The organism is Pontibacter sp. BAB1700, assembly GCF_000277005.1.
Lineage (GTDB): Bacteria > Bacteroidota > Bacteroidia > Cytophagales > Hymenobacteraceae > Pontibacter > Pontibacter lucknowensis.
The window spans coordinates 1-57,671 of sequence record NZ_AKIS01000027.1 but is presented as its reverse complement, the minus strand read 5'-3'; the positions used below and the strand labels follow the sequence as shown (position 1 = coordinate 57,671).

The 57,671-nt window shown below is 50.0% G+C and carries 53 protein-coding genes, 3 pseudogenes and 1 riboswitch (1 of these 57 running past the window's edge); of the genes and pseudogenes, 34 read left to right on the top strand and 22 right to left on the bottom strand.

Annotation, left to right across the window (positions count from 1 at the left end; translation table 11 throughout):
• The 9 genes from O71_RS23100 to O71_RS04135 form a co-directional block, all read left to right on the top strand.
• Positions 1-293 carry the end of a SusC/RagA family TonB-linked outer membrane protein gene (locus O71_RS23100; protein ID WP_081490437.1) on the top strand. The gene continues 1,729 nt to the left of window position 1, outside the view, so 293 of the gene's 2,022 nt are visible here — the last part of the coding sequence; the start codon falls outside the window, past its left edge; its stop codon occupies positions 291-293.
• 41 nt (positions 294-334) lie between these two features.
• A complete protein-coding gene (locus tag O71_RS23095; protein WP_155800496.1) occupies positions 335-1,438 on the top strand; it encodes a TonB-dependent receptor in 1,104 nt (367 codons plus the stop codon).
• A 17-nt stretch (positions 1,439-1,455) separates the two neighbouring features.
• On the top strand, positions 1,456-2,091 hold the full coding sequence (locus O71_RS23090) for a RagB/SusD family nutrient uptake outer membrane protein (protein ID WP_007653516.1): 636 nt from the start codon (positions 1,456-1,458) through the stop codon (positions 2,089-2,091).
• Between the two features lie 77 nt (positions 2,092-2,168).
• A complete protein-coding gene (locus O71_RS23085; RefSeq protein ID WP_007653514.1) occupies positions 2,169-2,930 on the top strand; it encodes a RagB/SusD family nutrient uptake outer membrane protein in 762 nt (253 codons plus the stop codon).
• A 146-nt stretch (positions 2,931-3,076) separates the two neighbouring features.
• Entirely contained in the window at positions 3,077-4,747 is a 1,671-nt protein-coding gene (locus O71_RS04150) for an amidase (RefSeq protein ID WP_007653511.1), read from the top strand.
• A gap of 107 nt (positions 4,748-4,854) precedes the next feature.
• Positions 4,855-7,257: a prolyl oligopeptidase family serine peptidase gene (locus O71_RS04145; RefSeq protein WP_007653509.1), complete on the top strand. Its 2,403-nt coding sequence runs from the start codon at positions 4,855-4,857 to the stop codon at positions 7,255-7,257.
• A gap of 580 nt (positions 7,258-7,837) precedes the next feature.
• Positions 7,838-9,055 carry a SusC/RagA family TonB-linked outer membrane protein gene (locus tag O71_RS26300; RefSeq protein WP_081490436.1) on the top strand — a complete coding sequence of 406 codons (1,218 nt, stop codon included), beginning with the start codon at positions 7,838-7,840 and terminating at the stop codon, positions 9,053-9,055.
• Entirely contained in the window at positions 9,052-10,980 is a 1,929-nt protein-coding gene (locus O71_RS26295) for a SusC/RagA family TonB-linked outer membrane protein (protein WP_081490435.1), read from the top strand. The genes O71_RS26300 and O71_RS26295 overlap by 4 nt, the downstream gene beginning before the upstream one ends.
• Positions 10,981-11,002: 22 nt before the next feature.
• Entirely contained in the window at positions 11,003-12,502 is a 1,500-nt protein-coding gene (locus tag O71_RS04135; protein ID WP_007653507.1) for a RagB/SusD family nutrient uptake outer membrane protein, read from the top strand.
• A 133-nt stretch (positions 12,503-12,635) separates the two neighbouring features.
• Here the strand turns inward: O71_RS04135 and O71_RS04130 are convergent, their stop codons facing one another.
• On the bottom strand, positions 12,636-13,454 hold the full coding sequence (locus O71_RS04130) for a phosphatase PAP2 family protein (RefSeq protein WP_007653505.1): 819 nt from the start codon (positions 13,452-13,454) through the stop codon (positions 12,636-12,638).
• Positions 13,455-13,764: 310 nt separating this feature from the next.
• Here O71_RS04130 and metK point away from each other — a divergent pair.
• A pseudogene (gene metK / locus O71_RS04125) lies at positions 13,765-15,070 on the top strand (methionine adenosyltransferase).
• 93 nt (positions 15,071-15,163) lie between these two features.
• Here the strand turns inward: metK and hpf are convergent.
• The 4 genes from hpf to O71_RS04105 form a co-directional block, all read right to left on the bottom strand.
• Positions 15,164-15,466: a ribosome hibernation-promoting factor, HPF/YfiA family gene (gene hpf, locus O71_RS04120; protein ID WP_007653503.1), complete on the bottom strand. Its 303-nt coding sequence runs from the start codon at positions 15,464-15,466 to the stop codon at positions 15,164-15,166.
• A gap of 25 nt (positions 15,467-15,491) precedes the next feature.
• Complete coding sequence (locus tag O71_RS04115) at positions 15,492-16,370, bottom strand: tyrosine-type recombinase/integrase (protein ID WP_007653501.1); 879 nt, start codon at positions 16,368-16,370, stop codon at positions 15,492-15,494.
• Positions 16,371-16,440: 70 nt separating this feature from the next.
• Positions 16,441-16,635, bottom strand: coding sequence for a 30S ribosomal protein S21 (gene rpsU, locus O71_RS04110; RefSeq protein WP_007653500.1), 195 nt, complete (start codon positions 16,633-16,635; stop codon positions 16,441-16,443).
• Between the two features lie 163 nt (positions 16,636-16,798).
• Entirely contained in the window at positions 16,799-17,938 is a 1,140-nt protein-coding gene (locus O71_RS04105) for an acyl-CoA dehydrogenase family protein (protein ID WP_007653499.1), read from the bottom strand.
• Between the two features lie 327 nt (positions 17,939-18,265).
• Between O71_RS04105 and O71_RS04100 the strand changes: the two genes are divergently transcribed.
• The 16 genes and pseudogenes from O71_RS04100 (at position 18,266) to O71_RS04035 (ending at position 33,599) form a co-directional block, all read left to right on the top strand.
• Positions 18,266-19,012 (top strand): tyrosine-protein phosphatase, encoded by a 747-nt coding sequence (locus O71_RS04100; RefSeq protein ID WP_007653498.1) that lies wholly within the window; start codon positions 18,266-18,268, stop codon positions 19,010-19,012.
• A gap of 22 nt (positions 19,013-19,034) precedes the next feature.
• Positions 19,035-20,045, top strand: a complete 1,011-nt coding sequence (locus tag O71_RS04095; protein WP_143731819.1) for an NAD-dependent epimerase/dehydratase family protein — start codon at positions 19,035-19,037, stop codon at positions 20,043-20,045.
• 70 nt (positions 20,046-20,115) lie between these two features.
• Complete coding sequence (locus tag O71_RS04090; protein ID WP_007653496.1) at positions 20,116-21,429, top strand: tetratricopeptide repeat protein; 1,314 nt, start codon at positions 20,116-20,118, stop codon at positions 21,427-21,429.
• Positions 21,430-21,510: 81 nt separating this feature from the next.
• Entirely contained in the window at positions 21,511-22,299 is a 789-nt protein-coding gene (locus tag O71_RS04085) for a phosphosulfolactate synthase (protein ID WP_007653495.1), read from the top strand.
• Positions 22,300-22,383: 84 nt separating this feature from the next.
• Positions 22,384-23,334, top strand: a complete 951-nt coding sequence (locus O71_RS04080) for a DUF368 domain-containing protein (protein WP_040573598.1) — start codon at positions 22,384-22,386, stop codon at positions 23,332-23,334.
• A gap of 2 nt (positions 23,335-23,336) precedes the next feature.
• Positions 23,337-24,137, top strand: coding sequence for a shikimate dehydrogenase (locus O71_RS04075; RefSeq protein ID WP_007653491.1), 801 nt, complete (start codon positions 23,337-23,339; stop codon positions 24,135-24,137).
• 33 nt (positions 24,138-24,170) lie between these two features.
• Positions 24,171-24,572, top strand: a complete 402-nt coding sequence (locus O71_RS04070; RefSeq protein ID WP_007653490.1) for a YkvA family protein — start codon at positions 24,171-24,173, stop codon at positions 24,570-24,572.
• 231 nt (positions 24,573-24,803) lie between these two features.
• Entirely contained in the window at positions 24,804-25,382 is a 579-nt protein-coding gene (locus O71_RS04065; protein ID WP_007653489.1) for an RNA polymerase sigma factor, read from the top strand.
• Complete coding sequence (locus O71_RS04060) at positions 25,366-27,027, top strand: outer membrane beta-barrel protein (protein WP_007653488.1); 1,662 nt, start codon at positions 25,366-25,368, stop codon at positions 27,025-27,027. The genes O71_RS04065 and O71_RS04060 overlap by 17 nt, the downstream gene beginning before the upstream one ends.
• Before the next feature lie 139 nt (positions 27,028-27,166).
• A complete protein-coding gene (locus O71_RS23675; protein WP_192811632.1) occupies positions 27,167-27,328 on the top strand; it encodes a hypothetical protein in 162 nt (53 codons plus the stop codon).
• 19 nt (positions 27,329-27,347) lie between these two features.
• The gene (locus O71_RS04055; protein ID WP_007653485.1) at positions 27,348-27,806 is read left to right on the top strand and encodes a hypothetical protein; all 459 of its coding nucleotides are present in this window, start codon (positions 27,348-27,350) and stop codon (positions 27,804-27,806) included.
• A gap of 124 nt (positions 27,807-27,930) precedes the next feature.
• Entirely contained in the window at positions 27,931-28,299 is a 369-nt protein-coding gene (locus tag O71_RS04050; protein ID WP_007653484.1) for a hypothetical protein, read from the top strand.
• A gap of 187 nt (positions 28,300-28,486) precedes the next feature.
• On the top strand, positions 28,487-30,514 hold the full coding sequence (gene uvrB / locus O71_RS04045) for an excinuclease ABC subunit UvrB (protein WP_007653482.1): 2,028 nt from the start codon (positions 28,487-28,489) through the stop codon (positions 30,512-30,514).
• A 306-nt stretch (positions 30,515-30,820) separates the two neighbouring features.
• Positions 30,821-31,393 (top strand): hypothetical protein, encoded by a 573-nt coding sequence (locus O71_RS25120; protein WP_237717700.1) that lies wholly within the window; start codon positions 30,821-30,823, stop codon positions 31,391-31,393.
• A pseudogene (locus O71_RS25115) lies at positions 31,390-32,492 on the top strand (M28 family metallopeptidase). The gene O71_RS25120 and the pseudogene O71_RS25115 overlap by 4 nt, the downstream one beginning before the upstream one ends.
• Before the next feature lie 372 nt (positions 32,493-32,864).
• Positions 32,865-33,599 carry a DUF6624 domain-containing protein gene (locus tag O71_RS04035; protein ID WP_155800490.1) on the top strand — a complete coding sequence of 245 codons (735 nt, stop codon included), beginning with the start codon at positions 32,865-32,867 and terminating at the stop codon, positions 33,597-33,599.
• 70 nt (positions 33,600-33,669) lie between these two features.
• On the opposite strand, the gene O71_RS04030 is transcribed toward O71_RS04035, so the two are convergent.
• Positions 33,670-35,874 carry a radical SAM protein gene (locus O71_RS04030; protein WP_007653477.1) on the bottom strand — a complete coding sequence of 735 codons (2,205 nt, stop codon included), beginning with the start codon at positions 35,872-35,874 and terminating at the stop codon, positions 33,670-33,672.
• 415 nt (positions 35,875-36,289) lie between these two features.
• Positions 36,290-36,523, bottom strand: a complete 234-nt coding sequence (locus O71_RS04025) for a DUF2798 domain-containing protein (RefSeq protein WP_007653476.1) — start codon at positions 36,521-36,523, stop codon at positions 36,290-36,292.
• A 370-nt stretch (positions 36,524-36,893) separates the two neighbouring features.
• Here O71_RS04025 and O71_RS04020 point away from each other — a divergent pair, with 370 nt between their 5' ends.
• Positions 36,894-37,178, top strand: coding sequence for a hypothetical protein (locus tag O71_RS04020; protein WP_143731817.1), 285 nt, complete (start codon positions 36,894-36,896; stop codon positions 37,176-37,178).
• Positions 37,179-37,259: 81 nt separating this feature from the next.
• Here O71_RS04020 and O71_RS04015 read toward each other — a convergent pair whose 3' ends face one another.
• Genes O71_RS04015 through O71_RS04005 form a run of 3 tightly spaced genes read right to left on the bottom strand, consistent with a single transcriptional unit; the run spans position 37,260 to position 40,322 of the window.
• The gene (locus tag O71_RS04015; RefSeq protein ID WP_007653472.1) at positions 37,260-38,387 is read right to left on the bottom strand and encodes a DUF5074 domain-containing protein; all 1,128 of its coding nucleotides are present in this window, start codon (positions 38,385-38,387) and stop codon (positions 37,260-37,262) included.
• A gap of 22 nt (positions 38,388-38,409) precedes the next feature.
• Positions 38,410-39,822: a TonB-dependent siderophore receptor gene (locus tag O71_RS04010; RefSeq protein WP_040573596.1), complete on the bottom strand. Its 1,413-nt coding sequence runs from the start codon at positions 39,820-39,822 to the stop codon at positions 38,410-38,412.
• A complete protein-coding gene (locus tag O71_RS04005; RefSeq protein WP_081490434.1) occupies positions 39,822-40,322 on the bottom strand; it encodes a TonB-dependent receptor in 501 nt (166 codons plus the stop codon). Before O71_RS04005 ends, O71_RS04010 begins: the two co-directional genes overlap by 1 nt.
• Positions 40,323-40,424: 102 nt before the next feature.
• Positions 40,425-40,629, bottom strand: a riboswitch (cobalamin riboswitch).
• A 189-nt stretch (positions 40,630-40,818) separates the two neighbouring features.
• Between O71_RS04005 and O71_RS04000 the strand changes: the two genes are divergently transcribed.
• Positions 40,819-41,415 carry a DNA-3-methyladenine glycosylase gene (locus O71_RS04000; protein ID WP_007653469.1) on the top strand — a complete coding sequence of 199 codons (597 nt, stop codon included), beginning with the start codon at positions 40,819-40,821 and terminating at the stop codon, positions 41,413-41,415.
• A 1-nt stretch (position 41,416) separates the two neighbouring features.
• Here the strand turns inward: O71_RS04000 and O71_RS03995 are convergent, their stop codons facing one another.
• From O71_RS03995 to O71_RS25105, 6 genes are all read right to left on the bottom strand, one after another.
• A complete protein-coding gene (locus O71_RS03995) occupies positions 41,417-42,868 on the bottom strand; it encodes a TonB-dependent receptor (protein ID WP_007653467.1) in 1,452 nt (483 codons plus the stop codon).
• Positions 42,869-42,885: 17 nt separating this feature from the next.
• A complete protein-coding gene (locus O71_RS03990) occupies positions 42,886-44,163 on the bottom strand; it encodes a hypothetical protein (RefSeq protein WP_007653466.1) in 1,278 nt (425 codons plus the stop codon).
• A gap of 212 nt (positions 44,164-44,375) precedes the next feature.
• Positions 44,376-44,549, bottom strand: a complete 174-nt coding sequence (locus O71_RS23670) for a hypothetical protein (protein ID WP_155800488.1) — start codon at positions 44,547-44,549, stop codon at positions 44,376-44,378.
• 135 nt (positions 44,550-44,684) lie between these two features.
• Complete coding sequence (locus O71_RS03985) at positions 44,685-45,116, bottom strand: hypothetical protein (protein WP_007653465.1); 432 nt, start codon at positions 45,114-45,116, stop codon at positions 44,685-44,687.
• A 293-nt stretch (positions 45,117-45,409) separates the two neighbouring features.
• Positions 45,410-45,556, bottom strand: a complete 147-nt coding sequence (locus O71_RS27035; protein ID WP_007653464.1) for a hypothetical protein — start codon at positions 45,554-45,556, stop codon at positions 45,410-45,412.
• Positions 45,505-46,605, bottom strand: coding sequence for an RsmD family RNA methyltransferase (locus O71_RS25105; RefSeq protein WP_007653462.1), 1,101 nt, complete (start codon positions 46,603-46,605; stop codon positions 45,505-45,507). Before O71_RS25105 ends, O71_RS27035 begins: the two co-directional genes overlap by 52 nt.
• A 134-nt stretch (positions 46,606-46,739) precedes the next feature.
• On the opposite strand from O71_RS25105, the gene O71_RS03975 reads away from it, so the two are divergent.
• Positions 46,740-47,429, top strand: coding sequence for a DUF4397 domain-containing protein (locus O71_RS03975; protein ID WP_007653460.1), 690 nt, complete (start codon positions 46,740-46,742; stop codon positions 47,427-47,429).
• A gap of 163 nt (positions 47,430-47,592) precedes the next feature.
• A pseudogene (ahcY, locus tag O71_RS03970) lies at positions 47,593-48,901 on the top strand (adenosylhomocysteinase).
• A 62-nt stretch (positions 48,902-48,963) separates the two neighbouring features.
• On the opposite strand, the gene O71_RS03965 reads toward ahcY, so the two are convergent.
• From O71_RS03965 to O71_RS03940, 6 genes are all read right to left on the bottom strand, one after another.
• A complete protein-coding gene (locus O71_RS03965) occupies positions 48,964-49,695 on the bottom strand; it encodes a glycosyltransferase family 2 protein (RefSeq protein ID WP_192811630.1) in 732 nt (243 codons plus the stop codon).
• Positions 49,696-49,817: 122 nt separating this feature from the next.
• Positions 49,818-50,558, bottom strand: coding sequence for a LytTR family DNA-binding domain-containing protein (locus O71_RS03960; RefSeq protein ID WP_007653458.1), 741 nt, complete (start codon positions 50,556-50,558; stop codon positions 49,818-49,820).
• A 30-nt stretch (positions 50,559-50,588) separates the two neighbouring features.
• A complete protein-coding gene (locus O71_RS03955) occupies positions 50,589-50,897 on the bottom strand; it encodes a sensor histidine kinase (RefSeq protein WP_192811629.1) in 309 nt (102 codons plus the stop codon).
• A gap of 59 nt (positions 50,898-50,956) precedes the next feature.
• Positions 50,957-51,532: a histidine kinase dimerization/phosphoacceptor domain -containing protein gene (locus O71_RS03950; RefSeq protein ID WP_007653456.1), complete on the bottom strand. Its 576-nt coding sequence runs from the start codon at positions 51,530-51,532 to the stop codon at positions 50,957-50,959.
• The gene (locus O71_RS03945; protein WP_192811628.1) at positions 51,501-53,516 is read right to left on the bottom strand and encodes a two-component regulator propeller domain-containing protein; all 2,016 of its coding nucleotides are present in this window, start codon (positions 53,514-53,516) and stop codon (positions 51,501-51,503) included. Before O71_RS03945 ends, O71_RS03950 begins: the two co-directional genes overlap by 32 nt.
• 273 nt (positions 53,517-53,789) lie before the next feature.
• Entirely contained in the window at positions 53,790-55,364 is a 1,575-nt protein-coding gene (locus O71_RS03940; protein WP_237717698.1) for a glycosyltransferase, read from the bottom strand.
• Positions 55,365-55,601: 237 nt separating this feature from the next.
• Between O71_RS03940 and O71_RS03935 the strand changes: the two genes are divergently transcribed.
• From O71_RS03935 to nadD, 4 genes are read left to right on the top strand one after another with little or no spacing between them, the layout of a single operon-like run.
• Positions 55,602-56,195, top strand: a complete 594-nt coding sequence (locus O71_RS03935; protein ID WP_007653448.1) for a sigma-70 family RNA polymerase sigma factor — start codon at positions 55,602-55,604, stop codon at positions 56,193-56,195.
• A gap of 25 nt (positions 56,196-56,220) precedes the next feature.
• Positions 56,221-56,502, top strand: coding sequence for a zf-HC2 domain-containing protein (locus tag O71_RS03930; protein ID WP_007653447.1), 282 nt, complete (start codon positions 56,221-56,223; stop codon positions 56,500-56,502).
• Positions 56,503-56,508: 6 nt separating this feature from the next.
• Positions 56,509-57,093, top strand: a complete 585-nt coding sequence (gmk, locus tag O71_RS03925) for a guanylate kinase (protein WP_007653446.1) — start codon at positions 56,509-56,511, stop codon at positions 57,091-57,093.
• Entirely contained in the window at positions 57,090-57,662 is a 573-nt protein-coding gene (gene nadD, locus O71_RS03920; RefSeq protein ID WP_007653445.1) for a nicotinate (nicotinamide) nucleotide adenylyltransferase, read from the top strand. Before gmk ends, nadD begins: the two co-directional genes overlap by 4 nt.
• Positions 57,663-57,671 lie beyond the last annotated feature (9 nt).

Below are 57,671 nucleotides of genomic sequence, written 5' to 3'. Positions count from 1 at the left end.
CTAGAAACGTATCTACTACTAAGACTGGTTTCGCATTCCCTGGTACTACTGAACTTGCTTCAGCCGCAACTTTGACTGACGGTACTTCTGACTTTGAGGATCACAAGATCGAGTCATACTTCACTCAGTTGAACTATAGCCTTTCTGACAAATACCTAGCTTCTGCCAGCTTTAGAAGAGACGGATCTTCTCGCTTCCACAAAGATACACGTTGGGGTAACTTCTTCTCAATCGGTGCAGGCTGGAGAATTTCACAAGAAGACTTCTTCAATGCTGAGTGGTTGATGAACTGAAACTGAGAGGTAGCTATGGTGAGCAGGGTAACGAAAATACCTTGAACACAGATGGAACGCAGAACTATTATGCTTGGCAAGGACTTTACTCACTGGGTTGGAACAACGTGAATGCGCCAGGTGCACTGGTAACTTCACTTCCAGCAATGGATCTACAGTGGGAATCTAACGCTAACTTCAACATTGGTGCTGACTTCAGGTTCTTCAATAAAGTAGAAGGTACAGTTGAATATTTCGAGCGTATTTCTGACAACCTGTTGTTCTTAATTCCACTTCCTTATTCTACTGGTGGCCTAGGTAAATGGGAAAATATTGGTACAATGAAGAATAATGGTTGGGAACTGCAGTTAGGTTACAATGCGGTATCTACAGGCGACTTCGACTGGAGAATGGACATGAACCTCACCAGCTACACCAACAAGATCACAAAGATGCCTAACGGTGACCCAATCATCAGTGGCACTAAGCGTTATGCTGAAGGTCAGAACATTTACGACTTCTGGCTGCGTGAGTACTATGGCGTAGACCCATCTAATGGTGATGCCCTGTACCGCACCGACCACACACAGTACAAGCCAGACAATGCTGCTTATAAGATCATTGGCCAGGATACTGTAACAAACAACATCAACTTTGGCACATATGATTATCAAGGTTCTGCTATCCCTGACCTAATGGGTGGTTTCACTAACTCATTCCGTTACAAAGGATTTGACCTTTCTGTCCTAATGACATTCCAGGTGGGTGGTAAGTTCTACGATAGCAACTACGGTAGCTTGATGCACAGAGGTTCTTATGGTACACACTTCAGCAAAGATATGCTGAACCGTTGGACGCCAGAGAACACCAACACAGATGTACCTAGACTGCAGCAAGGTTTGGCTACACAGGATGGTGCTTCTACAAGATGGCTGTTCGACGCTTCTTACCTGAACATCAAGAACATCAACCTGGGCTATACTCTGCCAAACACGTTGACTTCAAGAGTAGGTGTAAACAACATGCGTGCATTCGTATCTGTTGACAATGCCAAGATCTTCACAAAGAACGAAGGTATGGACCCACAGCGTAGCTTTAACGGTACATCAGACTTCACTTACCCAGTGATGCGTACTTTCACGCTTGGTCTAAACGCTAACTTTTAATTAGGAATATTACTAGAATGAAAAATATAGTTAAAAAACTAGCTCCGCTGGCACTGGCAGTTTTAGTGCTGACGGGTTGCGAGAAAGAGTACCTGGAGACAACTCCTAAGTCTCAGGTGCCAAATGATTTAGTGTTTTCTTCGACAGAAGGTGCAACAGTAGCCCTGAACGGTATCTACCGCTCTATGTGGACATCAATGGATGGTAGCCACGGTCACTTCGGGCAGAAGTCTTACGACCTGACGATGGACATGATGGGTAATGACGTAATCACGCCAGTACGTGGTTATGGTTGGTTCGTAGCAGAGTATAACCACTCAGCATACGGTACTGCTACCCAAACATCGCGCTCTGGTGCTACCTGGAGATACTACTACAGAACCATCAACAACGCGAACCTTATTATCGCAAACGTAGATGAAGCTGTTGGTACACAGGAGCGCAGAGATTATCTCAAAGGTAACGCCCTGTTCCTTAGAGCGCACTCTTACTTCTATCTGATTAACCTGTTCCAGCATACTTACAAAGGCAACGAGAATGCCCCAGGTGTGCCATTGTACACTGAGCCAACTACTGAAGGTAAAGGCCGTGGTACTGTGCAAGAGGTTTACAACCAGATTGTTGCTGACCTGGATGCTGCTGAAGCCTGTTAGCTGGTAAAACGAAAGACCACGTTTCTCACATCAACCAAAAGACTGTAAAAGGTCTTCAGGCTCGTGTAGCTCTGCAGATGGAGAACTGGGAGAGAGCTGCTATAAAAGCAAACGAAGCTCGTCAGGGTTATACGCTGATGAATGCAGCTACTTACAAGGCTGGTTTCGGTACTTCTAATGGTGAGTGGATGTGGGGTCTTCAGATTCCGAACGACCAGTCTACGATCTATGCTTCTTTCTTCTCGCACATGGCAAACACCGCAGGTGGTTACGCCGGTCTGGGTAGCACGAAGCTGATCACGAGAGAACTTTACGAGAAAATGTCACCTACTGACGTGCGTAGAGAGATCGTACAGGCTCCTTCTGTTGACAACAAAGGCACTTACTACAACTACACTTCTCTGAAGTTCCGTCTGCCAGGTGCTGGCTCATGGGCTGCTGACTACGTGCTGATGAGAGCTTCTGAAATGTACTTGATCGAGGCTGAGGCACTTGCCAGACTTGGTAGAGACGCAGAGGCTGTAACAGTTCTGGAGACATTAGTGAAAGCGAGAGACCCATTGTATGTAACTTTGGCTACTTCTGGAACAGCTCTAATCGAAGAGATCCTAATCCAGAGAAGAATCGAGCTTTGGGGTGAAGGTTTCTCTATCCTGGATCTGAAGCGTCTGAACAGACCAGTTAAGAGAACTGTTGGTACTGCTCCAAACGGTGAACACGTTGAGGCCCTTATCCTGGTAAAAGAGCGTTCTATCACAGATCCACAGATTCTGTTCAGAATTCCTCAGGATGAGCTTAACAACAATAAAGCACTGTCGGCTGGTGATCAGAACCCATAATCGATTCTGATAAAAATAGAATCTAATAAGAGACCGCCCCTTGCATTGCGAGGGGCGGTTTTTTTGTGGCTATTACCAAACTACCGAGACCATAAATAAATGATAATTGCTAACTTATAGGTCTGAATGACTCACAAACAGAATTTATGAAAAGATCATATACCTATACCTTGTTAGGGGCAACATGTTTCCTGTCAGGAGCCTTTATTACGAAGTTGGCTGATGACAAGATCACAGTGGATGTGCTTCGGAATGCGCAGCAAATGATTGGCCTGAAATTTACGGATGCACAACTGGATTCCGCTACAGCAAGCGTCGCTGAGTTCAGGAGCAGCTACCAGCGCATCAGAAAGCAACCCCTGGCTAATGAGGTAACGCCTGCACTACAGTTCAACCCCATCCCTGTTGGGTTCGAGTTTGAGCAGAAACGGGAGAAATTCGAAGTAGAAAGGCGGAAAGGTATAAAGCTGCCTACCAACAGGGAGGAGCTTGCTTTCTATTCGGTTCCACAACTCGCAGAACTCGTAAGAACAAAGCAGATCAGCTCAGAGGAGCTTACCAAATTCTTTCTGGATCGGTTGAAGCAGCATGGGCCTACCTTGCAATGTGTGACCAGCCTGACAGAGGAGCTGGCACTGGAGCAGGCCAGGCGTGCAGACCAGGAGATAAAAGCCGGAAAGTATAAAGGCATGCTCCACGGTATACCTTATGGTGTGAAAGACCTGTTGGCAACAAAGAGGTATAAGACCACATGGGGATCCGTTCCTTACAAAGACCAGCAACTTGACCTGGATGCTACCGTGGTACAGAGACTGGAGCAGTCTGGTGCTGTGCTGGTAGCCAAACTGACATTAGGCGAACTGGCGATGGGTGATGTATGGTATGGAGGAAAAACACGGACTCCCTGGGACTTAAATAAAGGTTCAAGCGGCTCCTCAGCCGGATCAGCTGCAGCAGTAGCTGCGGGTTTACTGCCTTTTGCAATCGGAACCGAGACCCTTGGCTCCATCGTGTCACCTTCCACTGCCTGCGGTACCACAGGCCTGCGTCCTACCTTTGGCCGCGTGAGCCGGCATGGTGCCATGGCGCTGAGTTGGTCTATGGATAAGATTGGACCCATCGCCCGCTCCGCCGAAGATTGCGCCATTGTGTTCAATGCCATTCACGGACCGGACGGAAAGGACCTGACCATTGTGGACGCTCCTTTTAACTACAACAAGAACATTGATGTGCGAAAGCTGCGGGTAGGCTATCTGCAGAAAGACTTTGAGCGAGACTATCCTTTCAAGGAGAATGATAAGGCCACGCTGGAAGCACTCCGAAAAGCAGGTATAGAGCTCGTGCCAATTGAACTGCCAAACCTGCCGGCGCGTGACCTGACCATGACCATTTCCGTGGAAGGGGCAGCCGCTTTCGACGAACTAACCCGTAGCGGCCGTGACAGTATGATGGTGCAGCAGCACAAGAACGCCTGGCCAAATATTTTCAGAGCAGGCCGCTTTGTTACCGCCGTGGAGTATCTGCAGGCTCAGCGGGTGCGCTCACTCATCATACAGCAAATGCACGAGAAGCTGAAAGGTATAGATGTGTACCTGAGTCCATCATATGCGGGCAGCAACCTGGTGATGACAAACCTGAGCGGCCATCCATGTGTCGTACTACCGAATGGCTTCCAGAAGAACGGCATGCCGACCACGATCACTTTTATGGGACAGCTCTATGGTGAAGCCAAGGTGCTTGCTCTGGCCAAGCTATACCAGGACCTGACAAGCTTTGACGAGCAACGTCCGCCAATGGCGCTTAGCAGCAGTAAGTAAGGTATAGATCCTCGTCGGTAAGAACAGAATCGTCTGTTTGGCAAGTTTGAGATTTAAAGCTTAATTTTATCTTTAACTACAACCTAATCTAAAACACAACATTTATTATGCTTCTTAAGAAGAAAGCCCTCCTCCTGATGTCCTGGCTTGTACTGGCTGGTGGTACCACTGTGCAGGCGCAGGAAAACAGCAGCAAGCTGAGTGTGGAGAAGATCATGCGTGATCCGACCTGGATCGGCACCTCGCCCAGCAATGTGTTCTGGTCAGAGGACGGCAAGAAGATTTACTTCAGCTGGAACCCTGATGCCAACCGCAGAGACTCGCTTTACAGTGTGTCAGCAAACGGTGGCAACCTGAAGAAGGTAAGCCCGCAGGAAAGCCGTGCCCTGCCAGGGACCTGGAATGCACGCTATAACAGAGCCAAAACGCAGAAGGTATACGAGAAGAACGGTGACATCTACTTGCTCGATATCAAGAGCGGTAAAACGCAGCAGATCACCAATACGGTAGAGCGTGAGAATAGCCCATCGTTTAGCCACGACGAGAAAAAGGTAGCCTTTGTGAAAGACGGCAACCTATACCTGTGGACGATTGCCAATGGCCAGCTGGCGCAGCTGACCGACTTCAAAAAAGGTAACAAACCAGGAGAGGAGGGCAAGAACCCGCAGCGTGAGTGGCTGAAAGAGCAGCAGCTGGCTTTATTGCAGATCGTACGCGAGCGTGAAGCGGATAAGGAGGCAGCCAAAAAGCAGCAGAAAGCTGACAGTCCGGCCCGTCCGAAGGAAATTTACATCGGTGATAAATCGGTTGATAACATCGTGCTGAGCCCGGACGAGCGCTACATCAGCTACCGCATGGCTACAAGACCTAAAAATGCCAAGGTCGCCATTGTACCAGACTTTGTCACTTCATCAGGGTATACCGAGGATATCAACACCCGCACCAAAGTAGGAGATGCGCAGGCAACCTATGAGTCGTTTGTGTATGACATCAGCCGTGACACTACTTATGCGCTGCAGGTAGGTGGCATTGAAGGTATAAACGACCAGCCAGCTTACATTAAAGATCGTGATACAAAGGCGAGCGCAGCGAAAGAACCTGCTACTAAAGCCGCTAAACCAGAAGCACGAGCCGTGACCATGTTCGGACCAATCTGGTCAGACGATGGCAAGCACGCCGTCATGGTAGCCCGCGCAGCCGATAACAAAGACCGTTGGATTCTGAAAGTAGACCCTGCCACTGGTAAACTGAGCACTCTCGACCGCCAGCGCGACGAAGCCTGGATCAACGGACCGGGTATAGGCTATGGCACCGGCGATATCGGTTTCATGCCAGACAATGAGCAAGTATGGTTCCAGTCAGAAGAAAGCGGTTACTCACACCTGTACACTGTAAACCTGAACAATGGCAGCAAGAAAGTCCTTACAAGTGGTAAGTTTGAGGTTTCCGGTCCTCAGATCTCCAAAGACAAGAAGAGCTGGTATTTCACAGCGAACAAGGTACACCCAGGCGAGAAGCATTTCTACAAAATGCCGCTCAATGGCGGGGAGATGACCCAGCTGACTTCTGGAACAGGAGCGCACGAAGTAACCCTGTCGCCGGACGAAAAGACAATGGCCATACGCTACTCTTACAGCAACAAGCCATGGGAGCTGTATGTACAGGACAACAAAAAAGGAGCTAAGCCGCGCCAGGTGACATCTTCGCTCACCGACGAGTTCAAATCCTACAACTGGCGCGAGCCGGAGGTGATCAGCTTCAAGGCAAGCGATGGCGAAGACGTGTATGCCCGCTTGTATCGTCCAGAGAAAGCAGTGGCTAACGGACCTGCCGTGATCTTTGTACACGGTGCGGGCTACCTGCAGAATGCGCACAAGTGGTGGAGCTCTTACTTTAGAGAGTACATGTTCCACAACTTCCTGGCCGACAATGGCTATACCGTACTGGATATCGATTACCGCGGCAGCGCCGGCTACGGCCGCGACGTACGCACCGGCATCTATCAGTTTATGGGTGGCAAAGACCTGAGTGACCACGTGGATGGTGCCAAGCTGCTTGCAGACAAGTATAACGTTGATCCGAAGCGCATCGGCATTTATGGAGGTTCTTACGGCGGATTCATCACGCTAATGGCCATGTTCACGGAGCCGGATGTATTTGCAGCCGGAGCGGCCTTGCGATCAGTTACAGACTGGGCACATTATAACCACGGTTATACCTCCAACATCCTGAACGTACCGCAGCTCGATAGCCTGGCTTATGCCAAGAGCTCGCCGATCTACTACGCGGAAGGGTTAAAAGGAGCGCTCCTGATCTGCCACGGTATGGTGGATACGAACGTGCACTTCCAGGATGTGGTACGCCTGACGCAGCGTCTGATCGAGCTAGGCAAAGACAATTGGGAACTGGCTGTATACCCGGTAGAGGACCACGGCTTTACGGAGCCAGCCAGCTGGACCGACGAATACAAGCGTATCTACAAGCTCTTCGAGGAGAATCTGAAGAAGTAAAGAGATTGTTTCAGCTAATTAAAAGCGTGAAGTGCGAAAGTGCTTCACGCTTTTTTTATGGCATCTGGTCTGCTTTTCTAACTGCGTAACTAATGTGATTTTGCACGGGCTTTATACTTGTAGTAAGCAAATCAAGTAGTGTAAGTGTGTCAGGTTAGAGGGAAAAATAGCCGGTTTCCATAACTATTTCCTATGCTGCAGGCATCCCAAACAGGCAGTAAAGAATTGCGGAGGTAAGAAATATCCAATTGACTTTTGGGCTAATTGTAGGTATACAATAGGTTTTCGGCCGTTTTTTCAATTTAAAGGTGAAGGTAAAAGTGCAGGTAGTTCTTGCTTAAATGTAAAAAGGTGAATTTGAGTTAGAAAATTTATATTTAAACAATACGTGTATAGGGTTTCTATATATTATTTAATATTAGGTGATTACATTATTTGTGGATGAGTTAATCTGGTAAAAAAGTTGTTTGATGTAGATAGAGGCATGTTTTTTTGGATGTCAGTTTACATTAACTGTTTGATGTTGTAACTTTAGGTATTTAATCAAACACAATTTTACCAATTTACCTAATCTTACTTTATGAGAAAAGTTCTATTTATGGGCTTGGTGATGTTGTTCGCCCTGGTGAGCCAGGCGTGGGCGCAAAGCCGAACCATCTCAGGTCGGGTAACCGATGCTGGGACAGGACAACCACTACCAGGTGTAGGTGTGGCAGTGAAAGGTACTACCGTAGGAACGTACACAGGAGTTGAAGGTGACTTCACCGTGAACGTGAGCGGAGACGATGCTACCCTGATAGTTTCCTACTTGGGTTATGTTAAGCAGGAAATTAGCACAACTGGTCGCACTACAATCAATGTACAGCTACAGGAAGACAGCAAAACACTGTCGGAAGTAATGGTAGTTGCTTACGGTACTGCGGATCAGAAATCATTTACAGGTTCCGCTTCCGCTATCAAGTCAGAATCGATTGAGAAACTGCAGGTGAATGACGTGACCAAAGCACTAGGTGGTTTAACCCCAGGTGTACAGGTTGTGCAGAACAGCGGTCAGCCGGGTTCTACCGGTCAGATCCGTATCCGTGGTATCGGTTCAGTTGCCTCTTCTTCTACTCCACTTTACGTAGTGGATGGCGCACCTTACTCTGGTGACCTGAATGCCATTAACCCGAACGACATCGAGTCGATGACAGTGCTGAAAGATGCGAGTGCTGCTGCTCTTTACGGTTCACGAGCAGCCAACGGTGTAGTGGTGATCACTACAAAAGGCGGCAATGCTCCGAAGAAGCCAACCATCACTTTTGGTGCCACCTATGGTATCTCTGACTTCGCTGTAAAAGATTATGAAACAGTTAATCCGGGGCAGTTCTACGAATTGACATGGGAAGCGCTTCGTAACGATGCAAAGTCAAACAAAACCCTGTGGGAAGGCAAGTTTGCCTCTCCTGAAGAGTATGCTTCAAAGAACGTTGTAAGCCAGATTGCAGGCGGATCAGCTAACGGCCAGCAGTACAACCCTTACAACGATGCAGAGCCAATAGGCCTTGACGGCAGACTGAAAGCCGGACTTACGCCAGCCTGGGAAGATGACTGGAGAGATGCCCTTTACAGAAAGGCTACCCGTCAGGAGTACGATTTCGGTATCCAGGGTGGTAGCGACAAAACCAATTACTACTTCTCCGGTAACTACCTGAATCAGGAAGGTGCTTTCATTACTTCAGGCTTTAAGCGTTACACTTCACGTCTGCGCGTAAGTTCACAGGTTACCGACAAGATCAAGTTTGGCGTAAATGCCTGATCGCTAATACAGACCAGAATGCCCCTACTTCAAGCGGTACCTCTTTCAGAAACGTGGTATCATGGGGTAGAAACATCGGATCTGTATACCCAATCTATAGAAGAAGAAGTGCTGATGGTACATTTATCGACAACCCATCTGAGTTCGACTTTAACGCAACCCGTCCTTACGGTGGCAACAGCAACCCGGTAGGTACAACAGAACTGGACATGCTGAAGCGCAATGTACTTACCTGGAGCCTGAATACCTTCGGTGAAGTTACACTTCCGCTTGACCTGAAATACAAAACTACTTTTGCACTGACAGGCGACAACACCAAGGATTTCACATTCTACAACCCGAACTTTGGTGACGGTGCAGGTGTGGGTGGTCGTGGTACGCAGTGGAGAAGCTCTTTCGTAGAGTATACCATCAACCACATCCTGAGCTACAGCAAGGCAATTGGTCAGCACCAGATCGACGCCTTGGGTGGTTTTGAGGCATTCAATTACAAGTACGACTACATGTATGGTCAGAAAACCAACTTCCTGGCGCTGCCTGGCTATACTGAGTTGGACAATGCTTCGACTATCACTGATTTGAGCAGCCAGTCTGACAGACGCTCACTGATGAGCTACCTGGGTCAGGTTAACTACAACTTCATGGACAAGTACTACCTGTCTGGCTCTTTCCGTCGTGACGGTTCTTCCCGTTTCCATGCAGACAACCGTTGGGGTAACTTCTTCTCTATCGGTGGTTCATACAGAATCACACAGGAAGATTTCATGAGCGCACTGCCATGGGTGAACGATGCGAAGCTACGTGCCAGCTACGGTACTTCCGGTAACGAAGGACTGTTGACTTCTGGTGGCGGTGTTGACTACTACGCTTACAGAGGCCTATATACCTCAGGCTATAGCGACCTGGGTGCTCCTGGTATCATCCTTGACAAACTGGAGAACCGTGTGCTTTCATGGGAAAAGCAGGCTGCCTTTAACGTAGGTATAGATGCGACAATCTTCGACAGACTGGATGTTTCCTTCGACTACTACAGCAGAACTTCCAAGGACCTGTTGTTCAATAAGCCGCTGTCTCCTTCTACCGGTTTCACGTCAGTGTTTGACAACCTGGGAGCCATGCGAAACAGAGGTGTGGAACTGAATGTGGACGCCAGAATTATCGAAGGCGATGACTTCAAATGGTCTGCTAACCTGAACGCTGCACACAACAGAAACGAGCTGACAGAACTGCCACAGGAAACTATCCTGATGGGTACAAAGCAGTTGAAAGTAGGCCGTTCTATCTACGACTTCTTTATCCAGGATTTCGCTGGAGTTGATCCAAGCACTGGTCTGAGCCTGTGGTACAAAGATGTAAAAGATGCTGAAGGTAATGTAGTTGATAAAGTGACTACATCTAACTACAACGAAGCAAGCCGTTACTATGTAGGCACAGCGCTGCCAGATCTGACAGGTGGTGTGACGAACAACTTCGCTTACAGAAACTTCGACCTGAGCGTGTTCTTCACTTACAGCGTTGGTGGTGAGATACTGAACACGGACTACAGCAACCTGATGCACGGTGGTGACAGACGCGGAACCAACTGGCATGCAGACATCCTGAACAGATGGACTCCTGAGAACACCAACACAGATGTGCCAAGAATGGGAACTTCTCAGAACCTGAACACGAACGCTAACTCATCCAGATTCCTGGTAGATGCTTCGTACCTGCGTCTGCGTAACGTGACGCTGGGCTATACGCTGCCTCAGAACCTGCAGGATAAAGTTGGCCTGAAGAATGCCAGAATCTTTGTACAGGGCGACAACCTGTGGACGTTGTTCAATACGCCAGGCCTGGATCCAGAACAAAGTATCGATGGTATCACAAACAGCCGCTTCCCAACACAGAAAACTGTATCGGTAGGTGTGCGTGCAACTCTGTAAGAACTTATTTTAGTAGAGAAAAATGAAGATTAAGAATATAAAATTTGTTGCAGCTATACTTGGAGCCACACTGAGTTTAACTGCATGCGAGAAAGATTTCCTGGAGGCTGTGCCTTCTAACAGTGTGCCTGCAGAACAGGTGAACACTACGAAAGAAGGTATGGAGGCTGCGCTGACAGGTATCATCCGTTTGATGCGCCAGGCGCCGGTAAACCAGGGAGCCGTGAGCCACGACAGCTACGGTGTGCCGTCGCTGATGCTGACCTTCGATGTGATGGGACAGGACGTAATGGCCAATACCAACTGGTATGTATACCAGTATGAGCTTGACAACAAGCTGGTTACTTACCGTGGTACCCGTATTCTTTGGGGCCACTCCTACAATCTGATTACGAACGCGAACAGCATCATTGCCAACGCTAAAAACCTGGGTGATGCCACTGAGCAGGAGAAAGCAGGATTCGAGGCAGAGGCAAAAGTGATCAGAGCATTTTCCTACTTCAACCTGGCGCGTGTGTATCAGCACACTTACCTGAAGGATAAAAATGCACCGGCTGTTCCACTGATGCTGGAGCCTACCACGCCATCAACTCAAGGTAAGGAAAGAGCAACGCTCGAGCAGGTATACAGCCAGATAGTGACTGACCTGACTGAAGCTGAGCAAGCGCTGACCAACGCAAGACCAAGCAAGAGCCGCATCAACAAGAATGTGGCGCAGGGTATGCTGGCCAGGGTATATCTGGAGATGGGGCAGTGGGACAAAGCAGCTGAGTTTGCCCGTAAGGCACGCACTGGTTATCCGCTGATGACGCCTACTGAATACCAGGCTGGTTTCAATAACTATGGCAATGCAGAGTGGATCTGGGGCTTACCGCAGTCTGCTGACCAGAACAACGCCTATGCATCATTCTATTCTTTCATCGATGGCCGTTATAAGGTGCTGGAAGACGGAAGCCGTGAGTACGTTCGCAGAGGGTATAACAACTTCCGTGCAAACGACAGATTCGTAGAGCTGTTTGATGAGAATGACGCACGCCGCGAATTCCAGGAAGATACAGAAGCCTTTACGCTTAACAGCAAAGGTGAGAAAATCTGGAGCTACGACCGCTTTACAATCACGAAGTTCAAAGACCTGGCTAACCTGGGTGGGCACATTCCATTGATGCGTTCTGCAGAGATGCTTTTGATCGAAGCAGAGGCGCAGGCAAGACTGAACAATCCGGTGGAAGCGCAGTTGCTACTCCTTGAGCTGCGTCAGCAGCGTTACGAGGCAGGTACAGTTGTGCTGCCTACGCTGGCTATCGGTGATGCGCTCCTGGAAGAGATCTTTGTAGAGAGAAGAAAAGAGTTGTATGGCGAAGGCTTTGGCTTGTTTGATATCAAGCGTCTTCAGAAGCCATTGGTGCGAGAAGGTAACCACACGGCTGTGCTTGGTGTAACTCCTGCCAACTCTGATCTGTTTATCCACCAGCTTCCGCAAGGCGAGATGGATGCGAACCCTAATGCTGAGCAGAACCCATAGTTCCCGCTTTTGATCAAAGGAAAGGCTGCCCCAAGTGGGGCAGCCTTTTTTTATTGCTCAGCAGCTTGCATAAGCTGGTAGCCTGCTGCAGTGGCCTAATACCGGGTCTTGAACAGAATCTTTATGGCACAGTTTAAAAGGTATAGCTCAGGTTGGCGCCCTGCGAGGCAGTACCGGCAAAGGTCGGAATTATGGTTGGGCTGAGTGAAAAACCGCTGGTATTAGACTTCTTGTGCAGTTGTGGTACCACCACACCAACAGCGGCTCCCACAGCGTAACCCAGCAGGTTGTCACTCAGAAAGTGCTTACCGGCTCGCAGGCGCAGGTAGCCTACTGCGGCAGGCACAGTGGCTGCACCGAGCCATACGTACGTACGGGCCGGGGAGTCTGGGTTGAAATCATGGAATACCTTGGCAAAGAAAAAGGATGCCGCCGCCGCCGCAGTGGTATGGCCGGCATAAAAGGAGTTGCGGGCGTTCGCGCGCATTTTCTCTCCCATCTCTACATCCGGACTATACACCAGGGGGCGTGTACGGGGGGCAAAGGCACTTGTCATGGTAAAGATCGCACCTGTCACAGCCATAGTCTGCACGTAGAGTCCAAACACCTGACCGGCATTGCTGCGTACATCATCATCAAAAGCCAGGAAAAAAGGAAGCGCAAATGAGCCATAGAATGGGATATCACTTATTTTCTTTGCCTGCTCTGAATCATAGCCAACTGAAAAGCGGTCGAAGCTGTTCACCTGGTTTCTGTTCAGGTTAGCGATTTGTTGCTCTGTCAGTCCTTCCTTGTCCTGCATGCGGGTGAGGCCGTAATAGCTGAGGCCCATACCGGCAGCCGTTATAGGGGCGTCTATTGTAAATTTGGTTTTATAAGGAGAGTTATTTTGAGCCAGGCTGACGTGTGCTGTCATGGCCAGGCACCATATCATTGTAATATACTTTTTCATCGTTGAGTCTTAAATGTGCAATTTTAATGATTGAAACGAGGCTATATATAAAAGGTTTTCTATAGCTATTTTTAAGCTGCTGTGCCTTGTGGCTATATTTTACTTTCTTGCAGACACTGTGATAGATAAAATACTTTTTATGTGTTAGATACAATTTCTAAAGAAGAATGTTTCGCAGCTCCGTTAGATTCCAAATGCAAGTATATCTTGTGTAAATGATCGTTTTTATTGTGGCGGAATTGGCGTAGCTTTGCAATCGCTGTCGTTGCCGGCAGTTGGTTTATACTTTGTACCTAAACCCACTATTGAAATGCCATATTTATTCACCTCCGAGTCTGTATCAGAAGGACACCCGGATAAAGTAGCGGATCAGATTTCTGATGCCCTCCTAGATGAATTTTTGAAGCAGGATCCACAGTCTAAAGTGGCTTGCGAGACGCTGGTAACGACAGGCCTTGTTGTGCTGAGCGGCGAAGTAAAAACAGAAGCATACGTAGATGTGCAGAAGGTCGCCCGTAATGTGATTAAGCGAATCGGCTATACCAAATCAGAATATATGTTCGATGCCGACGCCTGTGGTGTTATTTCGGCTATACACGAACAGTCTCCGGATATCAACCAGGGAGTGGAGCGCACAAACCCAGAGGATCAGGGTGCAGGTGACCAGGGGATGATGTTCGGTTATGCCACAAGCGAAACGGACAACTACATGCCTTTGGCGCTGAGCATATCACACCTGCTGCTGCAGGAGTTGTCTGCTATTCGCAAAGAAGGTAAGGAGATGACATACCTGCGGCCGGATGCCAAGTCGCAGGTGACTATCCGTTACAGTGACAACCACGTGCCTGAGAAGATCGATACGATCGTGATTTCAACGCAGCACGATGAATTTGTGCTTCCGGAAACAGACAGCAATGAAGCCAAACTGGCTGCTGAAAAGCAGATGGTAGCTCAGATTAAGGCTGATGTAGACAGCATTCTGATTCCGCGCGTACTGAAGCAATTGCCAGAACGCATTCAGAAGCTGTTCAACAACGAGATCACCTACCACATCAACCCAACCGGCAAGTTTGTGATCGGCGGCCCGCACGGCGACACTGGTTTGACTGGCCGTAAGATCATCGTTGACACCTACGGTGGCAAAGGTGCACACGGTGGTGGTGCTTTCTCTGGCAAGGATTCTTCTAAGGTAGACCGTTCTGCGGCCTATGCGGCACGCCATATCGCCAAAAACCTGGTGGCTGCGGGTGTAGCGGATCAGGCCCTGGTGCAGGTAGCTTACGCTATCGGCGTTGCCAAGCCGGTTGGTCTGTATGTAACTACTTATGGCTCTACCAAAGTAAAAGACGCCAGCGGTAATGTGATGAGCGACGGAGAGATCGCCGAAAAGGTGAACAAGCTGTTCGATATGCGCCCTTACGCGATTATACAACGCTTCGGTTTGCAGAACCCAATCTTCTCTGAGACGCGCCGCCTATGGCCATATGGGTAGAACACCGGGTAAGAAAACGGTAGAGGTTTTAGTGAACGGCCAGAAGGAAGTAAAAGAGTTTGACACATTCACGTGGGAAAAACTCGATTATGTAGATAAGATCAAAGGAGAGTTCGGTTTATAACCAGCCTTACCCTAATAAAGCAAAAGGCCTGCTGAGCGATCAGCAGGCCTTTTGCTTTATACCTGTGGTAGGTATAGCGGGTATCAGAATGGCCTAATGATGTGCCATTTGTTTCTCCTTGAATTTTTTCAGTTGTCTGCGCATTGCCTCAACAGCTGCATCGGCGGCTGCTTCAAAAGATGAGGCATCTTCCTTTGAGAATAGGGTGGAGCCAGGTACGAATAGTTTGATCTCTACTGTTTTATTGTTTGTTCCGTCGTTGTTGTTATGTTTAAGAAACACCTCGCCTTCTACAATGCGGTCGTAGAATGTTTCCAGTTTGTCTACTTTCTGCTGGATGAAATCGGTCAGCTGTCTGTCAGCCTCGAAGTGGATTGAATGCATCTGTAGCTTCATAATCGTAACATTTTATGGTTAAACTTTATGCTTTTGGATGAGCCTTCTCGAAAATCGATTTCAGCTTCTCTATCGAATTGTGTGTGTATACCTGCGTAGCGGCCAGGCTGGCGTGTCCCAGCAGGTCTTTGATGGCATTCAGGTCTGCGCCATTGTTTAGCAGGTGAGTAGCGAAGGAGTGTCGCAGCACATGCGGGCTGTTATGTTCGGAGGTGGTGACCAAGCTGATGTACTTTTTAGCGACACGATAAACGAACTTCGGATACAGTGGACGTTCTTTATTAGTAACGAGCAGCCTTTCCGAATTGTTATTGCCAAACAGGCTTTTCTTGTGCTCTAAATACTGCCTGATGGCGGCCACCAAGGTATCGTTCAAAGGAATGATGCGCACCTTGTTTCCCTTGCCCAGGACACGTACTGTTTTGGCGTGCAGGTCTACGTCTTCATGGCCTATACCTATAAGTTCAGCGAGTCGCATACCAGTGCCATACAGGAACTCCAGTATCAGGCGGTCACGCTGTCCTTCAAAAGTGTCTTCAAAGGTAAAGCTGTCCAGAAAGTGGTTAAAGGGCTCCTCCGGTACAAAGGCAGGCAGCTTCTTCGAAACTTTAGGGGCTTTGATGCGCAGCATCGGGTTGGCGCTGATGCGCTGCTGACCTAACAGGAATTTATAGTAGGAGCGGAGGCAGGCAATTTTGCGGTTGACGGAACGGGCCTCCAGGTTTTTGTGCACGAGCGTGAGTATCCAGGACCGTATGATGGTATGGTCTGCCTCGGCGGGATCAGTAATCTGGTAGGTGTCCTGCAGGTACTGCGCGAACTGCCCCAGATCAGTGTGATAAGAAGTAAGGGTGTGCGGACTGTACCGCTTTTCGTACTCGAGGTACTTAAAAAATAATTCCATACCTTGGTATAACAGATGTGTCTGTCATTTATACCAAGGTATGGAAAAATAAAATATCTTTAAAGAAAGACTAGTAGTTTTCGTTAGCGAAAAGCTGCTGCTTGTACTTCGCTCTTTCTTTTTGCTTTCTCTTAGAAACAGATGGTTTTTCGAAGAACGTTCTCGCTCTCAGTTCTTTCAGAACACCAGTTCTCTCGAATTTCTTCTTGAATCTCTTCAAGGCACGGTCTACAGACTCGTTATCTTTTACGTTTACAATAATCATATTTTTGCTCGCTTCTTCTGATATTTAGGGTTGCAAATTTAATCAATGTTTATCTTAAAAATCAATAGGTTGAGCAAAATATTTACGCAACCCACTGAAAAAAAGGTGCCTGCACAGCCAAAACAGCCTGCAGGCACTATTTTGCGTGGGCAAAGATAGCCTTTTATTTCAGGATAGCTCTGGAGATAACAAGCTTTTGAATCTCGCTGGTTCCCTCACCGATGGTGCAAAGCTTGGCATCGCGGTAGTACTTCTCTGCCGGGTAGTCTTTCGTGAAGCCATAGCCGCCAAAGATCTGCACGCCTTCATTTGCCACTCTTACCGATACCTCAGAGGCGTATAGTTTTGCCATGGCAGACTCCTTGTTCACGTTCAGGCCGCGGTTTTTCATGTCGGCTGCCTGGTAAGTGAGGAGAGCCGCTGCTTCAATCTCGGTAGCCATGTCAGCCAGCTTGAAAGCGATGCCCTGGAAGCTGGAAATTGACTTGTTGAACTGCTGACGTTCCTGTGAGTAAGCCAGTGCTGCCTCAAAAGCACCCTGCGCTATACCTAGCGAAAGCGCTGCAATCGAGATGCGGCCACCGTCCAATACTTTCATCGCCTGAATGAAGCCTTCTCCCACGTTGCCCAGAATCTGGTCTTTATGCACACGGCAGTCTTCGAAGATCAGCTCTGTGGTCTCAGAGGCGCGCATACCCAGTTTGTCTTCTTTGCGACCAGCGCTAAAGCCCGGCGTGCCTTTCTCAATGATAAAAGCAGTCATGCCATGGGAGTCACCTACTTCGCCTGTACGCACAATCACAACAGCTACATTACCAGTTTTGCCGTGCGTGATGAAGTTTTTCGCACCGTTGATTACATAGTAGTCGCCGTCCTGTACTGCTACGGTGCGCATGTTGCCGGCGTCAGAACCCGTGTTAGGCTCCGTCAGGCCCCAGGCGCCGATCCACTCAGCAGTGGCTAATTTGGGGAGGTATTGCTTTTTCTGGGCTTCGTTACCGAACTGCAGAATATGGCCGGTGCAAAGCGAGTTGTGCGCCGCCATGGACAGGCCGATAGAACCGTCAATTTTAGAAAGCTCCGCAATAGCGGTCACATATTCCAGGTAGCCAAAGCCGGAGCCACCGTATTCGGTTGGAACCAGCACGCCCATCAGGCCCAGTTCACCCAGCTGCTTGAACACCTCCACCGGGAACTCCTGACTCTCGTCCCATTCCATCATTTTCGGTTTGATGTTTTTGGCGCCGAAGTCACGGATCATGTCGGCAATCATGCGCTGGTTTTCTGTATAGTTAAATTCCATTTAAGTTTTTTGTATTAAAGTCGCGTGTATTAAACTGAAATTTGAATAAAGGGTTTACAAAACTAAACAAATAAGCCTGATTGGCAAATTCGGGGTTTTAGTTTGAATTAACCGATGTCAGAACAGAGGTTGTGTCTTTAGCCTGGAGCAACTCAAGTAGCGTAAGCCCATCAGGATTTTGTGCGTTAAGCGTGATCTTCTTTTAATAAACCCAAACGCGCTGCGTTTATTTTGATAGCGTATAATATTTGCGTTATTTTGATGTTGCGTTGCCGTGTTTGGCAACGTTTGTGTTTTGTGCCGTGTACATACGGTTGAATTGAGCAAATGATAAAGTTTTTCCAGAATCTGTTTGGCAAGGAAGAAGTACAGGTTGAGTCGCTGGGTGTGCTCGGCGTGGACATGCACTCCCATATACTGCCAGGTATAGACGACGGCGCCGCCACGGTGGAGCAGTCGCTGGAGCTGGTGCGCGGCATGCAGGAGCTAGGCTACCGCAAGCTGATCATGACGCCCCATATCATGAGCGATTTCTACCGCAACACGCCCGAGATCATACGCACACAGCTGAAAGTGCTGCAGGATGCCGTAACGGCCGAAGGCATCGAGATGGAACTGGCCTGCGCCGCCGAGCACTACCTGGACGAGGCGCTGCTGCAGAAGTTGGAGGACAACGAGGAGCTGCTCACGTTTGGCGACAATTACCTGCTGTTCGAGACCTCTTTCCTGAACGAGCCGCTCAACCTGCGCGAGGCCATCTTCCGGATGCAGTCACTGGGTTATAAACCGGTGTTGGCCCACCCCGAGCGCTATACCTATTTTTATGGCAAGTTCGACGACCTGGTACGACTGCGTGAACAGGGTGTGCTGTTGCAGCCGAACCTGAATTCCCTCACCGGCTATTACTCGCCGGGTGCCAAAATGGTCATTGAAAAACTTATTGATGCCGGCCTGGTTGACTTTCTGGGTTCTGATGCGCATAGCCCGAAGCACGTTGCCAACCTGCAAAAAGTGCTTTGCTCAAAGTACCTGGTGAAAGCCCTGGAGCTTCCGCTACTCAACAGTAAATTATAATCCCTTAACTTCCCCTATACCCATGTCGATGGTTTTCGTGACAGGCGGCAGTGGCCTGATTGGCAGCTATCTTATACCAGCACTCGTTGCGCAGGGCCACCGTGTGCGTGCGCTGTACAGGGGGCAGGTGCCGGCTGTCGCGCAGGCCGACCAGGTAGATTGGGTGGAGGGCGATATACTGGATATTGCCTTGCTCCGGAAAGCATTGAAAGGAGTAAGCTACGTGTTTCATAGCGCCGGATTAGTGTCTTACGCCCCACAGGATGCCGAGCTGTTGCAACAGGTGAATGTGGAAGGTACCGCTAACATAGTAGATGCCTGTCTGGATGCAGAGGAGGAGATCAAGCTATGCCATGTGAGCTCGATCGCGGCTATTGGCCGCAGCAAGGAAACGACCCTGCTGAATGAAACCAGTAAGTGGGATGCCGGTGAGAAGCAATCAGCTTATGCCGAGTCGAAGCACTATGGCGAGCTGGAAGTATGGCGAGGTATAGCGGAAGGTCTGCAGGCCGTGATCGTGAACCCCTCCGTCGTACTGGGGCCAGCCGACTGGAACCGCAGTAGCACCCGCCTCTTCAAGTATGTATACCAGCAGCGACCTTTCTATACCCCGGGCAGCGCCAACTTTGTGGATGTGCGCGATGTGGTGGAAGCTATGATGCGGCTGACATTCTCGGATGTTTCCGGCGAACGGTTTATACTGAATACAGGACAGCTCACTTACAAAGAGTTCTTTGCGGAGGCTGCACGATGTTTCGGCAAAAAAGCCCCCTCCATGAGAGTTTCTCCGGCGCTGGCCGAAGTGGTGTGGCGGCTGGAACATGTCCGTGCCTGGCTTACAGGAGGCCGGCCACTGATCACCAAAGACACGGCACGCGTAACTGCTAAGAGCCACCTGTTTGACAATCAGAAAGTTCGGAAAACAACGGGTATGGAATTCAGGCCACTGAGCGAATCCATCGCCTGGACGTGCCAGGTTTTGCTGCAAATAGCACAGAATCAGAGAGGTCCGGAACTGACCCGCGCAAACTAAACTATTTGCAGTTTATAAATGTAGTTAAAAGACAAGAGCTGCCTTTTTAGCAGTTTGTGGGATATAGGAGATGAAAGAGAATTTTGACGAGCACAGCGAGGATTCTGAACTGATTATTCGGTTCGAGCAGATGCTGGGGACTAACGAGACCGTTTTTTTTGACCTGACCGATTTTGAATATATCATAGACCACTATACCGCCAACTTTGATTATAAGAAAGCGCTGCTGGCCTGTGATTCTGCTATAGCACAATATCCTTTTTCGACCGGGCTTCAAATAGACAAGGCGCAATTGCTGGCAATGTCCGGCAACTTCGATGACGCCATGGTGCTCATCGACCAGGTAGCCGAGGTGGAGCCGCAGAACCCTGACGTGCTCCTGACCCGGGGCATCATATTCACGCAGCGCGGCGAGTACCGCGATGCCGTAGACCATTTCAAAAAAGCGCTGGCCTTTGCTGAGGACCGCGACGATATATACTTCAATATTGGCCTGACCTATCAGAGTTGGGGCAAGTTCAGCTCGGCTGTTAAGTACTATAAAAAGTGCATTGAGCTGAACGTGGAAAATGAGGCCGCCATGCAGGAGATCATCTACTGCATGGAGATTACAGGAACCATGCGCGAAGAACTTCCATTCTTCCAGGCCTTTATCGATAAAGACCCCTACTCGTATGTGGCCTGGTTCAACCTGGGCAATGTGTACAACAAGCTGGGGTCTTACGAAAAAGCCATTGCCGCCTACGATTATGCCACCATCATCAAGCCTGACTTCATTACGGCTTACAACAACATGGCCAATGCCTATGTGTTTATAGGCGAGTATACCAAAGCCATTGAGGCCTTTAATGGGATGCTGGAGCATGGGTCGCCTTCGGCGGAGGTGTTCTGCAACATAGGTGAGTGCTACGAGAAGATGCAGCAGTGGGACCTGTCGCGCCGTTACTACCAGAAAGCCATCGATCTGGATCCGGAAATGGACGAAGCCTGGTTTGGGATAGGCGTAGTGCTGGACGCGCAGGGAAAGTGGTACGAATCGGTGCACTTCTTTAAGAAGGCTGTCACGCTTTATGACGACAGTGTGGACTACTGGGTAGCCTTGGCCTCAGCAGAATATCATGTAGGTCATGTGGTATCGGCACTGGAGAGTTATGCCCGCGCAGCCGAAATCCAACCCGAGGATAAAGACATTTACCTCAACTGGTCAATCATCCTCTATGAGCAGGGAAACTTTGAGGAGGCGACCGAAATTATTCTGAATGCGATAGAATTGCAGCCTGACGAGGCTGAGCTGTATTATAGGCTTGCGCTATATGCTTTCGGCAGGAAAATACCGCGAAGCATACAATTATTTGGAAAATGCGTTAATTTTGGACTTCGATAAACATAAGCTGTTGTTTGAGTTCTTCCCTGAGCTGGAGTCGCAGCGCGCATTATCCCGATTAATTGACCAATACCGCAAGTAATGAACAGCAACTATATTTTAAATGGCCTGCCAGAGCGTGAAGTGAAACCCCGTGACCGTGGTTTCACCATGGCAATGGACAAAGGCCTGAGTATACGTGAAGTAGAGGATTTCCTGGAAGTAGCAGGGGAGTACGTAGACATTGTAAAACTGGGCTGGGCCACTTCGTATGTGGTGCCTAACCTGCAGAAGAAACTTGACGTGTACCGCGCAGCCGGTATACCTGTATACTTTGGCGGCACTTTGTTCGAGGCTTTTATCGCCCGCAATCAGTTCGATGATTATCGTCGCGTGCTGGATAAGTACAACATGACTTTCGCCGAAGTATCCGACGGCTCAATTGAAATGAACCACGAGAAGAAGTGTGGTTACATCCAGACCCTGGCAGAGCAGGTAACTGTCTTGTCAGAGGTTGGCTCCAAGGACGCTGAGAAGATCATTCCTCCTTATATGTGGATCAGACTGATGAAAGCCGAACTGGAGGCTGGTGCCTGGAAAGTAATTGGTGAGGCCCGTGAGGGTGGTAACGTAGGTTTGTTCCGCTCTACAGGCGAGGTGCGCAGCGGTCTGGTAGAAGAGATTCTGACGCAGGTCCCGTTTGAGAAAATTCTGTGGGAGGCCCCGCAGAAAGCACAGCAGGTGTGGTTCATCAAGCTGCTGGGTGCCAACGTGAACCTGGGGAACATTGCACCAAATGAGGTAATTCCGCTTGAGACGATCCGTCTGGGATTGCGTGGTGATACGTTCAACCACTTCATCAACAACGGACAGCCAATCATAGACGCTTAATACATAACAGATAAAAGAAAATTGCCCATCGGTCAGCCCGACGGGCAATTTTTTTGTGCTTAGCTAAATCCAGATTTTAAAAGCATGAGACGACGATCTTTAAAAGAGTACCTGCTACTGTTTTCGAAGGGGATGGGCATGGGGGCAGCCGATGTGGTGCCGGGCGTGTCCGGCGGTACGATCGCCTTCATCACGGGCATTTACGAAGAACTGCTGGACTCTATTCGCTCTGTCAACGGAGAGGCGCTGCGCCTGCTGTCCCGCTTCGACCTCATGGGGTTTTGGCGACACATCAACGGGACCTTTCTGGTAGTGCTGGTAGGAGGTATCCTGTTTTCGATCGCCTCCCTTTCCAGGCTGGTAGTTTACCTGCTTGAGAATCACACTATATTGCTGTGGGCTTTCTTCTTCGGTCTGATTGTAGCCTCTACGGTGGTAGTGGGTAAGAAAATAACCAAGTGGCGACCCATCGTGCTGCTGGCAGGTATAGCGGGTGTGGCTATTGCCTACTGGGTGACCATAGCAGTGCCCATGCAAACGCCGGAGGCTTACTGGTTCATCCTGCTGTCTGGCGCTATTGCCATTTGCGCCATGATCTTGCCTGGCCTTTCGGGGAGCTTCCTGCTGCTGCTTATGGCGAAGTATGAGTTTATGATGAACGCCCTCAAGGAGCTGAAACTGGACATTATCGCGGTGTTTGCGGTAGGCTGCGTGACAGGCTTGTTGGCTTTCTCGCATGTGCTCAACTGGATGCTCAAGAACCATTACAATACCACGGTGGCACTGCTGACGGGTTTTATGGTGGGTTCGCTTAACAAGGTATGGCCCTGGAAAGAGACCGTGGAAACGTACACTGATCGTCACGGTGTGGTAAAGCCGCTGGTGCAAGAGAACATTTCGCCAGGTGCCTTTGAGCAGCTAACCGGTGAGCCATCTTATCTGCTATACGCTATTGGCTTAGCTATTTTCGGCTTCCTGCTAGTATACCTGATCGACCGCCTCACAGACGACCCCAACACAGTGGAAAGGGTATAATTATGCGCAGGTTCGGACTCATTGGCAAGAAGCTCGGGCACTCATTCTCGAAGCGCTACTTCACCTCAAAATTTGAGCAGGAAGGTATAGCCGATGCGGCTTACGAATTGTATGAACTGCCTGACATCACAGCATTTCCTGATCTGCTGGCAGGTGAGTCTGCTTTGGTTGGTCTGAATGTAACGGTGCCTTATAAAGAAGCCGTTATCCCATACCTGCACGAACTGGATGAAAGTGCTGCCCGTATAGGGGCCGTGAACACCATCAAAATAGAGGGAGGCAGAACAAAAGGCTTCAACACCGACTTCATTGGTTTTCGGGATACGCTGCGGCAGTTCTATCCGGCCAGTGAAGGCGCCAACGCTTTGGTACTCGGAACGGGCGGTGCTGCGAAGGCAGTATGGGCTGCCCTGGATGCACTGGCTATACCTTATACCTCCGTCTCCCGTAACCCTACTGAAAAGCAGCTGCACTACGACGCCGTAACACCGGAGGTACTGCAGGTTTATGCCCTGATTATCAATACGACACCGCTGGGTATGGCCCCTGATATAAGCAGTGCTCCAGCTATACCTTACGAGGCACTGATGCCCGGTCATTATCTCTACGACTTGGTATATAATCCGGAGGAAACCCAGTTCCTGCAAAATGGGCGCTTGGCTGGGCGCATACGATCAATGGCCTGCCCATGCTCTACGCACAGGCCGATGCCGCCTGGAAAATCTGGGCGAACGAAAAGTCCGAATAAAATATTGCGTTTATTTTATGTTATTATGAAACTTTCTGGTGGGGCTGCTGCGTAAGGAGAATTAAATCACTCCCTTACCCTTACACCCATGATGCAGTTGACCTACCTTCGCCAGAAAGCGCATGAGATAAATGCGGAGATATACGCCCTATACCTGTCTGCCCGTCACCCGGAGGTGAGATGGTATGTGCCGCTTCTTTTGGCGTTGGTCATCGGCTATGCAATTTCACCCATCGATCTGATTCCTGACCTGGTGCCGGTATTTGGCTTCCTGGATGATGTAGTATTGGTGGTACTGGGTATACATGCTGCCTACCAGTTGGTGTCCAAAAATATCCTTGGGCAGGCCCGTCTGCAAGCGTACGAAGTGTTGAGCCAGGAAGGCGAAGGGGCTACCGGTGCTTACCAGATCATCGGTTATACCTGGATGCTGATCGCTGCGCTTGTTTCCATCATGCTCTACAAACTTTTGTTTTTAACACTGCTTTAAACCTTCTCTCACCTTAAACAAACCCGGCGAAGGCCTTTCCCTATCGGAGAGGCCTTCGCTGTTTATACACTGTTTTACTGTTGTTGGAATAATTAATTTTAATATATTTACCATGCAATTGTTTTTGGTGCGCTTTAATACTACCAACCAGAGGTGAAAAAATATTTTTTTGTGCTTGCAACCATTGCCTCGCTATGGGAATCATAGGAGTGAAGCTAAAAGAAGAGGCGTTTGAAGCTTTTTACAAAACCTAAATCAGAAGAGGAGAAACTCATAGAGGGATGCATTGCCGGCAAGCGGGATATGCAGCGACTGCTCTATGACCTTTATTCCCGCAAGATGATGGCGGTATGTATGCGATACGCCCCGACTAGCTTTGAGGCAGAGGATATGATGCAGGAAGGCTTTGTGAAAGTGTTTGCCAACATTCAGAATTTTAAGCGGGACTGTCCGCTGGAATTTTGGGTGCGTCGCATCATGATCAACACAGCCCTGAAACAGCTGCGGCAGAAGTCGCTCATGACCGTTTCACATGAAACGGAAGAAGCGGGCAATATCGCATCGGAGGACGTCAACCTGACGGGTTACTCCATGGACGAACTGCTCGGCATGATCCAAAGCCTCGCTCCACGCTACCGCATGGTGTTCAACCTGTACGCCATCGAGGGTTACAATCACAAAGAAATAGGGGAGATGCTCGGCATTTCCGAAGGTACATCTAAGTCACAGTATTCACGTGCGCGGGCTATACTGCAAGGTATGCTCGAGCGCCAGGATAAAACATATCAAGAGCATGTCATCAGCCAATAACCATAAGCGAAACACTCTGGAAGACGAGTTCCAGCGTCGCCTTTTCGATGCGGAGGCCAGGCCTGCACCGGACCTTTGGGCCCGTATAGACCACGACCTGACAGTGCAGGAAAACAAAGATTATAAGAAGCGCGTCCTGTTCTACCGGCAGCTTGCCGCAGCCTGTTTTGTGCTGTTTGCTGTCACAGGTGCGCTGTTGGCCTACTACTACAACGGCAGCATGAACCAGGGAGGCGTGCAGCCAGGTATAGCCGCCCTGCCTGCAGCCAAGCCCGCTAATGCTCCTGTAACCGTAGAGGAGGCCATGAGCGCCTATGCCGCACAGCAAGAAGAGGCTTCTGCCATGGCCTACACTCCTGTTGAAGAAACAGCACAGGCCAATAGCGCGGCAAGTGCAGCTGGAATGCGCCAGGGCAAACAGCCGGTTACTGCGGAAACCTCCGAACTGAGCAACGAACCACAGGCCGGCGACTACTTCAATGTGGCGCCGGGCTACAGTCCATACCTGGGCTATACGCCAATGCCGGGCCGTAGCAGAGGCTATGTGTCAGGAGGTTTCCCGGGCAGTAACTCTGGCGCTACACAAGGCAGTCTTTTTGCGCCTGGCAACCGCTATACCCAAATCATTACCTGGGAGAGCGTGACGATCACGTTCGGTAACAACACAGCAGCTGCAGGTCAGCCATTTCCATTAGGTAACCAGTCGATGGCAGCCAAGCCGAAGTCCTTCGCAGAAATGAGTGAGGCACACCAGGCCAGCCGTCAACAGACAGCCGAGGTGGCGCAGGGAGCACTTGCTGCTCAGCAATCAAAATCGGCTGATGCAGTAACCAAGTCAAGCAGCCGCTGGAGCCTGAACCTGGCCTATGCCCCATCAGTTTTTGAACAGAACATCGGCCTGCCGGATCCACTAGCCATGCCAGGCTCCAACAACAGGAACATGCTCAGCATCGCTGCGTCTGGGCCAAGTGTAAATGCTTCACAGGAGTCTTTCCAGAACATGACGGCTGCACGTGAAGAGTTTGAGGAGAGCACGCAACCGGCTTACTCTTATGCGGTAGAGGCCAAAGCCGGCTTCAAACTGAAAGAGAAACTGAAGCTGCTGACAGGTATAGGGTATAGCGAGAGCAGGACGCGTTCGAAGTCGAACTACATCGTACGTCAGTTCTGGGTGAAGCCCCGCTCTAACGAGCGCTACGAACTCAGTCCGTCTACTTTCTTTGTGTCTTCGCTGAACGACGGCTTCTCTTCTGACTCAGTGAGTGTGGCCCGTACAGGGGATGCATATGCTACCGAGTACAAGTACCGCCACCTGACAGTGCCACTGGGCTTGCAGTACGAGCAGGATATCAATAAAGACTGGTTTATGTATGTAGCTGCAGGTGCGGCTGCCAACTTCCTGCTGGAGTCCAGCGTGACGGCTTCTAACCAGGACGTGCAGTCGGTCAGCTACGCTGCCAACGACAGCGAATCACCTTTCCGCAACGTACAGTTCTCCGGCAATGCATCTGTGGGTGTGGGCAAGCGCATCACGCCAAACCTGACACTGGCACTCGGGCCGGAGGTGCGTCACTACTTCAGCACCTGGTGGCCGATCCTGACAAAGCCGCCGCGCCGCAGGGCAGACCCTATGCGATCGGTATGAACATGAGCCTGAACTACCAGTTGAACAGCTCGCGAAAATAATTTCTGATTTTTTTTTTGAAGCCTTGCAACCCTTCGGCTCCAATGGGAATCATGTAAGTGTAGAGTGATTGGTTGATTTAAATAAAAGCGCTATGCAAATGATGCTGTTCATGAGATCCGTTCTTCAAACACTGTTGGCCCTGGTGGCCGCCGGCCGCGAAAATATATCTGGGTGGTATGTATTGCTGGCGCTCTTATTTCTTTCTGTGCTGCTCTCGGGCTGTGCATTTCAAGACAATTCCTTTTTAGGCGGCTTCTAAACCAGCGCCTTTCCACGCTATGAAAAAAATATGGGGGCTTGCGGCCATGGCCACTATCCTGTTAGGGCTGGCGACAGGCTGCGCAAAATCAGATGAAGACATGCAACCGGTTACAAAGGAGAACGGACTGCGCGAGTCCGTGCAGGGTAAGTGGCGGATTGAGCGCGTGAATAACAAACTGTGTCGCGGCGGTACTTGCACCTCCGTGATGTACACAGGCACCGCGAATGATTACTTTGAGTTTAAGCCTGACAGTGCTTACCTGCAGCGGGCGAGCATGCAGAGTTCTAACAGTGTGTACCGCGATAGTTTCAAAGCGGACTACTCGCAGCCAAACTCGTTTGTGCTGAGCAACTTTGGATGGTCGGCCCGGTTCAGAGTCATGCACCGCGATCAAAGGTTGCTGGTACTGGAGGGAATTTATTACGGATCTGATCCAAGTGCCATATTTACAGATACTTACTATTTATACAGATAAAGGGGCTCCTAACACAGGGCATAGATGCTGGCAAATGAAGAAGACTAATCATTTAACAGTCCGGCAACCAGTGCCCGTGTCGGGTAGCCCTGCTCACCAAGCACCATTAGTACAACATAAAACTATGAAGAGTGTCCTGTCCATCATTGTGTTATACCTGCTGCTGGCGCTGCTGCTTGTAAGCTGTGCTGACCAGGAAGAGGCAGTACCGGCCTGCCTGCAGGTAGAGGTGGTGGGACCTGACTGCGAAGCCGGCTGGTACGTGCTCCAGATCATGGATGCCGACGGTACAGGCGAACAGCGCAACAACCAGTACATTGGACAATTGCAGAGCGGCTTTGTCACCACCGACAATCTGCCCGAAGACTTAAGGCACTCCGGTAAAGTAGTCTACTTATCTCTTGAGCGCAACACTGAGTACGGACCGCTTTGCACTGCAGTCTACATGATGTTCCCGCCGGTGCGGGTAAAGCAGGTTTGTTCAGATGAATAGAACAGTTTTTACAGTGCCTAATTTATATTAATTGTTAGGAATAGTTAAACATGCAAAAGCCTGCTCTCAGAGCAGGTTTTTTGTTTTCGGAGAATTCCTGTTCTGCCTGCTATTATATTGACAAAAGCTAAACTTACAGCCCATTTTTCATGTTATAGTATATCTTTACAAGTTGTAAAACCAACGAATGGATTTTAAGCTAACATCAGAATTTCAACCAACCGGCGATCAGCCAAAAGCGATTGCCCAACTCACAGAAGGCGTTAACAAAGGGGAGCCTGCGCAGGTGCTGCTGGGTGCCACGGGTACGGGTAAGACCTTTACCATGGCCAACGTGATCAAAAATACCGGCAAGCCAACACTGGTGCTCTGTCATAACAAGACTTTGGCTGCGCAGCTGTACGGCGAGTTCAAGCAATTTTTTCCGGATAACGCAGTAGAGTACTTTATCTCGTACTACGACTACTACCAGCCGGAAGCCTATATCGCTTCATCGGATGTGTTTATTGAAAAAGACCTCCAAATAAATGAGGAGATCGAGAAGCTGCGTTTGCATACCACCTCTGCGCTGCTCTCCGGCCGCCGCGATGTGATCGTGGTAGCGTCGGTGTCGTGTATCTATGGTATCGGTAACCCGGAGGAGTTTGGCAAGAACGTGATTTACCTGGCACCGGGTCAGCGCTACAGCCGTAACAACCTGCTCTATACCTTTGTACAGATTCTTTATAGCCGTACTGAGGCCGAGTTCACACGTGGAACATTCCGCGTGAAGGGCGATACCGTAGACATCTTTCCCGCCTATGCTGACTTCGCCTACCGCCTCTATTTCTTCGGCGATGAGCTGGAGCAGATTCATCGCATCGATCCGGAATCAGGAAAGAAGATAGCTGACGAGAAAGCCATTACTTTATACCCTGCCAACCTCTTCGTAACTGGCAAGGACACACTGCAGCAGGCTATACATGAAATACAGTACGACATGGTGGCGCAGCACGAATATTTCCTGAAAGAGGATAGACCAGTAGAAGCCAAGCGTATTAAGGAACGTACTGAGTTCGACCTGGAGATGATCCGGGAACTGGGCTACTGCTCAGGTATAGAGAACTACTCCCGCTACTTTGACCGCCGTTCGCCGGGTGCGCGTCCGTTCTGTTTGCTCGATTACTTTCCTGACGATTTCCTGATGGTGATCGATGAGAGTCACGTAACGATACCACAGGTACGCGCCATGTGGGGCGGCGACCGCTCCCGCAAAGTGGCGCTTGTAGAGTATGGCTTCCGCTTGCCAGCCGCCATGGATAACCGTCCGCTCACCTTCAACGAATTTGAGAGTTTGATGCACCAGGTGGTATTTGTAAGTGCCACACCGGGCGATTACGAGATACAGAAATCAGAGGGCGTGATCGTAGAGCAGATCATCCGTCCGACTGGTCTGCTTGATCCGGAGATTGAGATACGGCCAAGTGCGAACCAGGTCGATGACTTGCTGGACGAAGTGGACGAGCGCATCAAGCGCAAAGAGCGCGTACTGGTGACGACGCTGACCAAGCGTATGTCGGAAGAACTGACCAAATACATGGACCGCCTCAATATCAAAGTGAAGTATCTGCACTCGGAGGTGAAAACGCTGGACCGTGTGGAAATTCTGCGCGAACTGCGACTCGGGGAGATCGATGTGCTGGTAGGTGTGAACCTCTTACGTGAGGGACTTGACTTGCCGGAAGTGAGCTTAGTGGCTATTCTCGACGCTGATAAAGAAGGCTTCCTGCGTGACCAGCGTTCGTTGATTCAGACCATGGGGCGTGCCGCCCGTAACGAGCGGGGCCGTGTGATTATGTATGCCGATCGCATTACAGGGTCTATGCAACGGGCCATTGAGGAGACCAACCGCCGCCGTGAAACGCAGATGGCTTATAATTTGGAACATGGCATTACACCGCGTACCGTTCTCAAGACCAAGGACGAGATATTTGAGCAGACATCTGTAGCCGACGCTAAGAAGAAAGAGGTGAAGATGTATGCTGGTCCGGAGGAGGTATCGCTTGCGGCAGAACCGGTGATTCAGATGATGAAGCGCGACGAACTCGAGAAACTGATTAAGAAAACCGAGAAGCAGATGGAAGCCGCCGCCAAAGACCTGGACTTCCTGCAAGCTGCCAAGTACCGCGACGAGCTGGCTGAGCTACGCCAGTTGCTCAAGACAAAGCGAGACTGATAAGTCAGAAAGTTGAAAAGCTAGAAAGTATAAAAGCACTCACGGCATAAAGCTGTGGGTGCTTTTTGTTTTAAGAAAACCTGTGCTGGGCCTGATCCCGCTGTGTTTTCCAGACCCGCGAGTGTCTGTACCAATGACCGGGGCTATACCTGACCTCAGTTTCAAGAGGAAGCTGCCAGCCAGCTACGCTGCAAATGGTCTTGAAGCACTCGCTACTTTTTTTCCTGAACAGCTTTATGTACTTTAACACTTCTGTAGCGGCTATACCTCAGTAGCCTCAGCTAATTAAAGCAACCTTATTTCACTATGATAAAAAGAATCAGACCCCTGTTCCTGCCGGTATTACTGGCCGGAGCGTTCACAGCCTGCCAGTCTTCCAGTCCTGAAACTGGAGAAGCCGGTGCCGAAACCGTGGCCGCACTTACAACAGAAAGCTACGAGCAATACCTGACTGCCCTTGCTGCCGATGATATGGAGGGCCGCAAGCCGTTCACTTCGGGCGAGCAGAAAACACTGGATTATCTGGAGCGGGAGTTTAAGGCGCTTGGAGTAGAGCCGGGCAATGACGGCAGCTATTTCCAGGAGGTACCAATGGTGGAGGTGAATACGACGGCTAGTTCAAACATGACCATCAAAGGCAAGCAGCAGGAGCTGAAGCTGGAAGGTCGTAATGACTATGTGATCTGGACCAAACGCACCGACGAATCCATCAACATCGACCCAACAGATATGGTGTTTGTGGGCTTTGGCGTTGTGGCGCCGGAGTACAACTGGAACGACTATGCCGGTCTGGATGTGAAAGATAAGATTGTGGTGATGTTGGTGAATGACCGGGTTTTTATACCCAGGACCCGGCCGTATTCAAAGGCAAAGCTATGACTTACTACGGTCGCTGGACTTACAAATTTGAAGAGGCAGCCCGACAGGGGGCAAAAGGAGTCTTGATCATCCACGACACGGAGCCGGCAGGCTACGGCTTCCAGGTAGTGCAGAACAACTGGAACACTTCCAAAATGTATCTTGACAGCCGTGGCCGCGAAACCTACAAGTGCGCCATGGAAGGATGGATCACTACCCCTGTAGCTGAGAAACTCTTCGCCGCTGCAGGTATGGATTATAAGTCTGTACTTAGCAGAGCGTCTAAGCCAGGCAACAAACCTTTCCCGCTAAACCTGCAGGCGAGCACTTCGCTAAAAGTGAAGACCCGCTACGATAAGACATCTAACTTCATCGCCAAGATCACCGGCAGCACCCGCCCTGACGAGACGATCATCTATACCGGCCACTGGGACCACTTGGGTATAGGCAAGGCCGATGCGACAGGCGATAGTATCTACAACGGTGCTGTGGATAACGCCAGTGGTGTGGCCGGCCTGCTCGAGATTGCCAAGGCATTTAAGAATCAGCCGACGCAGCCGGAGCGCACCGTCGTGTTCCTGGCCGTGACGGCGGAGGAGCAGGGACTTTGGGGCTCAGCCTACTATGCTGAAAACCCGGTATTCCCGAAAGAGAAGACGGTGGCTAACATCAACATGGACATGATGAACCCTTATGGTAAGACAAAAGACGTGGTACTGTACGGGATGGCCAGTCCGAGCTCGAGGACTATATCACAGCGGAGGCTGAAGCGGCTGGTCGTTACATCGCGCCGGAAGAGAATCCGGAGGCAGGCCTGTATTACCGCTCCGATCACTTCAATTTTGCCAAAATAGGTATACCAGCGCTGTTTATCGGGCCTGGAGTGGACCTGGTGAATGGTGGTAAAGAACTGGGCAAGAAGAAACTTGACGAGTACTACGCCAACTATTACCACAAAGCAGCCGACCAGGTGCATCCGGATTATAAAATGGATGGGGTGGTAGAGGATCTGAAACTGCTTTACCAGGTAGGTCACCGTTTGGCGGGCTCATCGGAGTGGCCACAATGGAAGGCAGGTTCTGAGTTCAAGGCTGTGCGGGAAAGCTACATGAATAACTAAATGTATCACCCTCCTTTCTGTGAAGCCGCACGAACAGCTGTTTGTGTGGCTTCATCTTTTTTGCACATCTGTCATCGGTTTGCCTTTACGTTAAAGCTGTTGCAGCAGAATAAAGTATCTGATAAGGTATATATATTATGAAATTTGTGTAGATTGAATAGTAAACAAACCAGAAAATCTATGAAAACGCTCTTCCTTTCCCTGCTGCTGGCTGGTAGCATAAGCACTGTTACGTGAGCACAATCTGCTGCTGAGGCTAATGCAAAGTATGATGCCAAAGACTATAAAGGCTCCGGACAAGTATACGATCAGGTGTTAAAAAATGGGAAGGGGAGTACCGCAGATCACTACAATGCTGCCTGTTCCTGGGCCTTGGCAGGAGACAAAGATAAGGCCTTTGCGCACCTTGGCAAAGCCATCGACAAAGGCTATCTCAACATCAGTCACCTGAAACAGGACAGCGACCTGAACAGTCTTCACAGCGACAAGCGCTGGGAAAAGTTGGTGCAGCAGCTGCAGGCGAATGTGGATAAGGCAGAAGCCAACTACAATAAACCCTTGAAGGCACAGCTGGAGCAAATCTATGAAGATGACCAGAAATACAGACGCATGATCAGTAAGGTGCAGCAGGAGCACGGGTCGCAGTCAGAGCAGTTTCAAGAACTGATTCGTAAAATGTGGGCTGCTGACAAGGAAAACCTGGAGCAGATAATAGCGATTATTGAAGAGCACGGCTGGCCCAAGAAAAGCATGGTAGGAGGGGCGGCTAGTCAGGCGGCCTGGGCAGTGATACAACATATAGGCCAGGATCAAAAGGAGCTAATGGAGAAATACCTGCCCATGATGCGGGAAGCGGCAGAGAAAGGGGAGTTGCAGAAAAGTAGCCTGGCACTTACAGAGGACAGGGTGCGCATGTACAACAACCAGCCACAGCTCTACGGCAGCCAATTAAAGAATAACCCTGAAACCAATAAGCCCGAGTTTTACCCGATAGAAGATGAAGCGAATGTGGATAAGCGCCGTGCGACGATAGGTATGGAGCCTCTGAGCGAATATGCGAAGAGGTTCGGGCTGGAGTATACTCCTCCTACTTCTGATAACAAGTAATAGTAACAAACAAAAAAAGGGGAGAGGTGTAGTTTAGGTGCCTCTCCCTTTTTTAATATTGTTCCAGTTGCTACAGCAACAGCAACCCTTTCTCACGCAACTCAAACCACACTGGTGAGGCCAGGAACTCTGAGAAGTTCAGGTGCGCATCCAGCGGATAGGTTTCTTCCAATTGCTTCAGCGAAATAGACGGGGCATCTTCTGAAGTCAGCAGCGTGAGTTGCTCCAGCAGCCACTGCCCGATGTTGGCTGTGGTCTTGATCTGGAAATCCTCGGCCTTTTCGTAGAAAGTAAGCACACAGCGCTCAATGGTCTGGCCTTTCTTGGCATACATCATAAAGTCGATTTCGGGCACATTGCCGAGCCAGAATACACGCGCCAGTTTGCGCTCGCTGTCCGGTTTGGCTGGTTCCTGTATGGCCTTGGCGATCAGGTTGCGGTCTGTAGTGACACGCGGCACTTTGAAATCGAACCAGAAAGAGAGTGGCTCCTCCAGCCCCACACCATGCATATAATTGTAGATGGCTTTCGCTAAACCCTGGCCGAACAGCTCGTGGTCGGTTCCCTGCGGGTCATCGTGCCAGAGGTCGTTGTTGGCAAAGTCACCTTCCGGCGGACCAACTTTCACCACACCAAACTTCTCGGGGTGTTTGCCCACCGGGCTGTGCGCCGTCATACTGAAGCGGTGCCAGTAGCCGGACTGGATCACGCCGTTCAGGAAAAGCTGCCGCACCACTTCCAACGAGTCAATCGTTTCCTGGGCGGTTTGCGTTGGGAAGCCATACATGAGGTAGGCATGCACCATGATGCCAGCTTGTGTGAAGCCGTCCGTTACACGTGCCACCTGCGCAATGCTCACACCTTTTTTCATCAGGTCCAGCAGTCTGTCAGATGCCACTTCCAAACCACCCGACACAGCGATACAGCCTGAAGCGGCCAGCAATCGGCAGAGGTCGGGGGTAAATGTCTTCTCAAAGCGGATGTTGCCCCACCAGGTAATTTTCACTCCACGGCGGATCAGTTCGATGGCCAGGTCGCGCAGGGCAGAAGGCGGTGCGGCTTCGTCTACGAAGTGGAAGCCGGTCTGGCCAGTTTGGGCGATGATCTGCTCGATGCGGTCAACCAGCAAAGTAGCCGGGGCCGTTTCGTAGCGGGAAATGTAGTCGAGGGTGATATCGCAGAAGGAGCAGCGCTTCCAGTAGCAGCCGTGCGCCACCGTTAGCTTGTTCCAGCGACCGTCACTCCAGAGGCGGTGCATCGGGTTGATCACGTCGATCACCGACAGGTAGACCTGCAGTGGCAGATCGCTGTAGTCCGGCGTTCCTACTTCAGTATGCGGAATATCTTTGTCTAGGCAGCCGTTGATAAACTCTACCTTGCCATCCTGCAGCATGAATGTTCGCTGCAGAAAATCAACCTGGCGTTCACCTCGCAAGTATTCCAGCAGCTTCAGCCAAGGACCTTCGCCGTCATCCAGGGTTACAAAGTCGATGTATTTGAACAGGCGCGGCTCGCGGAGGCTTCGCAGTTCCGTATTAGGATAGCCGCCACCCATCATCGTATGGATGTGCGGGTATTGCTGCTTGATATACTGTGCCAGTCTCAAACCACCATACAGGTTCCCTGGGAAAGGTATAGAGAAGCCCACCACATCCGGCTGCACTTCCTGCAGGCGCTCCTCCAGCAACTCCAGCAATAGCTGGTCTACCAGGTTTGGCTCCGTCTGCAGCGACTCCTCCAACGGGTCAAAGGAAGTGGCCGACAAGGCTAGTTTCTCGGCGTAGCGGCTGAAGGCGAAATAGGGGCAGATGGTTTCTTTGATCAGGTCACCCAAGTCCTCCAGGTATAGCGTGGCCAGGTAGCGGGCTCGGTCGGTGATGCCCATGCTGCCAAAAGCCCAGTCAATGTCCTCTACCTGGTCGAAGCGTGAGGCCTCGGGCAGGTAACGGCTGTAGCTGATCTGCTGAGCCAGGGTGGTGTCCTTGTTCTGCAGAAAACGGATGACCGGCTCAATGGTGTTCAGGTACTCCCGCCTGAGTCGCAGGATGCGTCGGCTGTTATCCGACAGCTCAAAATCCCCCTTTTCTACAGCCTCAAATATTCTGCTTAGTCCACCTCTCGAAAACATACGCAGCACCAACTCAATGCCAAAGTCAGCTTGGGTAACGGTATAGCCCTGCCCCTTCAGAAAGCCTTTGATGTAGGCAGTGGCGGGGTAGGGTGTGTTGAGCTGCGTGAGCGGCGGCGTGATGAGCAGTATGGTTGGCTTCTTCAAGTCTTGGGATTCTTAAAATAAGAACGCCCCAAAGGGCGCGGACTGCAAAACTACTGATTAAGTAGCGCTTTCTAAACAATTACTGCCTGCTTAACACTTCTTATGCAGGCAGGGTTCAGTCTGGAATTGTTGTAAATGAGCGGCTTAGGGAATGACAGGTGTAACATCGAATAAATTATGCATTAAAGCGATATTTTATTATATAAATCAATCTAAATATCACTATATTTGCATTATTATCATCTATAGTTGAATGCTTCTAGGCGTAAAAGCAAAGGTTAAATCAGTGAAATAAATTTCATGAATAATAACCCGAAGCAATGGCTTGTGATGGTGTAAGTGTTTCAATTGTTCCCTAAAACAAAAGGCCCGTGATGCTATCACGGGCTTTTCGTTTGTAGAGGTATAGCAGTGCTTATCTGAACAATTGCGAGGTCTTGTTTACAATATAATTTGCACCCGGCACAACAGCCAGCACAGTACCTGCCACCAAAACAAACAGTACCACAAACATGCGCAGCCAGTTACTGAAGAAGTTATCAGCAAAGCCGAAGGTATAGAGCTGCAGGGCAGAGGCTACGAGCAGGCACAGCAGGGAGATAACCAGCAACTTGCGTTTAAGCGCCGGGTTCATCAAGTTCTTTTTCATGGCAGACCAGGTATAGCCGCAAAGTTAAGGGTTAGGCTGATTGTTGCGTCATCAGGCGTGTCCTTTTTGTGCCTCGGCATCAGAGCTATCGTCTTTGGTATGGTTCGGATTGTTCGCACCTGAACCCTGTGGCGGTGGGGTTTGCTTGTCGGTAGCTACCTTTTTCTTGTCCGAGACATTTCCTTGCTGCTCTTTTCCTGATCAGACTTATTTTTCCCGTTCATCATAGCTTCATGTTTTAGTGCACTATGTCATACGGCAAACGGACGAGCTGTGTAGCTTTTTTTAACTCTAATTGTAGGCTGGTCGTACATTAAAGAGCTATACCCTGATGTGGATTGGCACTTTGAAAATCTTAACTGAAAAAACTATGAAATCTATAAAGACAACGGCTGCTGTACTTGGTTTGCTTATGGGCGTAGGTATGGCGGCCTGTAACACAGGTACCGACCCAGGTGAGACAAACGTGGAGCGGAGCGAAATTGAGTATCCGGAGGAGCAAGACCGAGCCGGAACATACGGCGACACCACTGAAAACCACGAAGGAATATATGAAGGCCGTGAAGGTACCGCCATCGGCGACAGTGCCTACAACCAGGAAGGTGACCGGCAGAAACGTTATGATGAAAATCTGAAACCTAATCCGAATCAGTAATTCGGATCAGGCATAAAAGCACAATGCCCGGCTCTCTCAATAAGAGGGCCGGGCATTGTGCTTTTGGGGATAAAGGATTAATTATTTGAATACAAAGCCGTTCGGGGCAATACCAACCCTAAAGGAATCTATAGCAGCTCCGCTCTGTGGGCTGTAGCGTACTACCCAACCGTTGGAGGCATAGTCTGTCGCCTTGCCAGCGTAAATCGTGCCGCTGCCAGGTTCCACACCCAGGCCATTGAAGCCATATGGCACATAGGTGCCCCGGTCGATGAGTGGTTGAGTGGCCAGTGTAGTTGTGTTGACATCCTGCACCCATACCTTGTTGTTGAATACATAGTAGAGCTTGTCTCCGTTCTGATTTGGCGTGAGCTTGTCTGGAGATGGCGCATTTCTGGTGAAGGTGAGCGTCGCGGCTACCGAATTGCTGCCTGTGTTGATCTTGGCGAGGGAGCCGGGGGTGCTGTTTTCTTCACTGACAGACCAGTCGGTTGGGTCATAAGACTTGATGCCGCGGCTACTTACCCAAAGCATGTTGTTTCGGTCCAGTGCCAGGCTGCTCGGGCCGTCGTTTACGGTGATAGAAGTTTCTATCGCGTCAGTAGCCGTGTTGATTACCGTTACCGTATTGCCGCCGCTGTTGGCTACGTAGAGCTTTCCACCCTGCAGGATTAGTTGCTCCGGTTGCACGCTTACAGTGATTGTTTTGGTAACGGTCAACGTTTGGAGATCTACCACTGCCACACGGCCGTTGCCATATTCATAAGTTGCCGGGTCGTAGCCAAGCCACTCCGTTACATAACCTTTATCATCGTTCAGGGCCGTAAAGTAGCGGGGAGCTTCCAGACCGGCGATCTCACCTTCAGCTTTCAGGGTGTGGGCATTAGTCACTACCACCTTACCGCTATTGTTCATCACCAGGTATAGTCTGTCGCCATGCTGTACCATATGCTGTAACACGTCGCCGAGCAGAAGCGGAGCATTCACCTTCTTAAAAGACTCGTTCTCCACAGTTTTGCTATCGTGGCTGTAGAAGCTCATCGAGGCGTTTGATTTGGTCATGGCACCTTCATTGGAAACCAGGACACCATTGCGTGCATATTCTCCGGCCGGCTCGTTGTCCTTTTTGTCACAGGAAGTGATAGTGAGCGCACTAAAGGCAAAGGCAGCTGACAGGAAGTAGCTGCGGAAGCGGGTAATTTTTTTCATGTTATTGAGGTATGTATATAATTTAAGGTATGATAAAGCGCAGGCTGGCCGCAAAGCTGCGGGGTGGCATCGGCACGTTTTCGAGCACAGTATATTCACGGTCGGTTATGTTATCGCTGCGTACTGAAGCGACAAACTGATACTGACCGAGGCTGAACTTTCTGTGCAGTGCCAGGCTGAGCAAGGTATAGCCAGGCAGGCTGCCGGCGTTGCTGTTATCGGTATAGCGGAGGCCGGTATGTGTGATGTTGCCGAGGAGCGTCCAAGAGCGGAATGTAAGGTCAGCACCCAACTGGGCTTTGTGCAATGGCACGTGCGCAAGCTGTTGGTTCAGTTCCTGGTTTCCTTCGTAGGCCTTTACCTGCTCGGAGGAAGTATAGGTATAGGCGCCCGTAGCAGCCAGTAGCCAGTCGCCTATTACGGTACTGGCGCGACTGCTGAGTTCTATACCCTGTGAGCGAACCTTCTGCAGGTTGCGGGGAGACCAATAGCTGGAAGTGATCGGCATCCATTGTATCCAGTTGTCCACCAGCATGCGGTAGACAGACAATTCAGAATCCAACTGCACACTGCCCAGGGTATAGCGGTGACGCAGTCCGGTTTCGTAACTCCAGCCTTGCTCCGGTTTGATGTCCGGATTACCGTCCGGTTGCCAGAAGCGCTCGTTCAGCGTCGGTACCCGGTAGCTGCCCGACACGTTGCCCTTCAGGTATAGCTGGTGATTACCCTGCTGCAGCATGAGCCAATTGGCGCCCAGGTTGGGGGCTGGAGTGGGGTTGTAGCCTTTCACAAATGCCTGTCGCAGGTTCAGGCTCAGGTCGAGTCGCTTGCTGGGGTCGTAGCGGAAGAGCAGGAAAGCCGAAGCGCGGTCTTCAGTTACTTGTTTGCCATAGCCTTGCACATTGGCGTCAAAGTGCTGTAAATTAAGGCCACCCCGCAAACTCCAGCGGCGGGCATAGGTATAGGTCTGCTCAGCCTGTACCTGGTAAGTGTTGATATCAGTGGTAGAGTAGTTGTTATTGTCGGTGTAGCGGAGGTAATCATTGAAGACGGCTGCTTTCACGGAGGTTTCGCCCCAGTTGCTGCTGTGGTTCAATTCCGCCATCAGGCGCAGGTTCCGGTCGAGTTGTTCGGCATTGGTGTTGGCAGCGCCCAGCGCCGGAGCTACTTCCCGGTCGGCAAAGGTATACCAGCCATGCAAAGCAAGCCGGGTGTTGGAAGAGAGCTGCCAGCTCAGGTCCTGCGTAAAGCCATGCTGTGCTACCTGTGCCTGGTCCTGTCGACGAGCCGGTGCTCCAATGCGACCGTAGTCCCGGAAAGAAAAGTCGTTTTCTGCTGCCAGGCGATAGCCACTCAGTGCGACAGAAAACTTTTGGCCGCTGTAGCGAACGCCTGCGCTGGAGAAGTAGCGGCCGAAGCTGCCGGCCTCCTGCATCACATCTGCTCCAAAACCGGGTTCTTGCCGGGTTGGGGAGTTAAGCAAAACAGCCCACCGATCGCGCCACTGCCATACATAGCACCTGCCGCTCCATGCTGCACCGCAATGCTTCCGATACTGCTCAAAGGCAACAAGGACAGGTCGCTCTGCCCCAAGGCTGGCTGACTGATGTTGAGGCCGTTCCAAAGCACGGCAGTATGCGTAGCGCTGGTGCCCCGGAAAGAAGGAGTGGAAATGCCGCTCGCACCGTTCGTTTTCAGAAAAACCGGTGTGCGGGACTGCAAGGCATCCGCTATGGTGCCGGAAGCATAGGTGCGGATGAAACTGCTGTCGATTGTGCTCACGCGGCTGCCGGAGGCAAAAACCTCGGCGGGCTTGCCGAATATCTCGACGGTGCGCAAGTGATACAGCGTTGTATCCTGCTGTGCCACGGCAGCCGGTGCTATACCCAGCAAAAGGGCCAGGTATGATAAAAGACGGTAATGAAACTTTGCCACGTATACGCTTGCTTAGATCCCGAAGCATGCAGGCAGGTATAGGCAGGAACAGCGCGCGCAGGTATAGCGAAGGCCGTGCAGCTTTTTACCCGAAAGCATACGACTAATTGTTGTCGGACTGGCAGGTCTCCTGGCTCTCTTCAGGTTAGCCAGCCTTCCCGTGCGTCGTGCGGCACAGTGGCGGTGGTTTTGGCTAACCCCTTTTTAAGAAGATCACAGTTGCGGGAACAGCATAGGTATCTCACCTATTTCCCTTTTAAGGCTTTGTCGCGGAAACAACAAGGCCACCAATCTGAGGCAAAGGTAATTGTTTTAACGAAGAAACAAGTAATGAGTAATGACGAATGAGCGATTAGATTTAGTGAGTAGCATATGATAACGAACAATAATGCGCGGATAAGGTATTGGCCGATAAGCTTGTTTCACGTATACCTGTTCATCATTTGCTTGCAGGCAGCTATGAATTAACTACTCATTCATCATTATTCATTACAAAGTGAAGCTCAGAAAAGACTTTTATACCCGAGCGGATGTGGTGCAGGTGGCGCAGGACCTGCTGGGGAAATACCTCTACACGAACCACGGTGGCATCCTCACCGGAGGCATGATCGTGGAAACAGAAGCTTACTCCGGCACAAACGACAAGGCCTGCCATGCGCACATGAACCGCCGGACCCAGCGTACCGAGATCATGTACCACGAGGGCGGAGTGGCTTATGTATACCTGGTGTATGGCATGTACAACCTTTTTAACATCATTACCAATGTAGAAGGAAGCGCCGACGCCGTGCTGGTACGGGCCATTGAGCCGACAGAAGGCATAGAAGAAATGCTGCTGCGCCGCAATATGCTCACCCCTAAACCCAACCTTACTGCCGGGCCGGGCGTGCTTAGTATCGCCTTAGGTATAGACCGCCGCCACTACGGCGAACCACTCACCGGCGACACCATCTGGATAGAGGAAGGTATAGACGTACCTGCTGAAGGTATAGCTATCGGCCCCCGTGTAGGTATAGACTACGCCGGCGATGATGCCCTGCTGCCTTGGCGCTTCTGGCTAAAGGGCAACAAGTGGGTCAGCCGGAAAAAGTAGACTATGGCTGTATCCGTGTGTCGCTGCTGAAGCGATAGGAGGTCGCGCCTACCGTTCCGTGCTTTGCTATACCTTCGCACACGGCCACAAACTCAGTAATGACATCTGACGTGAAGAACGAAATAGTCGCCTTCCCATTGGCATCGGTGGCTACATTGGGCTGCCAGTGCAGGGTGCTACGGTAGTCGGGCAGGTTGTGTCGGTCCTGGGGTACATCGTAGCGTGGCGAATAAAACTCCGACGGCTTGTTGTATCCAGCTAGCTTGAAGTTGATCGTGCCGGGTGATTTTTCATTTGCATAGTTGTAATTCGGGTTGCCTCTCTTGGTAAAGAGCGCAATCACCCCGTTGCCGGACGAGGCACCAAAAATGGCCGCATTGGCTCCCTTTAATATTTCTATTGCTTCAATGTCCGAGGGGTCAAGCAAATTGACTGTTTCCAGCTCGACACGCATGCCATCCAGTACAAACAGTGGCGCTCCCCCTCCGCGTATCGATACAGAAGTTTCCAGGCCGGAGCCATTCACCTGCACACCTGCGACTCTGCCTGCCAGGTACTGCAGCACATTTGGGTAAACCACGGTGAACTTGTCCAGCTCAAGACGGGCATCTGCATTCTCTTTAAAATAAATGCGGTGGTCATTGCTGAACTCCTGCTTTCTGGCTGTTATGTCTACCTGTTTCAGTTGAATGGCACCCGTCGTCAGGCGGTGCTGGCGGTCTGCCTTTGCCCAGTCGCTCATGCGCCTGCGGTAGGCTGTTATTTGGTCAGGCGATAGGGTGGCTCCTTCCAATGCCTGAAAATTAGGTATAGGGGCAGTGGTCCGATCCAGGTGAATCAGCTGGTTGTTGCTGCCCTTTGGCGTTCGCGCCTGTATGAAGACCTTCAACGTATCCTCAAAGTCCAGCCCTACAAAACGGAAACTACCGTCGGGGTTCGTCTCTGCCATGATCAGGTTAGGCAGTGTAGGTATAGTGTCTTTTGGAGCCGTGTTTGGCGTGAAGATAAGCGTCAGGTTGCTTTTCTGAGGTGTCTTCTTGCCGAGCTCTTTTTCTACTCTTCCTGAAAATGAAATACTCTCCTCCGGAAGATGTGGGGTGGTTTGCAGCTTGTCCTGTAGCAGGTTGTCCCAGTTGAAGCGCCGCCAGCCCTGGGTGAGCAGCAGCAGGTCCAGGTGGCGGCGTGCCTGTGGCTGCTTTTTGTCAAAGTAATAAGCGGGCTGCTCGATGTTGCCTCTCAGTTCACCCTGTAGGTATAGCTGCGCGTAAATGTTGTTTTCGTAAGGCTGCTGGTTCTGGTCGATGAGGGCGTCGCGTACGGCGAGCGAGAAATTGCCGACTACCGGCGTGCCATTGTCATCGCGGGCTTCGAGCTGCAAGGTCACTTTTTGCCTTTTGCCATACATGGCCTTGTCGGTTGTGATATTGAGCTGGAGCTGTGGCGGATGGTTCACAAAGGCCAGGCGTTCGCTCAGGCTTTGCCGTCAGCGCTGAAAAGGGTGAAGTGGATCAAACCCACCGGGAACCGGGATGCAGGTATAGCTGACTCCAGTACCGGTTTGTCGGTGCTGGCTCTTACCGCAAAAATAAGGCTGTCCGCAGCATGCGCAATCAGATACATGGGGCCTTGCGTAGCCTGGTTGCTGAAGTTATGCTCTATCCGGAAGTTTACTGTATGTTCACTATGCTGTACGACCTGCAGCACCACGCCCTCAGGCTGTGCCTCCGGCAGCTTATACCTGGCTGTGCGACCATTGGGGAGCTGTACCTGCGCAGTGTAGGTTTTGCCGGGTTCGGGCATAAACGTAAAAGCGCCCATACCCAGGTGCTCACTTTTAAAGTCCATTACCATGTTGCCTTGCTGGTCGTGCACCATGCCTGCTACCTGCTGTCCTTTGCCGCTTATGTCCACGGCTTTGAAACCTATCCGCGAAGGTATACCTGCCACGAGGTGTCCACCCTCTGGGAAAAACTGCAGGTCGAGGGCTGGTTGGCCCACTGGCAGGCGGTAGCTTCGCTGGAACGGATTGCTCTTGTCATCGGACTGCACGATCAGGAGGGCCTCCCTCACGCTACCACTCTGGGCATTGCTGAAGAAAAGCGGTAGCCGGGCTATACCTTGCGCATCTGTTTCCAGGCTACCTGACTTGCCTTTTTTACCATCCAGCACCAGTTGTGTCTTTAGCTTCAGGTTCTTTAGCGGTTCAAAAGGGTGCTTGTAAAACTGTAGACTGGTGATGATGGAGTCTCCGGCTGCGGAGGTGTGCGTCTGGAAAGTAATACTAGCTTTGGCCTCCGTAAGGGAAGGGCTGGCAATGTTTAGTTCTCTGGTAAAAAAGTACTGCGGGTCGAAGTTGCGCATCCAGTTCGTGTAAGCTCTGAGCTGGTAAAGTCCCTCTGATAAAGTGTCGGGTAGGTAGAAGTCCCCGTGTGCCATGCCATTTTGCAGCTTCAGCTTCCTGCTTAGGCGCACTTTGTTGTCAGGGCCTACCAGGTCTGCGTAGAGTACCGTGCTCAGGCTATCAGTCGTATTTTGAGAAGCATATGCTTTGAACCAGATAGTCTCGCCGAGGCTGTAGAGCGCTTTGTCCTGATGGAGGTAGATGCTCTCCTGTGGGTGCAGGGTATAGAACTTCTGAAGTTGGAGCGCAATGCGCGTAATCAGGTCGTCGTTGCTGTCCTTTTTGAAGCTGAAAGCAAGCAGCAGTAAGACAAAAGGCAGTGATAAGAAAAGTAAAGGTTTGCGCATAGCTTGGCTTATGTTGATGGGTACTTGAACAGATCAAATATTAAGCCAATAATATATAATAAAAAACTTATTATGTCTAATTAATCATTTAAAATAATGCTGAACATAAAGCTAAGCCTGTGCAGGTTTGAGAGCGACTGTATAATAAGAGCCCCGGCTGTTTACTGGGTCACAGTATAACCGGGGCTCCTAGAGTGAGTGTTAATCGATCGTTAGTGTTTTTTCTGCTCGTTGTCTGTGCGGGCCTGTGGCGTCGGGTTGTTAGAGCCCTTTTTCCCTACCGCATCCTTGTGCAGGTCGTTGCCTATGTCCTTTTTGCTACCAGGCTTATTCATGCCCGACTGCTGATTTTTCGGCATGTTCTTATTTTCTTTTTCGTTTTTCATAGCTTTAAAATTTCAGTTCGTTTAAAATCGTGTCTTATACTAAGTTTACGAAGTTCAAGAACGCTAGTTGATGTAAATAGGGAAGCCCGCAGCATCTGCCACGGGCTTTTCTGTAATATATTCAGCTAAACTATATTAGGAGTTATTATTGCTGGAGCCTGAGTTGTTGTCCTTGTTACTCTGACGCCCTGCTTGTGCGTGTCCCTCTGAGTCTCCGTGCCAGCCTTTTCCCTGGCTTTGGCTGCTACTGCCTTGTGACTGGTTGCTGCTTCTGGCCTGGGACTGGCTACCCTGAGATGAACTGTTGCTGATAGATGACGATGAGCTGTCATTTTTATGGCTCTGTCGGCCGGCCTGTGCATGACCTTGCGAGTCACCGTGCCAACCTTGGCCCTGGTTGCTGCTGCTGGTCTGCGATCGCTGGCCGCTCTGGTTCATTGGATTGCTTTGGGAGCGAGAAGTGCTTTCAAACTCACCTGATTCATTTCTCGGTTGATTCTGATTATTATTTCTGTTTTGATTCAGATTGTTGTTCTGATTTTGATTCTCTTCATTATTGCGTTTCATAGCTTTCAAGTTTTATGTTTAACATGGTGTCTCCGTGCCAGACGGGACCCTCTGTTTTACGGACTAAGGTTTTAACAGTTAGCAGCTTAAGCAGGTCAGTGTTGGAACAGGTATAGCAATAAAACCGGCTGGAGCAATTATGGTTATATAGTGCTATGTAAGTATAACATCAGATGTATGTATTTGTGGCTGAACCTATTGAGAGCGTAATCTGACAGGACTAAAAAGAAAGGCGGTAGGATTTTATGAAGAGCTGCCAAAATTAAAGCTCCATAAAAAATCTGAAAAAAAAATTACAGGGCAGGGGCGATTGCTTTCCGGCAAAAGATCACAAGCGGCTTCTGGTGCATGTCTGTGGTAAAGAAAAGGTATTCTGCACCTCCTTCTTTTATGCCTGTCTTCTTGCGAATGTCAGCCACTGACTCTGGAAAATTGCGCACTGTGATGTTGGCTTTGCGCTGCGGGAGCCTGGCAAGGATTTCTTTTTTGTTATATCGGCCTGTGCCTGGCAGGCAAAAGCCCGGCCCGGGAAATCAGGTATAAGCTGATCAGAGGTATAAAGGTGACTGTTAGGATGTAGCTTCTGCAGGCCAAACTGGCTGGCCACACTGCGGTAGGCGCCCGATTTAAGTATAGCGGAGTTAGGCTCGTAGAGATAGGCCTTTGGATCAGCGAAGCTGACTGACGTTTGCTCTTCCTGCTCTTTATCGAAAGTAAGCGTTTGTATGCTACCGTCTGGCATCAGGTTGATCGCATACCGTCTGGGGTTTGCCTTTGCACCGGGCTGAAGCAGGTATAGGACTTCCTTGCACTCGTTGTGCAGTGCGATTACCCATACTCTGGATACTGAACCCAGTTGCTCAAGCGCCAGCTCAATATCAAGCATGGGGGAGGTTTTGAGCAGCACAGCATCTGCTTTTTCAAACAGCGCCGGCAGCAACTGCAGTACATCCGGTTCACAGTCTTGCAGCAGGTGCACCTTCTCTTGTTTATCACCACGACGTGCCGGATCCAGGTATAGCACATCGGCTTTACCAGTAAACTGCTGCAGAAAATCTTCTGCGGAGGAGTTGACAGCATCAATATTAGTGGCACCCAGCAGCTTGAAATTATAAGTGGCTATTTCTGAAAGTTCGCTGTTCTGCTCCACATGCACCACCTGCTCAAACTGCTTCGAGAAAAAGAAACTGTCTACCCCAAACCCGCCTGTCAGGTCGACGAGCAGCTTGCCTTTTATCAGCGAAGCTTTGAAGGCAGCAGTTGCCTCTGAGGAAGTCTGCTCTACTGATACAGCCGTTGGAAATACCACATCCGGATGGGCTACCCAGGTCGGCAGTTTGTCAATGGCTTTTTGCCGTGCCTGGATCTGCTTTACCAGTTCAGCCACTGGTAACTGTGGGTAGCGGCTTGCCTGCAGCATTAATTCGGCCGGGTGGCGGTGCTGGTGCTGCCGTATAAAATCTTTCTCTTCCGGGGTATAGTGCTTCATGGTACACTGCAAAGGTACAAATTTAATCAGCCCTGTTTTTCTTATAAAAAACGACCAACCGCAAACAATCCCTATACCTGCTGGTTGTAATCACAGCTAAAAGAAATTTTTAATAAATAATTTATCAGACTACTATGAAGAAATGGATGAAAATCATGATGCTGGCGGTGCTGCCAGCCATGGTACTAACAAGCTGTGATGATGACGATGATGACATGACCGTCATCGAAAACGCGAATGTACTAGTGGTGCACGCCTCACCTGACGCACCGGGCGTTGATTTATTGGTGGATGATGAGAAAGTGAATTCGGCAGCCCTTACCTATCCAAATAATACAGGCTATTTGGAAGTGCCGGCTGGTCGCCGAAACATAAAAGTAAATGCTGCTGGCACTAACACATCAGTTATCAATGCGAACCTGGATCTGGAGCGTAACATGAACTACTCTGTATTCGCGATCAACACGTTGAGCAATATAGAGCCACTGGTGCTTATGGATGACCTGAGTGCACCGGCCTCCGGTAATGCGCACGTTCGTTTTGTGCACCTTTCGCCAGACGCCCCGGCAGTAGACATTGCCGTAACTGGTGGACCTGTTCTGTTCAGCAACAGCGAATTCAAAGATGCGACTCCTTTTACCCCTGTACCGACAGGTTCTTACGATCTGGAAGTGAGACTGGCCGGAACAGAAACTGTAGTGCTGGCCGTGCCTAACGTGCAATTGGCCAGTGGCCGCATCTACACTGTATTTGCCAGAGGTTTCGTGTCGCCACCTGCTGACAACACGAACTCGCTTGGTGCCGAGATCATTACTAACCGATAACCACGAAGAAGACGCTACCTGGTTGAGGCCTGTGCCATTGGTACAGGCCTCAATATTTTTAAGGTATATTCAAACTAATTGACTTTCAGTTGAGTAGTGCTATTATGTTGAAGTTGAGTGAGAAATTTTGTAATTTTGTGCTTCCCTAAGAAAAAAGTAAAATATGATCGATACAACACTTAAGTACAAAGTAAAAGATATTTCGCTGGCCGAGTGGGGCCGCAAAGAGATCAGATTGGCAGAGGCTGAAATGCCTGGTCTGATGGCTATCCGTGAAGAGTATGGCCCGAGCAAGCCATTGGCTGGTGCCCGCATCGCTGGCTGCCTGCACATGACCATCCAGACGGCTGTGCTGATCGAAACACTGGTAGAGCTGGGTGCTGAGGTTACCTGGTCATCTTGCAACATCTTCTCTACACAGGACCATGCCGCTGCTGCGATTGCTGCTGCTGGTATCTCTGTCTATGCCTGGAAAGGTATGACAGCTGAGGAGTTTGACTGGTGCATTGAGCAGACACTGTTCTTTGGCGAGGACCGCAAGCCGCTTAACATGATCCTGGACGATGGTGGTGACCTGACCAACATGGTGCTCGACAAGTATCCTGAGCTTGCTCCGGGTGTGAAAGGCCTTTCTGAAGAAACGACAACAGGCGTTCACCGTCTGTACGAGCGTATGAAGAACGGAACACTTCCGATGCCTGCTATCAATATAAACGACTCCGTAACCAAGTCTAAGTTTGACAACAAGTATGGCTGTAAAGAATCGTTGGTAGATGCGATCCGTCGTGCTACTGACGTGATGATGGCTGGTAAAGTAGCCGTTGTAGCTGGTTACGGTGACGTAGGCAAAGGATCTGCCGCTTCATTGCGTGGTGCCGGTGCCCGTGTGATCGTGACAGAAATCGACCCAATCTGCGCCCTGCAGGCTGCCATGGACGGCTTTGCGGTGAAAAAGATGGTTGATGCTATCAAGGAGGCTGATATTGTTGTAACCGCTACTGGTAACAAGGATATTATCACAGAGCGTGAGTTCCGTCTTCTGAAGGACAAGGCGATCGTTTGTAACATCGGTCACTTCGACAATGAGATCGACATGGCTTGGCTGAACAAGAGCTACGGCAACACAAAAAGATACTATCAAGCCGCAGGTAGACCTGTACAACATCGAAGGCAAAGACATCATCGTGCTGGCTGAGGGCCGCCTGGTAAACCTGGGATGCGCAACTGGTCACCCTTCATTTGTAATGTCAAACTCATTCTCTAACCAGACACTGGCCCAGATCGAACTGTGGACAAACGCTGAAGCTTACGAGAACAAGGTATATACCTTACCGAAGCACCTGGACGAGAAAGTAGCCCGCCTGCACCTGAGCAAGATTGGTGTGGAACTGGACGAACTGTCTTCAGACCAGGCCGCTTACATCGGTGTGACAGTAGAAGGCCCTTACAAGCCGGAGTACTACAGATACTAATTTTGAGTATTGCTTATAAACAGGAAAGCCGGAGCATCAGCTCCGGCTTTCCTGTTTATAAGCTATTTCTTAAACTTTCCCATTTTCAGCATTTTGTATACCGAGGCTTTGGCCTGCTTAAACCTGTTGTCGAGTTTGAGGTATTTGTTGGCTTTGTCGCGGAAGTGGATGCGGCGATGCCAACCCAAATGATTAGTGTAAGGCTCCTCCAGGATGAAAGCGGTATAGCCCAGGTCGGCGTAGAAATCTGAGATCTCTCTCTCAAACTGCCCCGGCGTATACTGCTCAAAGCTGCCCATCAGGCGGTAGTCACTCACGCGTTTCAGGCTGGGGTTAAGCGTAAAGATATCTTTCTGAACTTTCCGGTAGCGTATACCTTCAAACTCAGCCACAGTAGGGCTGAAAAAGTCGGCAGGGTACTCTTCGGCACTACGGCCCCATACTGTAATCAGCTTCGGGAAAGCTTCCATCAATACAAGGGAGTCCTCAATAAAGCCTTTGCGCAGAAAGTCCCAGTCATCCTCGCAATGGAAGATGTACTCGGTCTTTACCTGGCTGTAGGCTTTGTCGATGCTCTTCTGCTGGCCGAGCTGCTCCGGGTTTACAATCGTCTCAAACTTGTCGTAGCTGAATTTGCGCAGTACGCTCTCCAGCCCCTTGCCGTCTCCGCTATCCTCTATGATCAGGACTTTCTCAACGGGGTAGGTATTGAATTTGAAGAAGCTTTGCAGTGTAGCCTCCAGCAGATCGAAGCGGTTGCAACTGGTAATAACGACGGTAATTCCCTTAGGCATATTCATTTAAACAGTGTGAATGCACAAAGATAGGGGGAGCACTAAATTAATTGCCCTGGCTCTGTATATATTTCAGAGTCAGGGCAACCTGTAGCTTCACGTATGACTGGTGATTTTTGCTATTAGATGATGTTGAAGCGCGACATCAGGGCCTTCTTGTAGGATTTACCGATCGGGACTTCTCCTTTGGAGAACACGACTGCGTTTTCTTCCAGTGCCTCTACTTTGTCGAGGTTGGCAATATAAGAGCGGTGCACCCGCACAAAATTGCCGGAAGGCAGCTTGTGCTCCATGTCCTTGAGTGTAGAGCTGACCAGGTACTTTTGATCTACAGTGACAATGAAAGAGTAGTTGTCATAGGCCTCTACCCACAGGATGTCGCTATACTGTACCTTGATGATGCGGTGCTTTACCTTTACGAAGATGTAATCAGTCTGTGTCTCGGCTTCTTTGGGGGCTTTGCCTGCGCCGTTGTCCACTACTTTGTGCCCGGAGTCGTGTTTGTAAAGGGCAAGCTCGATGGCAGAACGCAGGTTTTTCTCGTCAAAGGGTTTAGCCAGGAACCCATCGGGTTCCGTTTTTTTTGCCCTGTCCAGTGTGGCTTTGTCGGCATAGGCGGTCAGGTAGATGAAAGGGATGTCAAACTCCTCCCGTATTTTAGAGCCGATCTCTATCCCGTCAGCATCACCTTTCAGGTTCACATCGAGCAGCACCAGGTCTGGTTGCAGGGTCCGGATCATCTCAAGAGTGTTCGCACCGGAGTCGATGCCACACGTCTGGTAGCCTAGCTCTTCCAAACAGGCAGCCAGGTCTTCTGCGATTATAATTTCGTCTTCCGAAATAAGAATTTTTGGTTTTGTCATAGCATTAATCTCATACGTAAAATTAGCTAGTTACGATGCCAAAACAAAATACAATATTGATTTTGTACCATTATTATTTTGGAATTCGATATTGCCTCCAAGTTTTCGTGCCAGTGAGGACACCAGTTGGAGACCAAATGATTTTTTGCGCCGTTCCTGAAAGTCGGTAGGTAAGCCCACGCCGTCGTCATGTACTGTCAGGGTATAAGCGTTTTCGTGTTCTGGCCTTAGGTAAATAGCGACTTGCCCATAACGGTTGGGGAAGGCATATTTAATAGAATTGGAAACAAGTTCATTCACAATCAGCCCTAATGACAGGGCTGTGTCTGCCTCCACCATGATAGTAGGTATATCGAGCTTGATTTTGATATGGCGCTCTTTGGTGCCGTATGTGGCGCTCAGCCTTCGCATATATCTTCTATGTAGGCGTTCAAATCAATAGAGGCCAGGTCTTCGTGCTGGTAGAGGCGCTCGTGCAGAATAGCCATCGATCTCACCCGGCCTCTGACTGACTGCATGACTTCAAGTGCATTCGGGTCTTGTACGTGGCGGGCCTGCAGGTTGAGCATGCTCATAATGATCTGCAGATTGTTTTTAACGCGATGATGGATCTCTTTTAACAGGATTTCCTTCTCGCGGTTTTTTTCTTCCAACAGCTGTGTGCGGTACTGTACCTTATGTTCGAGCAGCGTATTCATTTTTACCAGACTTCTTTCGCGCAGCCTGATCAGGCTGATCGTTGCGCCGGTGGCTATGAGTACCAGTAGCACGATGAACCACTCTCTGCGCCACACCGGAGGTACAATGGTGAAGGTATAGGTAAGAGGACTAGGCGTCCAGTAGCCGTCGCTGTTGGCTGCGAGTAACTGAAAGGTATAGGTACCCGGGTCGAGGCTGGCATAGGTGGCAAAGGAATGATCCGTGACAGCAGACCAATGGTCGTCATGTCCTTTGAGGCGGTAGCGGTAGCGCACACGGTCGGGGGCAGGTTAGTGATATGCCATGAAAGTCAAATGTCAGGTGGTTTTGATGGTGTGGGAGCCGAAGATTTACAGGGAGCTCAGTAGTTGAGTCTGTCGCATAACCCATGCTCGCCCAGTCAGTGGGTTTCAGAAAGAGCATGATATTGGTCAGGATTGTATTGGGGTATACCTGATTGCGCCTGTCCATGTCAGGCAGGTACATGGTCAGGCCTTTGGCGGTGGCAAACCACACGGTACCGTCTGGCGTCTGGGTGATACCCTTGTTGCTGACTTCAAGACCCCGAAACCCCTCCTGATTTGCATACGACCGGATGCTGATGCGCCCCCGGGTAAGTAGCTGATCAAGCTGCACTTTTAGTACGCCCCGACTGGTGCCGACCCACAGGTGGTTGGTGTTATCAACAAAAAGGCTCTTTATACCTTCATTGGGCAGTCCGTTCCGGGAGTTGTATACCTTGGGAGCCCTCCACTTGTCATGCCAGGCCATGATGCCGTAATTGAAACCGCCAAAGTACAGGGTGCCCCACTCGTCCTCTGCAATAGTGCGGATCTCACGAAAGCCAGCTTCGCCCAGTCCTTTGGCGGCGGCCAGGGCGTTGTTCTCGTACCGGAACACACCTTTTTCGGCACCAACCCATATTCTGCCCTGGCTGTCACGATGTAGGGCATACACATTGCCTGTAAGCTGTGGCTTGTGCAATGGCTTAATAAATTGCTGGTTGGGGGGCAGAACAGCCAATCCGGCGGCAGTTGCGAGTAGCAGGTCACCATTTCGCATGAGCATAGCCTGAAACACCTCTGCTGAGGGCAGCCCCTGCGCCGTGCTGTAATGTGTTACTTTGCCGGGCCCCAAACGGTATAGGCCTTTGCTGGTACATACCCACACATCATTTTCATGTGCTACCCACATACTATGCAGGGTGGTGCCTTTGGGCCAAATATCAGTCTGCAGCCAGTTTAAAATACCTCCTTCCATATAAGCAGCATAGCCGTCATCAGTACCCAACCACACCCTGCCTTTGGTATCTTGCGCCAGAGCTGATATAACAGGCTCCTTCACCTGTCCCATATCAAAAAAGTGTACAAACCAGGGGTTACGGTACTGCATCAGGCCATGGCCAGTTGTTCCAATCCAGATATTCCCTTCACGATCTGTTGTGATGCAGTTGACTCTGTCTGTGCGCAGACCGCTGAAGCGGGTCAGGTGCTGAAACTCTTTGCCATCGTATTTAAGCACGCCATTCAGGTTCAGACTTAACCATTGATGACCGTAGTTGTCAGTTGTGAAGTCTCTTATATTCGGACTCGTTATACCTGCCGGCAGCTCAAAGTGCTCCAGCTTGTTTTGCCGGAAAGTTGCCGCGCCGTTGGCAGTACCTATCCAAATAGTACCGTCAGGTGACTGGTTTAGCACATTAACGCTGTTATAGGGCAGGGAGCTGTTGGCGGAGGTATAATTAGTTGTTCCTTTCGATGTGATGCTGTACACGCCCTGGGAGTTGCTCCCTGCCCAGAGCTCGTTTGTGGCTGTGAAAAGCACGTCATTGTAACGGATGGGCGGTAATTCAGTGTGCTGCATAAATGCATTCTTGGCCAGGTAGTAAACGCCACTGTCTGTTGCTGCCCATATAGTGCCTTGGTTATCTTCTGCTATACTGTAGACCCCTCCGGGCGGCAGGCCAGCCTCCAGGTCATAAGCATAAAAGTTATTGCCCGTGAGCAGCATCAAACCCTTATCAGTAGTCCCGATCCAGATGCGCTGGCGGCTGTCGAGCAGCAGGCAGCTTATACTGTTGCTGCTCATGCCATCGCGCTTGGTATAGGTATGGAAGGTAGACCCGTCAAAGCGACTGAGCCCCCCCAGCGTAGCTAGCCAGAGCTGCCCTTTGTGATCCTGCAGGATGTCATTCACCTGAGATTGCGGTAAGCCCTGCTCAAGCGACCAGTTTCGGAAGTTGAACTGTTGCGCCTGCAAGTTTAAAGAAACTGCCAGTAAGAGTGTAAAAGCAATAAGGCGCATCCGGAAGCAAGGGCGTTAGAAGTGACAACACAGGAAGTTAATTTATTTTGTAATAAAAAATAGCTTAATATTTACATTACTCTAAAGCTGTAAATTTGTTGCCTGCAGGCTATACCTGATGTTATAAAATTACTTTGTGTGTGGAAGGCTTAATAAAAATCAATGCCTATACCTGTTGCAGAGATCCCAGGCAACAGGTATAGGCATTGGCAAGAAGGGTATAGATACTTATTTTTTGTGAAAGTGCTTATCGATGCCGTTGGGGCAAAAGGTGCTTTTTTCAGAAATGGCTTTCTCAAGGAGTGCGTCATTAGCTGCCAGGCTTTGGCGGGAGTTCTCCTGATGATGTAAATGATAGGCTACACCGCCAAAAGCAAGGTTTTGCCGCTTCGTGCCGCTGTTTAGCAAGCGGATTGCAAACTCACTATCTTCTCGTCCCCAGCCTACAAAATCCTCATTGAATCCGTTGACGCGCACAATGTCTTCCATCCAGAAGCCCATATTGCAGCTCTTGATCGAAGCGATGCCGGCCTTGTCCTTGCTAAACAGCCTTGATAGAAAAGGCGAGTTAGTAGCATTGAACCGGTTTTTTATACCCGATGAAAGAGGCGAAATGGGAGAAGGACCGCGACTGAACAGCTTCTGGCTCAACTCTGGACTCAGGAGCACACGCTTTCCTTGCGTAAAATAACCTTTGCGGGCAGCACGACGATGGCCCTTTAAGAAGTCAGGATGCAGCACCATATCCCCATCAATGATCACCACATACTCACCGGTTGCCATTGCAATGGCTCTGTTGCGACTCTCTGCAGCTCTAAAACCCAGGTCTTCCTGCCAGCTATGCAGCACCGGTACCGGCGACTCTTTCGCTAGTTGCGCTACAAGAGCACGTGTGTCTTCGCGGGATCCGTCGTCGGCCACAACGATTTCGCGCGGGAGCTCGCTCTGCTGAAAAGCACTACGGAGGACTGTGCCTAGGGCTTCCTTCCAGTTATAGGTTGTTATGACCAGGCTGATGCCCAGGCGCTGGTTCTCTTCGTGCAGTTTCATGTATTTGTAAAAAGTGCCGTTGGCGTTCGAGAAGGAGATGGCCATACCTTCGTACCCATACAGAAACCCACGCTGCAGCACATAGTTCCTGAAAAGCGAGAAAGCCCACTTGAAATAACTGATGGCAGGAGAGGAGCGCTTCCGGAACCTTTTTTCTTTGGCGAAGAGTGTGGTATACTGGTCCATCTTGGCAATCAGCTGCGATATGCTGTTGAAGGAATAGTGATCCATGGTGCCACGCAGAGCCTGTACCTGTAAGCCATCTGTTATAATGTACTCGTGCACGGGCAGATCAGCAAAGCGGGTAGTGCCTTTGTGGTAAAGACGCAGTACATAGTCATTATCCCAGCCGCAAGCTTTGATGTGCTTTGTGCCGTAAAAGTTATGGCGCAGGAAGCTGTATACCTGGTGTGTGTCGCGGAGGTCGAGTTGTAGGATTTCTTCTGTTAGCTGAGGCGAAAGCACTTCGTCACTGTCAATGGAGAGAACCCACGAGTGGGCAGCGTGCTGTGCGGCCAGGTTCTTCATTGGTCCAAATCCAAGGAAAGCGTGTTCCACAATGCGTACATTCGGAAAGCGTGCTGCAATAGCTAAAGTTTCGTCTGTAGAGCCATTGTCCAGTACAATTACCTCCGAAAAGCGCTGCAAGGAATGCAGGCAGTTACTGAGATGCTGCTGGCTGTTTTTAGTCAGGATGGTAACCGATATTGGCTGGCTCATGTATGGGAACTCCCTAAGTGGTTGGAGCTGCAAAATTAAGCTTTAACACCTAAATCAATGAAAAAAAAGCTCAGGAACTGCTGAAAGTTCTGAAAATCCGTATGTTTCTAATAAAGAAAGGGATAAGAGTGGCTGAGTAGCTGCCTATCCTGTGCATGCCAATACAGCTCCCGTGCAACCCAAAGGCGGCTAGAAAGGTATGTAATTAAAATTTCTATATTTGCGTATAATTACGCGATTAAGACTTTATAAATTACAAAATCAAGTCAAATGAGCGAGCAAACAGGTAAACAGTTGAGTAAAGAGGAAAAAGATGCCCGGTTCGAGGCGGAGCTACTGCCTGTGCTGGATCCTCTGTACAATTTTGCCTACAGGCTCACCCTCGATGAAGATGATGCCAATGACCTGGTACAGGAGACTTACCTGAAGGCATACCGCTTTTTCGATTACTTTGAACAAGGAACTAATGCAAAAGCCTGGCTGTTCCGAATCCTGAAGAACTCTTTCATTAATGAGTTCCGGAAAAAGAGCAAACAGCCTGCCAAGGTAGATTATAGTGAGGTCGAGGGGTACTACAATTCGGACGACGTAGAAGGCGAAGGCGGCGTGGCCTCCACCACCGACATGCGCACCGAAAGTGTACAGGACCTGATTGGCGACGAGGTGGCCAGTGCCCTGAACGCATTGCCAGTCGACTTCAGAACCGTGATCATTTTATGTGATCTCGAGGGCTTCACCTACGAGGAAATGGCTAAAATTCTGGATATACCTATAGGTACCGTGCGCTCCAGGCTGCACCGTGCCCGTAACTCTTTGAAAGAGAAGTTGGAAAAGTATGCGAAGAGCATGGGATATAACAGTTAGAATAACCTAAAGAGTTTGAGTTAAGATGGAATCGAAATTTACAGAAGCGCACCAGAAACTTTCTGAAGACGGGCATGAGTCGGAATGCGACAAGATTGCCAAGTTGTTGGACCTGATGATTGATGGAGAAGCCTCCACAGAAGAGCAGTCCTACTTTAATACTCACATCGAAGAGTGCGTTCCCTGCTTCGAAAGCCATCAAAAGCAAAAACTCCTCAAAGGGCTTGTAAGTGGTCATCTTAAGCGCGTAATTGTGCCGGAAAGCTTAGCTTTGTCCATTAAAGCCAGAATTCAAGAAACTGTATAACCTCTGATGCAAGGAAAGATTATCATTTTTTCGGCACCCTCCGGCGCCGGCAAAACTACTATTGTAAAGCACCTCTTGCAGGTAAACCCACTACTTGCCTTCTCTATTTCGGCCTGCACACGCGACAAGCGCGGCCGCACCGAAGAAAACGGAAAAGACTACTACTTCATAACACCGGAAGAATTTAAGCAGAAGATCGCTAAAGACGAATTCGTAGAGTGGGAAGAGGTATACGAAGGCGCCTTCTACGGCACTTTGAAATCTGAAATAGAACGTATCTGGGAAAGTGGCAAACACGTGATACTGGACGTGGATGTAAAAGGGGGACTAAGTATAAAGCATTTTTACAAAGAGAGAGCACTGGCGGTTTTCGTGAAGCCGCCTTCAATAGAGGAGTTGGCCAAGCGCCTGCAGGCCCGCAACACCGACTCTGCTTCCAGCATTTCGAGCCGTGTATTCAAAGCTGAGTTTGAGATGAAGTTCGAAGACCAGTTCGACAAGGTGATCGTAAACGACAATCTGGAAGAAGCCTGCTCTAAGGCAGAAAAACTGGTAAACGAGTTTCTGAACGCTGAACCGGCCATCGTATGAAAGTAGGGCTGCTGTTCGGCTCCTTTAACCCCATTCACATCGGGCACCTGATACTGGCTAATTTCATGGCCAATAACACAGACCTGGATACGGTTTGGCTGGTGGTGTCGCCACAGAACCCCTTCAAGCCCAGCAATACGCTGCTGCACGAGTTTGACCGGCTGCACATGGTATCATTGGCCGTGGCTGATAACCCAAGTCTAGGCGTTTCGAACATCGAGTTCAACATGCCCAAGCCGAGCTATACCATCGACACGCTTACCTACCTGCAGGAAAAGTACCCAAGCTACGAGTTTGTATTGATCATGGGGGAGGACAATCTGCCACTCTTCCCGAAATGGAAGAACTATGATCGTATACTGGAATATCACCGTGTATATGTATACCCGCGCTCTGGCTCTGTTACCACCGAATTGCCGGCTATGCCCAATGTGACTTTCATCAAAGCTCCTGTGCTGGATATATCGGCTACATTTATTCGGAAATGTATCAAGGAGGAAAAGTCAATCAAGTATATGGTGCCAGACGAGGTGGCAGAGTATATCAAGGTGCACAAGCTATACCTGTAAATAATGCAC

Bases quoted from the DNA above. Each gene is read 5' to 3' on its own strand.
- gmk (WP_007653446.1), top strand. From the start codon at position 56,509: ATGCAAGGAAAGATTATCATTTTTTCGGCACCCTCCGGCGCCGGCAAA.
- O71_RS04070 (WP_007653490.1), top strand. From the start codon at position 24,171: ATGATGCAGTTGACCTACCTTCGCCAGAAAGCGCATGAGATAAATGCG.
- O71_RS03990 (WP_007653466.1), bottom strand. From the start codon at position 44,163: ATGCGCAAACCTTTACTTTTCTTATCACTGCCTTTTGTCTTACTGCTG.
- O71_RS03985 (WP_007653465.1), bottom strand. From the start codon at position 45,116: ATGAAACGCAATAATGAAGAGAATCAAAATCAGAACAACAATCTGAAT.
- O71_RS04055 (WP_007653485.1), top strand. From the start codon at position 27,348: ATGAAAAAAATATGGGGGCTTGCGGCCATGGCCACTATCCTGTTAGGG.
- O71_RS04085 (WP_007653495.1), top strand. From the start codon at position 21,511: ATGAACAGCAACTATATTTTAAATGGCCTGCCAGAGCGTGAAGTGAAA.
- hpf (WP_007653503.1), bottom strand. From the start codon at position 15,466: ATGAAGCTACAGATGCATTCAATCCACTTCGAGGCTGACAGACAGCTG.
- O71_RS04130 (WP_007653505.1), bottom strand. From the start codon at position 13,454: ATGAAAAAGTATATTACAATGATATGGTGCCTGGCCATGACAGCACAC.
- O71_RS04075 (WP_007653491.1), top strand. From the start codon at position 23,337: ATGCGCAGGTTCGGACTCATTGGCAAGAAGCTCGGGCACTCATTCTCG.
- O71_RS04135 (WP_007653507.1), top strand. From the start codon at position 11,003: ATGAAGATTAAGAATATAAAATTTGTTGCAGCTATACTTGGAGCCACA.
- nadD (WP_007653445.1), top strand. From the start codon at position 57,090: ATGAAAGTAGGGCTGCTGTTCGGCTCCTTTAACCCCATTCACATCGGG.
- uvrB (WP_007653482.1), top strand. From the start codon at position 28,487: ATGGATTTTAAGCTAACATCAGAATTTCAACCAACCGGCGATCAGCCA.
- O71_RS23090 (WP_007653516.1), top strand. From the start codon at position 1,456: ATGAAAAATATAGTTAAAAAACTAGCTCCGCTGGCACTGGCAGTTTTA.
- O71_RS04090 (WP_007653496.1), top strand. From the start codon at position 20,116: ATGAAAGAGAATTTTGACGAGCACAGCGAGGATTCTGAACTGATTATT.
- O71_RS04020 (WP_143731817.1), top strand. From the start codon at position 36,894: ATGAAATCTATAAAGACAACGGCTGCTGTACTTGGTTTGCTTATGGGC.
- O71_RS03955 (WP_192811629.1), bottom strand. From the start codon at position 50,897: ATGGTGGAGGCAGACACAGCCCTGTCATTAGGGCTGATTGTGAATGAA.
- O71_RS23085 (WP_007653514.1), top strand. From the start codon at position 2,169: ATGGAGAACTGGGAGAGAGCTGCTATAAAAGCAAACGAAGCTCGTCAG.
- O71_RS26300 (WP_081490436.1), top strand. From the start codon at position 7,838: ATGAGAAAAGTTCTATTTATGGGCTTGGTGATGTTGTTCGCCCTGGTG.
- O71_RS04115 (WP_007653501.1), bottom strand. From the start codon at position 16,370: ATGGAATTATTTTTTAAGTACCTCGAGTACGAAAAGCGGTACAGTCCG.
- O71_RS04150 (WP_007653511.1), top strand. From the start codon at position 3,077: ATGAAAAGATCATATACCTATACCTTGTTAGGGGCAACATGTTTCCTG.
- O71_RS04010 (WP_040573596.1), bottom strand. From the start codon at position 39,822: ATGCAGGAGGCCGGCAGCTTCGGCCGCTACTTCTCCAGCGCAGGCGTT.
- O71_RS25105 (WP_007653462.1), bottom strand. From the start codon at position 46,605: ATGAAGCACTATACCCCGGAAGAGAAAGATTTTATACGGCAGCACCAG.
- O71_RS23670 (WP_155800488.1), bottom strand. From the start codon at position 44,549: ATGAAAAACGAAAAAGAAAATAAGAACATGCCGAAAAATCAGCAGTCG.
- O71_RS03965 (WP_192811630.1), bottom strand. From the start codon at position 49,695: ATGCCTAAGGGAATTACCGTCGTTATTACCAGTTGCAACCGCTTCGAT.
- O71_RS04095 (WP_143731819.1), top strand. From the start codon at position 19,035: ATGTCGATGGTTTTCGTGACAGGCGGCAGTGGCCTGATTGGCAGCTAT.
- rpsU (WP_007653500.1), bottom strand. From the start codon at position 16,635: ATGATTATTGTAAACGTAAAAGATAACGAGTCTGTAGACCGTGCCTTG.
- O71_RS04025 (WP_007653476.1), bottom strand. From the start codon at position 36,523: ATGAAAAAGAACTTGATGAACCCGGCGCTTAAACGCAAGTTGCTGGTT.
- O71_RS04060 (WP_007653488.1), top strand. From the start codon at position 25,366: ATGTCATCAGCCAATAACCATAAGCGAAACACTCTGGAAGACGAGTTC.
- O71_RS04080 (WP_040573598.1), top strand. From the start codon at position 22,384: ATGAGACGACGATCTTTAAAAGAGTACCTGCTACTGTTTTCGAAGGGG.
- O71_RS04050 (WP_007653484.1), top strand. From the start codon at position 27,931: ATGAAGAGTGTCCTGTCCATCATTGTGTTATACCTGCTGCTGGCGCTG.
- O71_RS23675 (WP_192811632.1), top strand. From the start codon at position 27,167: ATGATGCTGTTCATGAGATCCGTTCTTCAAACACTGTTGGCCCTGGTG.
- O71_RS04100 (WP_007653498.1), top strand. From the start codon at position 18,266: ATGATAAAGTTTTTCCAGAATCTGTTTGGCAAGGAAGAAGTACAGGTT.
- O71_RS04105 (WP_007653499.1), bottom strand. From the start codon at position 17,938: ATGGAATTTAACTATACAGAAAACCAGCGCATGATTGCCGACATGATC.
- O71_RS03975 (WP_007653460.1), top strand. From the start codon at position 46,740: ATGAAGAAATGGATGAAAATCATGATGCTGGCGGTGCTGCCAGCCATG.
- O71_RS03935 (WP_007653448.1), top strand. From the start codon at position 55,602: ATGAGCGAGCAAACAGGTAAACAGTTGAGTAAAGAGGAAAAAGATGCC.
- O71_RS03930 (WP_007653447.1), top strand. From the start codon at position 56,221: ATGGAATCGAAATTTACAGAAGCGCACCAGAAACTTTCTGAAGACGGG.
- O71_RS25120 (WP_237717700.1), top strand. From the start codon at position 30,821: ATGATAAAAAGAATCAGACCCCTGTTCCTGCCGGTATTACTGGCCGGA.
- O71_RS04015 (WP_007653472.1), bottom strand. From the start codon at position 38,387: ATGAAAAAAATTACCCGCTTCCGCAGCTACTTCCTGTCAGCTGCCTTT.
- O71_RS03960 (WP_007653458.1), bottom strand. From the start codon at position 50,558: ATGACAAAACCAAAAATTCTTATTTCGGAAGACGAAATTATAATCGCA.
- O71_RS04145 (WP_007653509.1), top strand. From the start codon at position 4,855: ATGCTTCTTAAGAAGAAAGCCCTCCTCCTGATGTCCTGGCTTGTACTG.